Here is a 57,671-nt window from a genome sequence, read left to right as displayed (position 1 = left end):
TACTGAAAGTATTCGGCTAAATGAGCGTTTTGGTGCACAAATCCTCTTAAAAAGAGAAGATCTGCAAACTGTACGATCTTACAAAATACGGGGTGCATACAACATGATTTCTCAGCTTGATAATGATCAAAAGAAAAATGGTGTTGTCTGTGCCAGTGCGGGAAATCATGCTCAGGGAGTAGCAATGTCTTGCGCTCAATTAGGTATTAAAGCAGCGATATTTATGCCTGAACCTACACCCGGACAGAAAGTGAACCAGGTAAAGATGTTTGGCAAGGACAATGTTGAACTGTTTTTAAAAGGTGATACCTTCGACGATGCATATAAGCAGGCAAAGGAATATTGTGAAGAAAATAAAATGGCTTTTATCCCTCCTTTTGACCATAAAGAGATCATCGAAGGGCAAGGAACTATCGGACTGGAGATCTTGCAAGACAGTCCGGGTGAGATAGATTATTTGCTTGTGCCTGTTGGTGGTGGTGGATTAGCAGCAGGCATAACAACAGTTTTCAAAACCCTGTCCCCAGGCACAACTATAATCGGTGTTGAACCCCATGGTGCTCCATCGCTATCTAAATCTTTAGATCAAAATAAAGTTGTTACACTAGACAAAATAGACAAGTTTGTTGATGGAGCAGCCGTGCAACGCATTGGAGATCTTAATTTCGAAATCTTAAAAGACAACATTGACAGGGTTCTAACTGTGCCTGAAGGAAAAATATGCTCAACTATTCTTGGTCTTTATAATGATGATGCAATCATCGTTGAGCCAGCTGGTGCACTAACCGTTGCTGCATTAGATCAAATCAAGGATGAAATTAAAGGTAAAACGGTTGTTTCGGTTATTTCAGGAAGTAATAATGATATAACCAGAACTGAAGAGATAAAGGAACGAGCATTATTATATGAAGGCTTAATGCACTATTTTATCGTCCGGTTCCCACAAAGAGCTGGAGCCCTTAGGGAATTCCTTACTAATGTGTTAGGACCTGGTGATGATATCGTTCATTTTGAATATTCGAAAAAAAATAACCGTGAACAGGGTCCGGCCCTGGTAGGTTTGGAACTCAAAAATTCAGATGATTTCCAGGGATTACTAAACAGGATGGATTCTCACAATATCACTTATGAATACTTAAATGAAAAACAAGACCTGTTTCAATATTTGATATGAGGCATGATTTTAGTAAATTATGATTCTAAAATCATTGATCATGACAGCGCTGACGGATATTGAAATAATGCACAAAGAGCACCAGGTGTGGCTCGGTGATATTGCATTCTGGGAAGAAGAACTCAAATTTTTAACTTCTCTTTGTGAGATGATTTCCGGCACCGGACAAAACGGTGAATTGGAAAAACTTTTAAATGACCTTGCCCACCACAAGCGAATGATCAAGGCACTTAAGGATAAAATTATCTCTCACGAAACCTTTTTTCATCAGATTATTGAAGAAGAATTACCTACTGAAGAAATTGAGCACGAAGAACACCTTAAAATGCGGGTACATGTCAAAAATTTTAAAGACACGTACCGAAAATTGAAAAAGAATATCTTCCTTCAGAAAAAGAATATAGAAAAAATGACTTCTTCAGTATAACGGGTTATTCATTCCAAATTTCCCAGGCTCTTTCAGCTTGCAATACAAGCATCTGATATCCGCTTTTAACACGGGCTCCTTTTTCTTGTCCTGCCTTCATAAATGAAGTAACACTTGGATTATATACCAGGTCAAAGAAAATATGATCGGATGTAATTTGAGAATAATCAAGGTCTGGTTTTGGCTCCACATTTGGTTTCATTCCCAGTGGAGTAGTATTAACGACAAGGTGATTCTCTCTTAAAATCTCTGGCTTTTTTTTCAGCTCTTCATAAGTAATGACTCCCTTTCCGCTTGTACGGCTAACCAACGTCACTTTGCAGTTCATCATCTTAAGAGCTGCTGTAACAGCTTTTGATGATCCTCCTGTCCCTAACACCAGTGCATTTTGAGGAACTTTACCATCTGTAAAATCTTCCAGACTCTCAGTAAAACCATAAAAATCGGAATTATATCCTACCAGTTTCCCTTTTTCCTTTTTGATCACATTAACAGCACCAACCTTTTTTGCACTATCATCCAGAGAATCCAGATATTGAATAACAGATTCCTTATGTGGAATTGTAACATTTAAGCCGATCAAATCCTCATCATTTTCAAAAAGACCCTTCATTTGAGAAGCCTCTTCGATAGGAAAAAGCTCATAGGTTGTATTTTCAATACCCGCCTTAGTGAATTTTTCTGAAAAATATTTTTTTGAAAATGAATGCGATAAAGGAAACCCTATAAGACCGAATTTTCTCATTATTCCTCCTCCTTATTTAAATAAATAGCTAATCTTTCTAAACCCAACACAAAAACAATTGCAATTATCATAAATCCGATGGCATATAGCAAGTGTGGGTCACCTATTTCTTCTGCATAAGTTGCAGGTGAAAGATTACTTTCTTTTAAGACAACTTTTTCGCCCTTTGCATTCATCATAAAATCTTCGACCCTTTTCCATGGCCAGACCTTATTAAGCGATCCAATCATAAATCCGGCCAGCACTCCTACTGTGATATCGTGAAACTTATCAAGGCACCAGCTTACAAGCCTGGAAAAGCTGGTGATACCAACAATACAACCCAGAGCAAAAACTGCAATTATATCAAGCTTTAAAGATTTTACTGATTCCATGATAAAAATATATTTACCAAGTATAAGTAGTATAAAACTGCCCGATATACCCGGAAGGATCATTGCACAAATAGCTATGCATCCGGAAAGAAATACATACCAGTAAGTCTCAGGAGTTGTTGCAGGAGTAAAAGTGGTAATGAGGTAAGCAACTATAATACCTAGTATTAGTGCCACAAACACACCGGAAGTTTTCTTCTTAAGATTTTTCCATACCAGGTAGGCTGATACAATTATCAAACCGAAAAAAAATGACCAGACGGAAATAGGATATTCCTCAAGCCAATGCTCGATAAAATTAGCAAATGTAAAAATTGAAGCTCCAATACCAATAAACAATGGAAGTAAAAAGCTCCCATTTACATATCTCCAGAGGCCAATAAAATTTCCTTTTATCAAAAGCCTTAATGCCTCACCGTCTATAGATTTAATACTATCAAGAAGTTCATCATAGATCCCTGTGATAAAGGCGATGGTACCGCCGGAAACACCCGGCACAACATCAGCACTCCCCATTCCCAGACCTTTAAAAAATAGCATTAATGAATCCTTAAGGCTTCTCATCGATTTTTATTCTTATTGGTTGTAAATCAAAATGCTAAAATAAAAAATCCCGAAGCAATAATTACTACTTCGGGATTCTGAATTATGTTAATAAATATTATTTTCCTATTCTGGTAGCTTCTTCGCCAATGAAATGACCAAAAGTATCCCCTCGGAGACCCAATCTGATAGTTTCCAATGCGATCACTTCATTAGGTGCAATATTACCCAAGTTCACATTTGCTCCAAGGAGTTTGATAAACCAAACCTGCTGAGCTTTTTGAGGTGCTTCCCAGATAATCTTCTCAAAAGGAATCTTTGTAAGAATCTCTTCAACAAGACCGCTTCGAACTTCACCTGAAGCTCTGAAAAGCCCCACATTACCTGCTTCTCTCGCTTCTCCAATTACTTTCCATGATCCGGCATCAAGCTCTGCTTGCATTAAAGCGATCCATTTATATGGAGGTATAATTTTCTGATCATCCTTAGACCCGACTTCTGAAAGTACAGTCACCTGCTCAGACAATTTGCTAATGAAATCACATTTGATGTCGTGATCAAGTTCGATACTACCATCAGAAACTTCGGCATATTCAATACCATATTTGTCGATCGTCTTACGATATTCGTCAAACTGGTTTCTTACAATAAATGCTTCAAAAAGGGTTCCTCCGAAATATACCGGAATATCAGCCTCTTTATATAATTTGATTTTTTCTTTAAGATTTGGAGTAACAAAAGAAGTTGCCCAACCTAACTTAACTATATCTGTATATGGTCCTGATGTTTCAATAAAATCTTCAACTTCTCTCAAACTCAACCCTTTGTCCATCGCCATTGTAAATCCATACTGCCTCGGCTTCTCGGTTCTCTTCGGAAGATTATCTAAATCGTAATTCATTAATTATCGTTATTTCTAAACTGCTCAATAATTTTAAACAATGCCTTCTGAGTCTCTATCTTTGGAAAAAATTCATAAAGCACTGTATGTTTTTCAAAGTCCAAAACTAATGCATTTTCCAGATAATTAAATGCTTCCTGGTATTTACCTTCACAAAATAGGTAAATTGTCATGCGATAATACAATTCTGCCTCCTCTGGAAGCTCATCAATTGCCTCTTCCATTATATTACAGGCTTCAGCAAATTCTTGTAAATCATAGTATATAAAAGACCAGTCAAGCCATATATCTACATTTAAAGGCGAATGATTAGAAGCTTGTTCGAATGCCCTTAAGCTCTCGTTGTAATTACCAGCTTTATATTCGATCTGACCGAGGGCAACATAATAATCGGAATTCATCGGCTCGATCTCGATCGCCTTATTTATGAAATGAAGTGCTTCAAAACTTTTTTCCTGCTTATTAAGGCATAATGCAAGGCTAAATAAAGCTTCGTGATAATATTTATCTTTTTTTACGGCTTTATGATAAAATTTCAAAGCTGATTTATAATCTTCTAACTTCTCAAAGGCATTTCCAAGACTACAAAAAACTTCAGCACTCGGCCCTTCTATATCCAAAGTCTTTTCATAAGCTTCCTTGGCCTTCTCGAATTCCTCGGTTGTCATGAATGAATTCCCAAGGTTATACCATGCTGAAGCAAAATCATCATCGATATAAACCGCATACTGATATGCATCTACCGCTTTTTCGAATTTCTTCAATTTGCTGTAGACAATTCCGAGATTGTACCACGCAATCGATGAGTATGGATCTGCATCGATAAACTTCTGGTAGTAATTAATACTTGACTCAAGTTTACCAGTCATGTCCAGACAATATGCCAGCTCATAAAGAGCATTTTCATGATGCATATTGCTCTCGATGCAGGTTTTATATGCCTCAATTGCACGATCATACCTTCCCATCGCCTGGTAAGTCAGTCCCAGGTTATAGTATAATTCATCTTTCTCCTCGGCTCTTTCTATTGCTTCTTCATAAATTTCGATGGCCCCTTCGTAATCTCCCTGGAGAGAACAAAGGTTACCTCTCAGCATAGCGATCTCAATGTCACCGGGCTGATAATTAGAAGCTGCATCAAGCATATCCAAAGCCTCATCCAGTCTGTCTGTTCTGGAATAAACCTTAGATTTAAGTAGCATGATATCAACAGAAAAAGGATACTGGGCAAGAGCAGCTTCACAAGCTTTCATAGCTTTCCCATACTTTTCCATTTGTATGTATAGCTCTATCACTTCCTCAAACTGCTCAAGCTCTAAAAATAACATCCGGTCGTTGACCAGACTTTCTTCAAACCACTTGAGTAACTCCCTCTCTTCACGGTTCATTCGTGAATATTCTCCCATAGGATATCATTGTTAATGATTTTAAGATAAGAAAAAAGACGTAATTGTAATACGACTTTTCAATTACTTTTGATCATTATTTAAAATCCAATTTAACGTCTCTTGCAATGAACGGAATTCTGTATTTAAGGTTTGCTTTATTTTATCAGAAGAGTATTTGATCTTAGTTCCTGATAGTCTGGCAGTTTCACTTGTTACTTTACGAGAACCACCGGAAACAACAGACTTCAGCAGGTCAAAAACAGATGCAACGCGAAGTGCAGTTTTTCCTACTTTAAATTTAGGCGAACTATTTCCTGACACTAAAGAAGCTTCTTTAAAAAGATCTTTATATGAAATTGCTCCCGCGCTAATGATAAACCTTTCATTATAAATTTTCTCCTCATATAATTTATAGGTAATATTTGCCAGGTCACGAACATCAACCCAATTCATTATACCATCAGGATAAAAAACACTTCCTTTCCTCAACATGTCAACCATCATCATCGAACTGGTAGAGGTCTTTGACACTCCTAATACAGTCGAAGGATTAATTATGCTAACCGAAAGGCCTTCCATTGCTCCCCGCCACACTTCTTTTTCAGCAAGATATTTACTGACAGCATAATTACTGTTAAGGTTTGACTCTTCCCATTTATTTGATTCATCGAGCAATGAAGCATTTTTATTTCGTCCCAGAGCTGCAACTGATGAAATAAATAACAGCGGTTTATTCCCTTCCTTAAGACAAATATTAACGACATTTTCAGTTCCTTTAATATTAACGTCAAACATTTCTTCTTTTTCGGAAGAATCAAAGGAAACTATTGCTACTCCATGAATGACATATTCTGCTTTTTTTATTAATTCAGTTAGCTTTTCATAGTCATTTATGGGACATTTTTCGAAAATGACATTTTCAGGATTAGATAGGAAGTCTCCTTCCGGCTGGTTAGAGTTATACGTTGCAATAACTTTATGTCCTTCAGCTGAAAATTTTTCAGTCAGATATCTACCTATCAATCCGCTACTGCCCAGTATCAATATCATAATGACTGATTCAAATATTTTTTTTCCAATAAATTTCTGAAAGCCTTTTTATTCATAATACTTTCCAGGTACTCAAGGTGCTTTAATTTATGACAATCTGAGCCAACAAAATCGACCGAATCTTCTTTGATTAGTTTTTCTGCTTGCTTTTTAGCTTGTGGAGAATAATATCCCCCTAAACTATTTGCATTGATCTGAAATAGAACTCCCCTGTCTATCATTCTTCCATATAGATTGTTCTCAAACAAGTATGGATATCTTTCGGGGTGAGCCCAAACTGGCCTGAGTCCCTTTGAAAACATAAGAAATATAACCTCTTCTATATTCGCAGGAGGGTTAATATAAGATGTTTCAAAAAGAAGATAATTATCGCCGAATGTTAATAACTGCTCATCGTTTTCAACTTTCTTTGCAAATGAATCATCAAGATAATACTCTGCGGCATAATCAATGGCTATTGGAAGATTCTCTTTCTCCATTGCGTCGATGACCTGATGATAAGCGTTACTAATTGTCACAGGAGTATTTTTGTAAAAATCACTCATGATATGAGGTGTAGCTATAAGCTTCTCATAACCCAAATCGACAAACTTTCTAATTACAATTAAAGACTCCTCGACAGAATTAACACCGTCATCAATCCCGGGTAGTATATGCGAGTGCATATCAACTTTGAAGGGAAGCTTTGTGATCTTTTTTTTTGATCTGAAAAGTGAAAACACTTATTTATCCTTCTTTTTTTAAAAATCGCAATAATTTCCGTGGCTTGATTCCTGATTCTTCATCCTCAGAATAATAACCATAGCCGTAGTTATATCCATAACCTTTATTCATGGAATGCAAACTTAAGTCATTTAGAATTACTGAGATGTTTTTAAACCTGTTAATATGCTTAAGGCGATTTAAAGTTTTAATAAATTTTCTCTTACTGTAATCTGCTCTTACCACATACACAGAAAGATCAGAGAGTTTCATAGCCATTACTCCGTCAGAAACAATACCTACAGGAGGAGTATCCAGAATAACCACATCAAACTCAGCCCTTAATTTTCTTATCACTTCTTTAAAAGAATCACCCATCAATAACTCTGATGGATTTGGAGGTGTAGGTCCTGAAGGGATATAGTATAAATTTTCTTGTTTTGTAGTCCTTATGGTGTGATCCAGATCGTGCTTACCTATAAGTAAGGTACTCATACCTGAGGTCATAAACTCTTCATCAAAAGCGAGATTTACTTTTGGCTTTCTCATGTCAAGATCCAGTACAATTACTTTAAAGCCTGACATGGCAATTATGCCTCCAAGATTTACAGAAACAAAAGTTTTACCTTCACCACTTACCGTAGAAGAAACGGTCACTACCCTGCTGCCAGAGCTCTGATGAAGGAACTCCATATTAGTACGAATAGATCTCAATGACTCACTTACCATTGATTTCGGACTGTCTTTGACTATTAACCTTGTTGTTTCAAGCTTTTCTTTTTTGTAGTTCGGCACAACCCCGAGTACCGGAGTAGAAGTTAACCTTTCCAATTCACTCTGGCTTGAGATCTTGTCATGTAAAAGATATCTGGAGGCTACAAAAACAAGTGATAAAAACAAGCCACTAACAATGGCTATTCCATAAGCCAGCATCGGATTAGGTCTGATGGGGCTACCGGGTAATGTTGCACTTGACAAGATAGTGAATTCAGGAATTGTACCTGCCTGAGCGATCTCAAATTCCATTTTATTTTGAGCTAAAGTCAGGTATATTTCTTCCTGAAGCTCATAAAACCTTCTTGACTTATTATACTCAGTTCCTTTGGAAGGCATTGATTTAAAATCACCTCCAAGCTCTGACTTTTGTTGTGATATTCTACTTAATTCGTCGGAAATATTTTTCTCGAGGTAAGCTAACTGATCATTGAGCTCTTGCTTGTATATCTTTAACTCATTATTCAGTTTTTTAACTGCGTAAGTATTCTCATTATATTTTTCAAGCAGCTGAAGCCTTTCTGTTTCAAGAACATTGATTTCTTTGATCAACTCTGAAATCGAATTCGGGAAATTTTCAAGCGTTAATGACCCAAATTCGAGTTGTTCATCATTCTTAAGTTGAGCTTGTACCTTATCTATTTTAATCTGATAAATCTTCAGTGATCTTTTCTGACTATCAAGTTGATTTAAAAACTGAATAGTCTGCGCCATATCTTTTTGGAGATCTACTGTTTGATTTTCTATTGTAAAAGATTCAAAATAATTCTCGTAGTTTTCTAAGGTTTGAGCAGTGTTGCCCATCTGTTCTTCCAGAAATGCGATTTTTTGCTTATTAGCCTGCATTTTTTGTTCCCTGGAGTATTCAAGGTATAAGGAATCGACTGTATTGACCACATCATAGGCCTTATACTTATCATTATCTGTGAAAGTAATCTTAATAGTATTCGCTGCTAATGACTGAGCCTCTACTTTCAGATTTTGCTGGATGAAGTTTATTTGAGACTCTTTATTATTAATTTTGAAACTATAGTCGTCAAACCCTTCTCCTTTTGAATAATGTTCGGTAAGAAACAAGGTAATAACACCTCCATTAACGACTAGTGGCTTTCCAAATTTCCCCTCAAATCTTTGAGTCACTTCCCCCAGGTCATAAGTAAGAGTATATTTATCAGTAGAGGAAATATGGACATTAAAAAGCCTGTTGTAAAGATCAGTTGATTTCACCTGATATTCCACTCGGAATGGTTTGTTCCTGTACCTTTCTTCATTTTTAAAATTACCAAAGGTTGTTCTTATGGTGACATCAAGATCCAGGCTGTCTACCAATCGCGAAAAAAACACTTTAGAGCGCAATAATTCCATTTCCCCTGAAAGGGCATTCATATTATTTTTCTGCGGATCGACACCAAAAGTCAGAACGGAAGTTTCTTCTTTTACATCAAGCTTAAGTTCCGAAGATGATTCGAACAAAGGAGGAATATACCTCACGTAAAAAATAGCTGCAGAGATAGTCAAAGCAAAGATCAATATTAAAAAGGGAATGGATTTTCTGCTTATAGAAAGTAGCTTTTCCCAATCTACTCCTCTACTATTTCCTTCTTCACTCATCCCTGAAGATCTGACCCCAATATCGTAATTTTTATCTCTCAAAAGTTTGTTGTAAAGATTAATATGATAGTCAATATGCCAGAAACAGTACCAATTATGGGTGCTGCATCTCTAAATGCTTCATTTGTTGGTCTTACCACAGGTTCAATATAAATAATATCTCCTGATTCTACCCGTGTCTGAGCTTCAGTCATTCCTTTTACGGTGGATAAATCTATCAAAAACACTTCCGGGTTATTCAGATCACCTCTTATCAACCGGATATTATTTGCTCTCATATCAGAAGAAATCCCTCCGGAAAGAGCCAAAACTTCTAATAAATTGGTGTTTTCATTTTCAAGTGGTATAACCTGTCCACCCGGTGCTCCCAGCACAATCACTCGTTTGTTTGCATAAGATGAAAGTACGTATGGATCTAAATAATACTCACTATATTCATCAGCCAGCAATTGATTGAGCTCTTCAAGTGTCAATCCAACAGCATATACCCTGCCTATCATCGGTAACCGCACATATCCATCCGATTGAATTATGTATTCGGGATTTGGTTTGGATTGTACTCCCTGTCCCCTAGTTTCGGGTATTAGTTCAAGGTCCGGATCGATTATCCGCTCACCTTCATTTGTATATACATCGACAGTGATCCTGTCAAAAACTTCCAATTTATATTGGCTCAAAGCATTATCAGTCGCTGATGCTAAATAGGGTGACTGTTCACCCTCGCCAATTTCACTGAACATAATATGCGACTTATAGGCACAAGAGCCCAGAGTCATTAAAACGAATAAAAAAGCAATTCTATGCATCGAAAAAATATTAATACGTAAAAATATAAAGTGTTTTCCGTATTGAAAATTTTATTACCACAATTAGGCCAATAGCCTGTCAATAGTTGAAAGATACGTTTTTACAACGAATTCTTCACTATAAAACTGTTCTATGAGCTTTCTCGATTCCTTCCCCATCTCCTTCTGGTCATCATCTGTCTTTTCTAAAAATGATTTTATTGTTTCATATAAACTTTTAGAATCCCCTGCTTTACAAAGCAAACCATTTGTTTCTTGTCTTACCACTTCCCTGCATCCGGGTACATCCGCAGCTATCAATGGCTTTCCCATTGCTGCTCCTTCTAATAATGTTTTGGATGTTCCTTCACGGTAAGATGGTAAAACAATCACATCTGAATTTTCAATTTTCGGCCTCACATCTGATATCGGCTTGATGTAATTCAAGATGCCATTGCTAATCCAGTACTCAAGATCCTCTTTTTTTACTGCACGAGGATGAGACTCATCAAATGAACCAAGAAGCTGAAATTCCACATTTTCAAATTCAGATTTAATTCTTCTCGCTGCATAGGCATATTCATACACTCCCTTTTCAATAATTAGCCTGGCTATCATTAAAAACACTTTTCTATAAGCTGGCCTATCCTGCCCTCGCGACTTGAAATGATTGATATCTACTCCTGAACCGGGTATAACTAAAGAACGATCTCTTGTAGTTAATTTATTAATCAGAAAAAAACGACGGTCGCTTTCATTTTGAAAAAAAACCATCGGAACATCTTTAAATGCTTTTTTATACAACAGAAAAGCCAGTTTTGAAAAGATCTTTTTACCCAAAAACATTGTCCCCAATCCGGAGACATTATTTATCACCGGAATTTTCAACCTGTTAGCTGCTATTGCACCATAAATATTTGGTTTTATGGTGTATTGAAGCAATACATCGGGTTTTACTTCCTTAAACTTTTTATACAAAACCTGCAAATACCGAAAATCGGAAAATGGGTTAGTACCCGTTCCTTTAAGAGGAGTGATAATCACTTCCATACCCAACTTTCTAAGCTCTTCTGCGTAATTATCTTCAGGTACAAATGCAAAAACCTTGTACCCCCGATCAAGCAGGCTAAGGACAATGCCCTTTCTGAAATTGATTATATTCCATGCAGAATTAACTACAATACCTACACGTTTGGATTGGAGATCTGCAGACCCCATATATTATTTCTATTCTCACAGTTCAAAAGTGTAAATATAGAATAATTCTATGGATATTTGCTTAAAATATAAGGAACTCAATATATGAACATGATTTCTACAGCACCGGTAAAGCAAACAGCAGTACTGGTGGCAGTAATAGATAAAAGACAAAATGAGGAACAGGCTTTTGAATACCTGGACGAACTTGAGTTTCTGGCTTCGACATTAAATATAAAAACCAAATATAAATTTTATCAAAAGCTCGAAAAGCCGGATATCAGAACATTTGTTGGGAAAGGTAAACTCGAAGAAATCCAGACAGCGGTAACCGCTGAAGAAATAGATATTGTTATTTTTGATGATGACCTGACTCCTTCTCAGTTAAGAAACCTTGAAAAAGAACTGAAAGTAAAGATCTACGACCGAAGCTTACTCATCCTTGATATATTTTTAAAACGAGCACGTACAGCACAAGCTAAAACCCAGGTTGAACTTGCAAGGAATGAATACCTGTTACCCAGACTAACAAGGATGTGGACTCACCTTGAGCGTCAGCGTGGTGGTACAGGAACCCGTGGTGGTGCCGGTGAGAAAGAGATCGAAACTGACCGTCGTATGATCCGCAACCAGATCAACGTACTGAAGAAAAAGCTTGAAAAAATAGAAAAACAACGCGAAACTCAACGAAAAAGAAGAGAAAACCAGGTACGAGTTGCTCTTGTTGGTTATACAAACGTAGGGAAATCGACGATCATGCGACTTCTTACCAAAGCGGATGTTCTGGCAGAGGATAAGCTCTTTGCAACAGTAGATTCTACTGTAAGAAAGATTGCTATTCATAACATACCATTTCTGCTGTCAGATACTGTTGGTTTCATCAGGAAACTTCCTCACAACCTGATTGAGTCTTTTAAATCAACTCTTGATGAGGTAAGAGAAGCAGATATTTTGATGCATGTCGTTGATGTTAGTCACCCTTCCTTTGAGGAGCACATGAAAGTGGTAGATGAAACCCTTGCTGAACTTGATGCGAAAGATAAACCAACGCTGATTGTTTTTAACAAAATTGACCAGTACAGAGATCATCTTGAGCACTGGGAAGAAGAAGAACATGGCGAAGATGAAACCAGGCCGGTTAGTCTTGAATACCTTAAAAACAGTTACATGAACAAGGAAAACACTTCAGCTGTTTTCATCTCTGCTGTGAACAAGGAGAATATCGAAGAAATGAGAGACAAACTGTTCGAACTGGTAAAAGATCGTTATCTTGAAATATATCCAAACTTCCTTATTCCGGATTACTATTATGGAAAATACGAAGAATAAAAATTCATTAATCTCATAAATACCACGGCCGGTGAGGGAAGTAATATTCTTTCTCCGGCCGTTTTTGTTTTACTATCAATTAAAACCGATTGAACTGATATGGATCTTACCGATAAAAAAATTGTCATAACTGGTGGAAGTGCCGGAATTGGAAAATCATTTTTAAAAGAATTTATCAACCGGGGAGCAAAAAATTTTGCAATAGTCGGGAGAAGTGAAGGACCACTTGAAAAACTTACCAAAGAATTTCCTGAAGTAAACTTTGTCCTGATTCAGGGAGACGTATCTGCGTTAAGGGATATCGAACGCATTGTTCTGATGGTAGAGAATCACCTTGGAGGAGCAGATATATTAATTAACAATGCCGGTGTTGTCAGTGCCGGAGGACTTGAGGACATTTCGGATGAAGATATTATAAACCAGATCAACATTAACCTTACAGGTCTCATCCTGTTAACCAAAAAGATGATGCCTTTGCTTAAAGAAAGTAAGGAAGGAGCCATTATCAATATTTCGAGTGGACTCGGATATATCGCCATGCCATTTTACAGTGTTTACGCTGCTACAAAAGCAGGCGTAAGGCAGTTTTCTGATGCCTTAAGGCGTGAATTTCATATGTATCCGCTACATATAATGACAGTTTACCCGACTGCCACAGACACACCTATGATGAAAAATGCAGAAATGGATAAAGAAATGGATGATCCGGATATGGTTGCCAGAGAATCAATCGATGGATTATTAAATGGAGAACTCAATGTTATTTTTGGCGGTGAGCAGCGAGAAAAAGACATTAAAACCAATTTTGAAGAACCCAGAAAGATCGACGAAAAGGCTAAGGCAGGTTATGACAATCTTAAGCAGCGCACAAAGCACCATCGGGCAATGTAATTGGAATTCTTTTGATAGGTGTTTGCCAAAAACGCTCTGGTTTTATTATTTTGCGTAGCTGAAGATCAATAAAATACTGGCCCCGTAGTTCAATGGATAGAATAGGAGTTTCCTAAACTCTAGATACAGGTTCGATTCCTGTCGGGGCCACTTAAACAGAGTGAGAGCGGAGAACGAAGAGTGGAGATTACTACTATTGTTAATCTGAAAACAGCTGATCTCTATACTCACTCTCAAACTCACACTAAAACAGAGTGAGAGCGGAGAACGAAGAGTGGAGATTACTACTATAGTAAAATTGGAATCAATTGATCTCTATACTCACTCTCAAACTCACACTAAAACAGAGTGAGAGCGGAGAACGGAGAGCGAGATTACAACTATTGTTAAATTGGAAACAGCTGATCTTTACTCTCACACTCTCTATCTAATTTTCAAAGTAAAAAAATAATCACCTTTATTCATTTTCTTTTAATGCCTCAAAAAAATTTTGAGTGCTGAGCTGAGATTAAAACCGCTACGAAAGATTATATATCTGGGTCAAGCTATAGGTTAAGTAAAAGGTTATTGCAATACTCTATTATTCTCAATATTATCACTCTATCAAATCTTTCACACTTTCGCTCTTCAGGATTTGCAATCCTGAAGCCTTATCCATGGATTTGTAATCCATACCCGACTATTCAAAAAAATAATTTGCTTAAAATAGCTTTAAACGTTTAATTGTGAATCTTTTGAATTTATTAACTATAAATAATCAACATGAATATTCACCAAATCAACAACAAACACATTTTATTTGGTAAAATAAAATCACCAGGCGTAGCATACCTGTGCTGGTTCATATTAGGTTGTCATTATGCATATCTAGGTCGATGGGGTGTGCAAATTCTATATTGGTTAACCTTCGGTGGACTGGGTATTTGGGCTATCATTGATATTTTCCTGATCCCCTCAAAAGTAGAAAGACACAATAGAGAAATCTATATGAGAATTGATCAGATCGAAAAGGAGGAGAAATCAATGGAATATGAAAAATATAAGTCGCTGAAAACCAATTAACTTGATCAAGTAAGACTTAATGGGATTGCAATCCGCAATCCCTTTTATATTAAAGTATTTCTAACCATTCTTTCAAAACCTAAGTGTCCAATAAAATCTTCAATAAGCTTTCCCTTATTTTTGCCGCCTCTGCATGTATTTTAACTATAACCCATACTAGTTGAAATATCCCAGCCAAATAGAATAAGGATAAGAATTGCAACAATTCTTCATCAATTGTCCTATAAAAAACTAAAGCGCTTCCTCCAACAATCAGAATTAGAAATGGAATTAATATAAATCTATTTACATAGAAATCTGCTTTAAGTAAAGCATGATCATCCTTTTCCAAAATTTGCCCCATTAACTTTACAAAATATCCCTGAGGTTTTGCCTTACTCCTAACTTCTAAGTTTCGTTTGTAGTTAATCCATAAACCAGAAGTATCTCCTTTTTCAAAAATCTTTTTAACCAACTCCACATTCCCCTGTTTGTAATTCATCACAAAAGAAGCTTTCCTACCTAAAATCAGTTTATCTATTGCTCCCATTCTTAAAATTTAGTCCCTTACTATAAAATGACCTCTGCTTTAGTAAAAATAGAAAATTAACCAAATTAACTCTGATGCCTCTATTTAAAAAAAGTATTATCTTAATACCAGACACTATGTTCATCAAATCTTTATTGAATATATAACTCTAAATAATGCGACAATTACCGCTCTGATAAAACCGAAATAACTATCCTCCATGAAAAGATTAAACTTTTTTGAAGAAACCAGGTATGAAAAGCTTCCTGTTAAAGTATTTCCGGATAAGTTTTCTGCCTCAAAAAGAGTTGCACATCGAATTGCTGACATAATAAACTTTAAAAGTTCCAAAGGTGAAAATGCAGTTTTAGGTCTTGCCACAGGCCAAACTCCTGTCGAGGTATATGCCGAGTTAGTACGCATGCATAGAGAAGAGGGATTGAGTTTTAAAAATGTGATCACCTTTAATCTCGATGAATATTACCCAATGAACCCAACCTCTGCTCAGAGCTATGTAGCATTTATGAAGCATCACCTTTTTGATCATGTGGATATAAGACCTGAAAACATCAATATTCCCGACGGCACACTCAACAAGGATGAAATTCATGATTACTGCCTCAAATATGAAAATAGAATAACTGAAGCGGGGGGAATGGATATTCAGATTTTAGGCATCGGCCGTACAGGTCATATTGGTTTTAATGAACCCGGCTCTGCACCCAACTCGGGCACAAGATTGGTTACTTTGGATGACCTGACAAGGAGTGATGCTTCAAGAGAATTTGGCGGTAAGGAGAATGTACCAACCAAGGCAATAACAATGGGAATTGGAACGATCTTTAAAGCCAGGGAAATCATGTTATTGGCGTGGAATAAAAAGAAGGCTCCAATTATTAAAAGGGCTGTTGAAGAAAAAATGTCAGGAGATGTTCCGGCTACCTACCTTCAAATGTCAGAAAATGTGGAGTTCATTCTCGATGAGGATGCTGCTTCAGAATTAACAAGATTTGACACGCCCTGGCTGGTAAAAGATTGCACCTGGACCCCAGAACTAATCAAAAAGGCAGTTATCTGGCTATCTGAAGAGACAAACAAACCAATACTTAAGCTGACTGAAGACGATTATAATAATAACGGCATGGCTCAGCTGGTTGTCGATAAAGGACCTGCATACGATATCAACATTGACATCTTTAATAAAATCCAACATACAATTACAGGGTGGCCCGGTGGAAAACCCGGTGCGGATGATAGCCAGCGCCCTGAAAGAGCTGAGCCAGCGAAAAAAACTTCTCTGATTTTCTCTCCTCATCCGGATGATGATGTCATTTCAATGGGAGGCACATTTATCCGGTTAGTTGACCAAGGGCATAATGTGCATGTCGCGTATCAGACCTCGGGCAATACAGCTATCTGGGATCATGATGCATTAAGATTTGTAGAATTTGCGATTGACTTCAATAAAAGCATAGGAGATGATACCAGTAAACTGGAATCAGTTTATAAAAAAATGCGGGATTTCCTTGATGAAAAAGAACCAAACCAGCCCGATATCAAGGAAGTACTTGATGTTAAAGGCTTTATTCGAAAGACGGAAGCTTTAGCCGGTGCCCGGTATGCAGGATTGTCTGACGAAAACATTCATTTCATGAACCTTCCTTTCTATGAACGAGGAAAAACTGAGGAAAATCCTGATAAGGAGGATGATATTATTCAAACCATGGAACTCCTTCAAAAGCTTCAGCCTCACCAGGTTTTTGCAGCAGGAGATTTTGCTGACCCGCATGGCACCCATATAAAGTGTTTTAATATTGTTTTGGAAGCCATGAACAGACTACGGAAAACGGAAGACTGGACAAAAGATTGCTGGCTTTGGATGTACAGGGGAGCCTGGCACGAGTTTGAAATGCATGAAATTGAAATGGCTGTGCCCCTTTCACCAAATGAAGTATTAAGGAAACGGTCAGCAATTTTTAAACATCAATCTCAAAAAGACACCCCGGTATTTCCTGGTGACGATGATCGCGAATTCTGGGTAAGAGCAGAGGACAGAAACAGAGAAACAGCTAAATGTTATCATGACTTGGGGTTTGCTGAATATGAAGCGATGGAAGCATTCGTCAGATGGAAATTTGATTGGTGCTTAGATTAATTTCATCTGGATTTTTTAAATTGGGAGGAAAACTCAAAAAACATGACCCTATTACCGATTCTGATTGCCTCTGCCATAATTTTGATAATCGCTTATCGAACATATGGTAATTTTGTAGCCAGAAAGCTCGGAATTGATAATAAAAACAATACCCCGGCGCACACTCATAAAGATGGGATTGATTATGTTCCTGAAAAAGTTCCTGTAGTATTAGGTCATCATTTTGCTTCGATTGCCGGTGCCGGACCAATTGTCGGTCCTATCATTGCTGTAACTTTCGGATGGATTCCGGCGATAATCTGGATTTTGATCGGAGGGATATTTTTTGGTGCTGTCCATGACCTTACCAGTATGATGGCATCGATCAGGCACCAGGGCAAATCGATAGGAGTCATTATTCATCAATATATCGGGACGAACGGCAAGAGACTCTTTCTTATTTTTAGTTTTGCCACTCTCATTCTTGTTATCGCAGTTTTTGTGGACATCATTGCGAAGACCTTTGTCAGTAATCCGAGCGTTGCTACTGCGTCACTAATATTTATTGTTCTTGCTATAATCTTCGGAGTAATTAATAAAAAATTAAAATCGAAAACTCACTTCATAATCTTATCGGCAATTGGAGTGGTTTTAATGTATACTGCTTCGTTTACCAGTGTTCTTATTCCAATAGAGTTAAGTTATACCACCTGGGTGATCATCTTGATGACTTATGCTTTTATTGCTTCTGTCACTCCAGTTTCTTTTCTACTGCAACCACGAGATTATTTAAGTAGTTTCTTGCTATATGGATTAATCCTTTTTGCAGTAATCGGAGTAATGATTAGTAACCCGGAAATCAAGATGGATACATCTATCACACTAAAATCTGAAGCCCTTGGATATATGTTCCCGGTTCTGTTTGTTACCATTGCCTGCGGAGCCATTAGTGGTTTTCATTCGCTTGTTGCATCCGGTACAACTTCTAAGCAGATCGATAAAGAAAAAGATGCTAAAGTTATCGGTTATGGAGGAATGCTTATCGAATCATTTCTGGCAATATTATCAGTTGGGGCAGTGGTTGTCATGTCAAAGGCAGACTATGTAGCTAATTTATCTGAAGCAGGGCCGGTATCGATGTTTGCAGATGGCATGGGGGGCATGATCTCAGCATTGGGAGTTTCTCCCGAGTTTGCGATCACATTTGTTGCACTGACGGTTTCTGCATTTGCCCTTACAACATTAGATACCTGTACCAGGCTGGCCAGGTTCACTTTCCAGGAATTTTTTGAGGATGTGGAACATAAAACTGCTGAAAAGGTAACGCAAAACAGGCACCTGGCAACTTTTATCGTTGTTTTGTTGTCTGTGTTACTTTTATTATCAGGTGAATTTACTACCCTATGGCCAATATTTGGTTCGGCAAATCAATTACTCGCTGCTCTCGCCTTACTTGCTGTATCTGTCTGGCTGATAAAACAAAATGTAAAGCCCGCATTTGTTTTAATTCCAATGTATTTTATGTTTGCAGTCACTCTGACATCCTTGTTGCTTTTTGCAATCTCAAATTATGATAAAGGGGTTTACATATTATCAATAATTGCCGGGTTGTTATTTTTGCTTTCGATTGCTTTGATATACTATGCCAGACGCAGTTTGAAAAAGGAATTACAAGCCACTTAAGACCAGTAAAAAAATAAGTCCTGACTTAAAGCCAGGACTACATATAAACCTCATGCCCCTAAGGTTATACTATTTATTTATGTAACTGAGAACAATCTAAAATGTTTAAACAAATTTCATTTTACTCAACCTATTATAAACTTTAAATATTTTGTCCTCCATTTTATTCATAATAAATATCTATAGGTACGATAAAATGTAATTAACTGGATAACTAAAAAAGGTATATCTTATCTTTAGGATCCTTTATTTTTGAAAAAATTAAATTACGCCAATGAAAGTCGCTCTGGTAGAACTGACCAGTTCTCATACTGAATGCCTGTACAGTCAAATTAAATTTATTAAAGAATCCGGACATTCTGTTTATTTGATTACTATAAAGAAAGCCACGGAACTGGTTAAGGATTTTGATCTTTTAGACAAGGTGATATTTTTTGATATTCCTGAGCAGGGACCAACTAGCCTTGATGGTATTTTTAATTTTGTTCATGCAATTTCTCTAAACAAACTTTTAAAGAAATTTAAATTTGATAAAGTCATCTTTAATACCGCAAGTAATAATTTTATCAGATCTGTTTGCGCACTTGCACCTAAAAGCATTCAATATTTAGGCGTCTTACATAATACTCAAAAATTATTAACTAGCAATTCACAAAAAATAATAAGTAAGAAAGTCAAAAAATATTATGTTTTGAACGACTACCTGACTGAAAATGAGGAGTTAAAAGCATTAAACAACATTTCAGTTCAATCATTTTATCCGATCTTTTTTCCGGATTACAAACCTGTAAACATTAATAAACCAGATAAAGAGATATGGATAACAATTCCTGGATCAATAGAAAATAACAGAAGAGATTATCATTTTCTGATAAATAAACTCAAAAACAACCCTCCAATTAATAATATAAAATTCATACTATTAGGTAATGCTAATTCAAAGGATGGTCAAAAATTATTAAAGGAAATAGAAAGTGCCGGACTTAATAATTACTTCATCACATTCTCCGGTTTTATAGATAACGACACATTCCATTCATACATTAAATTATCGGATTTCATAATCCCTTTAATTCACGACACAATTGATGATTACCCCAAATACCTTAAGTATAAAATTACCGGTTCAATAAACCTTGCATTTGCTTACCGAATTACATTGTTAATGGACAAAAGCTTTGAAGGAATTCCAGATTTTAATGAGACTGCATTATTTTATACAGATCATGACTTTATTGAATTATTAACAAACCTGAAATCCACTGATAAAAGAGTTTATAGATCAAAAAAATGGAATTTTGATTATCAAAAAAGCAATTTCATGAATTTCTTAACGGAATAATAAATATTTCTTTTAACCTCATTATCAATGGAGTGCCCAGGCCCTCTCCAAACTAATTCTGTCCCAATTACCGGTATTAGCAGCTGCTTCGTAGGTAGTTTTAAGGAAACAGAGTAACGTGGAATTTGGATTAGAAGAAGATCTGACAACTTTATAGGGAAGGAAATATTCTCCCATATCTTCACTATAAAAAGCTTGTTCAGGCAAAACTTTCTGTGCTCCAAAATCTTTTGGTGTCGGATAACAATAAGAATAAAAAACTGGTTCGGGAAAATCATCACTACCAGGCCAGAATCCCGCACTGCTCACTTCTTGGCTATATGCTTCTTTCATTACATCGCTTGGTATATTAGGTGCAATACCCGGATGTTCTGGCGCTATCCTACCAGAAAATCTGGTTAGAGCTATATCAAACGCACCCCAAAAAAAATGTATCGGACTGCATTTCCCAATAAATTCACTTCTAAAATAAGAAAATATATTATGTACCTGAACAGCTATCTGCCAGTAATCAGTCATCGCCTTTTTATCATAGGATTTGTTTTCTTCATTCTCATAAAAAGGCGTATTCTCTGGTAACTCATTTGGACGAGGGTATATCGAGATCATAATACCAATCGATTCCAGGCTATCAAATACTGTTTTATAAAAGTCGGCGACCGACCTCGGGTAAAGGTCTATTTCCAATGTCTTCTCAAAAGTGGATGATATATTAAGTTTGTGATTAATAAAATCAAGATCAATCTCAAAAATACCATTACCATAAGGAATACTTCCGGTAGAAAGTCCATGAGTTGTGATATATAAAGAAGTATGCCATGAATGGTTTTGCCAGGGCATGGCAACTAACCTGATTTTTCCTACAATCTGAGTCCACATATGAACAGTCTTGAGAGTATCTTTCCAATCTTCATAAGCCAATTCCGGCCAGGGTCCGGAACATTGGGGGATGTGTGTATTATTCATAATAATCAGGGGTTTACCCTAATTTACTAATTGCCACTGACTATCTCGGATCTCAACACCATTAAATTTAAACGGTAATCTTAGATAGAAACTTTTTCACCGCAGTGAAATAACTGGAAGGGTTCTCTATAAAGGGAAAGTGACCTGAATTTTTAATGATTTTTAGATGGGAATTCTGGAAAGCCTTATCAATAACATGGTGATATTTACTCTTTACAGCAGGTTCGGCATCTCCATAAATTGTTAATACAGGACAATGGATATTATTAACCTTACCCTCCAGATTATAATCCCCCAGGTCATTATTCATTAAATATTCATATAATTCACTCCTTTTCAAGTAATCTTCAGGTATTTGAAGATTCAACTTTTCGATCATATTTTCATCGGAAAAATGCGGCTTAAAAGAAATTTTCATTAATTTTTTTATTGCAAGAGAAGGGTTTTTCCTCATTTGATCAGACTGCAGGACCTTGTTTCTTTTTATCAGGTCAGATTTTAATATTCTCTCGTCAAGCACTCTTTGATCATGATTCCATTGATCTCTTGTTAAAGGCATGGGATTCGATAAAATAAGAGATTTGACTTTTTCAGGGAAATTCAAAGTGTAATTCAACCCCAGAAATCCTCCCCATGAATGCCCTAAAATACTCACATTATTTTCGTCTGCATTTTCCAGAATTGCGTCAATGTCTTTTAGGAGATTATTCATGTCCAGTTGAAAGTGATCTTGAGGAATTGTTGATTTTCCGCAAGCACACTGATCAAAAAATATCAATTTAAACTCTTTCCCAAGTGAGGAAAAAGAGTCGATCATATATGAATGATCAAGAACAGGGCCACCATGAATTATTAACAGTGGGTGTCCCTCTCCAATTATCTTGTAATAAATTTTATAGTCATCTCCAGCCAGATAATTATCGAAAGAAAACTTGACAATTCTACTCTTTTTCATTCAGCTTCTAAACGAATGATACAAAATGAACTTCAATATACACTGATATCAAATAATACCAAATAAAAAAGGCCCGGCAAACACCGGACCTATATACCCTATGATCGATTAAATATTACTCAGCAACAAATTCGAGGTAATAGTCACATGGAGAGGTTTCATCAGAGACAAACAATAGTAACCTGTTACCCCGAATCTCATATCTTAATGATTCACCATTTATCGTTATCGTTCCATTTTCTGCAGTATAATCCATAATATTGCAGTTTCTAGATAAAAAATGACAGAAATTAATTTATTCACAAATAGGGCTAATCTTTCATTATTGAAAAAGTCTGATTTTAATGATGTTCTTAAACTATTTTCGGAAAAGGATATTTTCAAATTCATATCTCCTCATAGAGACAAATCCAAAAAGGATAGATTAGAATTTTTAGAATTAAAATTAAAGGACAACAAATCAGGGAGAGGATATTATTGGATAGCCCGGGATATGAATTCTAATGATTTTATTGGGGCAATTAATCTAACACCTATTCCAGAAAGCAATGATCTGCAAATCGGATGGATGATCGCTGAAGCTTACCGTGGTAAGGGTATGGCTACTGAATTGGCCATGGCAGCAAAAAAATTCTTCCTTGAAAATTTAAATGTTGAACATATTTTTGCTGTTTTTGAAGAAGGCAACATTGCTTCTGAAAAAATCATTAAAAAACTAAATTTTAAACCTTTTAAAACAATCAGGGAGGATGAAAACACTATTGTTCATACCTGGATTTTGAAAAAAAGTGTGTAAATACGTTATAATGTTATCTCTTTAGATTCTGAACATTGTCAATAATTACCTTACTCTTGGTTTAAACGTACTTTATCGCTCTTATACGGATCAGATTCAGATTTTTTATAGATGCCAAAAAAAAGTAGAGTCCAGGATTTACCTGCATCATCGGTTGTTTCCCAGATTTGCTCGACTGTTCCATTCTGAGCTGGCCTCCAGGTGATTCTATCTTGTGTTTTACTCAAAGTATCACTTTTCAGAACCATTTCATCACCAATCAAACCGCCAGTCAATTGTAAAACTCTTCCGGTATTATCAACCCAGGACTGTTGCCACTGATCGATTGTCCTGTTGTAAAAATTCATGCTTGTCCCGGTAAATAAAGTATTACCAGAAAACCAGTTTTCCTTAATTACGCACCCGTTTTGAACAAGATGGACATTGTTATATCCTAAAAATTTACCATCCTTGTTAAAAACACTCCATTTGCCCAACCAAAAATCAAAAGCTCTATGATCTTTAGTACGACAAAGAGGAGAAAGGTATTGTTCAGAAAATTCAGGAGACACTTTCTCTACAGCAATAATTGTTTGCACTGTCTTTCTAAACTCAGCAGGAGACAATTCATTCAATAATTCAGGGCCATTTTGTGTAGAAGACCAGGTTTTAAAAAATTCTTCAATCCTAAAATAACTTAAACTATCAGGGTAAATGGTACGGAGAAGGATTTTTTCTGGATTATCGCTGGTTGTGGAAATACTGAAGTCAGAAACCAGCCCTCGGAATCTCGCTGCTTTCCTTAATTCAGCCCAATTATTGAAATAAAAATAATGAGCTTCAGCAAGGTTATTATTTACTACTTTAACCAACTCTTCAACCACTATTTTATAATTGCTTTCCTTTAGATCAATTCCCAAAATGACTGGTTGTTTTCCATTTGGGTTATTAATTTCACCACCCTGATTTAGTTGCCAGAAACTATTTGCAAGGTAATAAAACTTACCCCGTTCAATGTACCCTAAAGTAGGCTCTCCCATAGCAGGATGAGATTTTTCTAAAAAAACATAATTAATTGCAAACTCTCCGCTATCATCCAGTTCAAGCTCCAACACACGAAAAGGACGAACACCATTCTGAACCCCAATTAATTTGTTGTTATAAGAATAAAGACCATCGATTCCTTTAAGCGTCACTTCCTCTGAAGTCCGGACTTTGATCAATTCCTGTGTTAATGGATTCCATTGAAAAATGCCTTTTAAATAATCTGATAGATAAATCATTCCATTCAATTCTGTGACTCCCTGCAATGAAACAAATCGATCATCTGATAATACCTTAATAAATTTATTCCCTTCAAGCTTTAATAAGGTATTGTTCTTGCTATCAGTAACGTAAATATTTTGGTCTCTTGAAATATAAATATCTCCAGTAAACGATTTACCAGGGATTTCAATCTCATTAGTGACCAAGCCTTTCTCAACATCTATTTTATAAATAATTGAGCTATGTATAAATTCCTTTTTAACTGCTCCTTCGGCAATCCCGACTGAAGCTACCCAGAGAAATCCTTTCTCATCCAGGTCCATGCCCAGGGGAGATAATTTTAGCATTTCTTTGAGCAATGGTTTTGCTATTCCTTTATCATCAATTTCATAAATCATTCTTCGGTTAACACTACTCACTAAAATCTTATTCTTAGAAGAATGGTTTTGAATATCTTCGATATGGAGATTTGGATCCTGAATTACTAACAGGGTATCAGAAGAAATCACTTCAGTCATCATTACATTTTTATAAAACTGTAATTTTTGCAGTTCCCCATTTGATTTTAGAATTTCGAACGCATCATTATCTAAAGAATAATTTTCAGAATCAATTTTCAATACTTCCCTGAGATAAAATGAAGCACTATCCCTTTCACCTGTAAAGGCATATGCCTCTGCCAGAGAAAACATAATTTTCGGATTATTAGCCTGTAGTTGATTAGCTTCTCTCAACAGATTTAAATACTTCTCATAGTCTCCTGATGTCCTGGCTTCATTACCCTGGTGGTATAGTTGTAAAACATTTTGAGCGGAAACTGTAAAGAAAGAATAGATTAAAAGAAAAAGAATGAATTTCATAATTGCTTTATATAATAAATGTCCGATGCCGGTAAATCCCAACTCCGGAACATCGAGATCAAAAAACTTATTTTATAATTAATTACCTGCATATTATTGAACAGGCACTAAAATTACTTCGTCAGTATCTCCCAGGTCATTTAACACTTAAGAGGATAAGCCTTAAGACAATTAGTAATACTCAGATGAGATGATCCTTTCTTGCTTTTGAAATAGCCTCTGATTTTGAATTAACATTTAATTTTACATATATATTCTTAATGTGAGAGCGAGCTGTCTCTTTGGAGATGAATAACTCTTCGGATATTTGTGTATAACTTTTCCCTTCAGCGATAAGTTTTAATACATCTGTTTCCCGGGACGATAATGGGGAGTTTGGATTTATGTGAAAATTCTGAATTACCATTCTTGCGATTTGAGAACTCATTGGAGAACCACCCCGCACTAATTCGTCCAGGGCGCTAATTATCTCAAGATAGTTTGCATTTTTAATAATGTAACCGACCGCGCCAGCTTTTAACCCTTCAAAAACAAGATCAGAATCTTCATAAACTGTAACTATCACACATTCTGTTTTAGGGCTTTTCTCTTTTATATGTTTAATAGCTTCAATCCCATTCATTCCAGGTAATTCTAGATCTACCATTGCAATATCAGGACGCACCTTGCTTATTTCTCGTAGAGCCTTCTCCGCATTCGGATATGTGCTTTGCACGAAAAATTTATCCGACCCATTAATAATTACTTCAAAACTTTCTCTTAAATCTTCCTGGTCTTCAATGATAATTATTTTCTTTTTAAACATTACTTTCTTTATTTATCCTGATATCGATTTTCGTCCCCTGACCTTTCCGACTACTTATATTAAAATTAAAACCTGATCTTGCAGCTCTCTGTTGCATATTTCTTAAGCCATTATGACCATTTAATCCATGATAATTAAATCCTTCGCCATCATCTTGAATGGTTATATCTGCATATTCTCTACCATTGATATATACTTCAAATGATATATTCTCCGCTTCTGCATGCTTGTAGATATTAGTAAGGGCTTCCTTAATTATCAGGCTCAGATCTCGACTCGCTTTTGGATTCAAAAGAATATGACTGGCATCAGTATTTTTGTTTAATCTTACATTAGTGTTAGTACGGTCATAAAGTCTGTCAGAAAAATCTTTAATGTGGAAAAATATTTCTTCCAGATTATTATTGCCCTTTTTTAGTGACCACAACAGATCTTTTGTAGAAACAAAAAGTTCCTGTGCTGATCTTTCAATTTTATTTACTACAGGTATTTGATCAGAAGATAATCCTTTCATTCTAAGTACACCTGAGAAATTAATGATCTTGGCAAGGTGATTTCCCATTTCATCATGAAAATCTATAGCCATATCTTTCCGCAATTCATCTTGAGCCTCCTGCCATATTCTATTTTCTTCTAAAGCCTTATGCATATTTGATTTTGATTTCAACCACATAAAATAAATTATTATAATTACAGGCGCTAAAAGAGCTATTATCCTGAATAAATCAGTCATGTAAAAAGGAGTGGTGATTTTAAAATCTATTTCTGTTGGTATAATCTCTTCATCTGATTGAAGTGGATATCTCCAGACTTTAAAAGTGTACTCTCCTGGAGGCAAATGTTTATAAACCACAGTTCGATAAGAAGTTGGTTCTGTAGGGACTGGATCATATCCATCTAATTGATAGACAAACCTGGTATCTAACTTGTCAAATTCAGCTGTATTATAAATGATTTTAATGCTATTATGATTATAGGGAAATGCCAGATCTTTATTCTTACCAGATAAACCAAAAATTGATTTGTGATATATAGATTCATCAATAGTTAAAGAGGATAAGTATTCGATAACAACCGGATTTGGCTTTGATTGATTTAATTTCATTTTTATATGCTTTGGAACTGAAATTGTTCCCGCTATTGTACTTACCCACACTTCTTCCTCCAATTCAATTATTCCATTGAGAAATGTTTCCGCCCCACCAATTTTTTCCACATCTCTTAACTGAAATACACTATAGGTAGTATCTCTAAAATTGATTATATCAATACCCAGACTACTTCCTACCCATAATTCTTCATCAATCATTTTTAAAAAATAAATGTAGGAGGATGATAAGCCATTTTTATCAGTCAGGTAATTCTCTCTTTCTCTGCTTTTTAAATTATAAATAACTAATCCATATTGAGCAAATCCAATTGCTATATTATCGTCATCAATTTTTTCAATAGAGGTAACAGGCATATCTAAAAACTTCTTGTTAAGCTCGAGTTTAGTAATACCATTCCTAGAATAAACTGCCACTCCTTTTTCGGTCCCTATGACTAATTGATCTTCTAAAGGAAGTAATGACCAAATTCTATTGCTTGGTAATCCATCACTTTCTGTATAATTAAAAACTGAGTCTTCCTCCTTTATAAAAAGTCCATTGCCATTTGAGCCAAAGTAAATTTTGCTTTTATCTTTGGAAAGCGCCATTGAGAGGATTCTTTTTTCATTTAAATATTCTACTGGAATTGATTTTTTTGTCTTCTTATTCACTTTAAGCAATCCTGCCCAAGAGCTTACCAATAGCTCATCACCCATATCGAGAAAACATCGAATTTCGTTATACATGTTTTCATCGAATCTAATAGAGTCCTTAATATACCCCATTTCATCATAGATAATAATTCCAGTACTTACCCCTCCTGCCCAAATCTCATCCTCGTTCCTGGCAAAGGCAAAATAACCAGGTGTTCCAAATGGAGGGTTTGCAATTGGTTGAATTTTAGGAAGACTAATTTCATATAGGCCATTAAAACCACCAATCCAAAGATTTTTATCTGTGACCAGGCTACTCCAGCCAGGAAATGAAAGGTGTTTTTTAATGACTTTAAAATCTGTCTCACCAAGCTTTAATTGGTATAACCCATTTAAAAAACTACACCACCAATACCCTTTAAAATAATTGATACTATAAGCATGGTTCTCAATGGGGAAATTTCTTTCAACAGGAGAAAAAAAATTTTTATCATAAAAAATGACTTTATTTTTAATTTTAACAAGCCATTTTGACTTCTCCCTGTGAACACTATAACAATGTACAGGCCTTTGAATACCAAATTTTTCTGATATCGACATTTCCTCTTTAATGGTCAACCGACCATTGTTATGTTGAATCTGATAATAATAGTAGCCAGCAAAAACATGAAAAGTATTATTGGCCTGAAATACCCTGTAAACCCCATCGAGGCTATCCAGTATAATATTATCATATGGCCTGAGATCAGATTTTATAATGGAGTGAATACTCCCTTTTTTAGAAAAGGTAATGACACTTTTTTCGGTTTCGTATAAATGAACTACAGCATCATCTAATAAATTAACCAGAGAATCCATTTGCTTGTATTCAGATTCTTTAGTCACAAGACTTAAGGAATTTAACGAGGCAACCCACATGCCCTGATCTTTAACAGGCAAAATATCAGATATGAATGTATATTTCAAAGAGTCAGATAAAGGAGTTAGATTCTGGCCATCCCATCTGTAAACTCCTCCTCCATGGGTTCCAATCCAAATAAATCCATGTTGATCTGGTTTTATAGTTGAGATCTGACTATTCGAAAGGCCATATGAATAGTCAATATGGTTGAGTTCAAAATTTTGGGCATTACTATCTACTGTGTTTAAAAAAAATATTAAAAACACATTCAGCAGTCCTGTAAACAAACTACTTAATTGTAATACTCCATTACTTTGAATCTCCATTGTGAGAAGAGGATTCTATTTATATTAGTATCAATTAATGACTAATTATATTTAATTCAATCCCTCAAAAAGGGTGAATTTTAAATACTAATTCTAAAATCGAGGAATAATATACCTTAAAGCATATAATTTATTTATTGATTTTTTTGGTAGTGAAGCTAATACCACTTACTCGTGAGAGAACACCATGCTGAGAGCAGTTTTAAAGCTCTCTGTAATCTGAAGAAAATTCTTACCGTCTACAGCATCCTTGTCGGGAAACACCCCATCAAAAGAGATTTCCCGGAAGTTTTTTAATTCTTCTCTATTTGCAATACCGGCAAGAAATAAAGTTCGGGTATTAATCTCACTAAGTTTTTTTATTTCACCTTCACTTAATGCTTTAATATTAATTATACAGAAATCAGATTCATTTTCATTACTCCAAATCACCTCCTCTTTTGAAGAGCATTCAACACCTAAAATAAAATCACCTGATAATTTTTGTTCAATTTTATTAAAATCCTCAGGAATTCCTGTAAAGTATACTCCATCAAAATGTGCTTCATTTAACATTTCCCAGTGATCAATCACAATAAGGGGAACATCAAACTTACCAGCTTCTCTATTAATCTCATTAATTAATTCGTGTGGAAGACCTTTTATGTATTTTGTATTATATAGGCCAACTACATCGACTCCACCAATGAGTGCTGACTTTATACTTTTCAATAAAAGCTCTTTTTGGGAACTGGCGTCAAACGACAGCATCAATCCACCCGTAATATCAAAATAAGATTCTTTCATAGTTACCTAATATACGTATCTTAAAATTATTTTGTAAACTTTACGCCCACAAACCTTACAACAATCTTCGTGATTTAAAAAGACGGAAAATATGGCAATTGGTTATTTAAAATAAGAATATTTATAAAAATCCTATAAATAATTTAGTAATATTGACTTGAAGAGCTAATTTATGTTTACCTGTTCGGAGGTAAATCGTACATCGCATTTAATCGGTTGAAAAATGAAAATCATCACTCAATTAATATTAATTTTCTTTCCATTATTGATTCATGCACAATATCCTGAATCAGGCATCAAAATCAGAACAATCACAGCAGGCATAAATCTGGAAGATATCAATGATACCGAATCAATTGACAAGGCAGTAGAATTTCTTAACAACGCACGGGAAAAATATACTTTAGCAGGTTATGAGGTTCAAACTATTCGTATAGCTACCCAAAATTTTCATTTATATGCTGAGTCCACAATTACTGCCAATATTATTTTTCTGAAAAAAATTGACGACCTGGCAAAAAAATATAATGTTGAAATTTCGATTGGCCAAATCCTTCCTCCTGACACATACAGCCAGGAAGCTTCTTTACTAGCTATAAAAATTATTAATAATACAGAACGTATTAATTTTAGTATTCCCATTTCATCAAAAGAGTCTGGCGTAATGCCAAAGTCTATTCAAGCGGCTTCCGAAACAATTATGGCAATTGCTCAAAATTCGGAGAGAGGAATTGGAAACTTTAGATTTACTGCCTCTGCAAATGTCCCTCCGGGCACACCTTTTTTCCCGGCAGCTTATCATGAAGGTGAAAATAATTTTAGTATAGGCTTGGAATCTCCAAACGCCCTGAAAAGATCTTTGAGTAAAGGATGGTTTGACGAAAAATCAAAGGAAATATTAAAAAATGATCTCGACAGTCTTTTCAAACCTATTGAAAATATTGCCATTGATATAGATGAAACATTCGATGGCTATAATTACTATGGAATAGATACTTCACCAGCACCAGGGCTTGATGCAAGTATTGGCGAGGCTATTGAAGAATTGAGCGGAGCACCTTTTGGCGAACCCTCTACTTTAAGAGCCTGCTCAATGATTACCGATGTTTTAAAAACTGTGAACGTAAAAAGATGTGGGTACTCAGGCCTCATGCTTCCGGTTTTAGAAGATAAAACATTAGCAAAACGAGCAATGGAGGGCAGATATGATGTGCATGAATTATTATTATATTCTGCTGTTTCAGGTACTGGTTTAGATGTTGTGCCGTTACCCGGAAATATTTCTATGGAACAAATTTCAGGCCTTCTTCATGATATTGCAGCACTTTCATTAAAATACGAAGATAAAGCTCTCTCTGCTCGACTTTTTATTGTTCCAGGTAAAGATAAAGGATACTACTTTTATTCTGACAACCCCTATCTCACAGGGTGTACAATCATGAACCTTGATTAATTTTCAATTTCAACATAGACTTTTCTAAACCCTTCTCTCCCCTTTTTTGTAAGATAAGGCCTGATCATACTGAAAAATAATTGCATATAATATTCAACTTTATCATCCTCTCTACCTGAATAAAATACTTCTGAATCCGCGATCCAGGAGTTACTAACCAGCAGAAGAGAGTGAATAAATAATGCTTTTTGTTTATCATTATGAAAATGGAGCATATAGCCATTGTCTATTAAAAATTCCGATAACCCCTCTAAAATCCTTTTTCTTTCATCATTTTGTTCAATGGCATGATGTTTAATATGATCATAGTGTCTTATCACCTTAGTGATACCTAAATAAATGAATTTGTATTTATAAAGAACTGCAAACAATACTTTAAGTCTGTCCAGGACAAAATCAAAGTTCAACACTTCTTCTTGCATTAACTTAAATTCTGCATCAACCTCCTTTTGCATTCTTAAATACAAGGCTAAAACAATATCGTCCTTTCGCGGGAAATGATAACATAAATTACCATAACTGATCCCAATAGATTCAGCTATCGTTTTACTTGAAACTGCACTAATACCATTCTCATTAAATAGTTTAAGTGCCTTTAATAAAATCTTTTCCTTTGTTTTATTCATGTGAAAAATAAAATTAGGCATTTATACCTAAAAAAATAATTTTTATGCATAGATTTGTTAGGCACTAATGCCTAAATCTACCCTTTTTAGACAAAAAAATTAGTATGGAGACTTCTGAATTAAGCCAGTATACTAAACCATCAAAATACATCGATTCTGACCATCCTGAAGTGGTTAGGTTCATGGAAACGCATACAGCAGGCATTTCCGACACTAAAGAAAAGTTGATTGCTTTATATTATGCCGTCAGAGATGGCTTTAGATATGACCCCTATAGGCTTGACTTTTCTGAAGAAGCTATTAAAGCTAGCCACATAACCTCAAGAAATTATGGTTATTGCATAGAAAAGAGTAATCTTTTCACTGCTGCAGTCCGTGCAATGGATGTACCGGCAAGAATGGGATTTGCTATTGTAACCAACCATATTGGCACCGAAAAACTTGAAAAAATTCTTAAGACCAATAAACTTGTTTTCCATGGATATTCGGAAATCTATTTTAACAATAGATGGATTAAGGTAACCCCGGTATTTAATAAGGAATTATGCCAAAAACTTGATGTAGAACCCCTGGAATTCGATGGTGAACATGATGCAGTTTTTCAGGAGTACAGCAATAAAGGAGGTAGATTTATGGAATACCTTCACGATTATGGAACTTTTCAGGACATACCCTATCAATTAATGATATCAGAACTAGCCAAACATTACCCACACCTGATTGATGAAATAATTAAACATGGAGGAATAGCTATTAATTAGTGTGATTTCTATTTATACTTTTGAAGGCTCAGACAATAATAAACCCTTATAAATTAATGAGTTAAAGAAATAAATGGATTATCTTAATAGGGTATCATCGATCAATACCCATGAAAACCTTAATTATCTTTACATTAATTGGTCTGCTGTTCTCATGCAAAGAATCAGCATCTGATAATACAACCACTTCTGTCGATCAGGAATCCGATAATCTTTCCAGTCAGATTATTAATTCTAAGATTGTAGATCTTACCTATGATTATTCTGAGGAGACGATATTCTGGGTTACCGCCAAGGAGTTCGAATTAGAGGAAGTAGCCTATGGAGAGACTGACAATGGTTTTTTTTATTCAGCCAACAACTTTTGCATGGCTGAGCATGGTGGAACTCATATTGATGCGCCGATACACTTTGCCAAAGGAAAACAAAGTGTAGACGAAATTCCTCTAAAACAAATCATTGGAACCGGTATTAAGATTGATGTATCTAAAAATGCATCCAAAAACACTGATTATCTGGTAACTATAAATGATTTGAAACAATGGGAACAACAGACTGGAAGAATACCAGATAATAGCATTATTCTTTTATATACCGGTCATTCATCAAATTATCCTGACAAAGAGAAATACCTTGGCACATCTGCCAGAGGTACTGAAGCAATCAAAGACCTACACTTCCCTGGTCTTTCTCCGGAAGCCGCCGAATGGTTGACCAAAGAAAGAAAGGTAAAAGCTGTTGGCATTGATACTCCAAGTATTGATTATGGTCAATCATCAGATTTCAAAAGTCATGTAATCCTCCTCACAGAAAACATCCCTGCTTTTGAAAATGTGGCGAACATGAATCAGCTGCCAGATACCGGATTTACTATTATAGCATTGCCAATAAAGATCAAAGGTGGTAGCGGAGGCCCATTGAGAATTATTGCCATTCTTTAATTTATTTCAAAATGAAAACAATTAATTTATTAATAGGCTTGTTGTTAATCTCAGGCTGTAATTACCAAAAAAATAACCAGCCAACAGAATCAGATGTTAAGTATGAAATCACTCAAGTTGAAAAAAGCTTTAATGAAGATCTGCTGGAAAATGGTGTAGCTGAAGCATTTTATAATTACGCAGCTCCAAATGCAGTAATATTACGAGGTGCAAACAATTTAATCAAAGGAAAAGAAGGTATTAAAAAGTACTATTCTTCAGAGAAGTATAATTTGGCAAAGGCTTATTGGAAACCAGAAGTAATTGAAATTTCTAATGATGGGACATTAGCATCGACCTGGGGAAAATATAAATGGATATCTGCGGATAGTGCAGGCAAGGAAGTTGTCTTAGAAGGATATTTTCATACTGTTTGGAAAAAAATGCCTGATGGTCAATGGAAGTACATTTGGGATTAAGAAAGTTAGTTTTAGAATTATAAAAATATCCTTTTTCCGTAATGACAAATCAATAAGCCTCAATGTGATTATTCGCTATCCCTACTCATGAATTCCACATATCCCCCCTAAAAACATGAATTAAACTTTCTGTCAGATACATAAATTTTGTATTTTATATAACAGAAAAATTTAGTCCCCATGAAAACCATCTGCCAAATTATTCTGCCAGTTTTAATCCTTTTCAACTTAACGATATTCGCTCAGAAAAAGGAAAAAACCACTTATTGTAATCCAATCGACATAGATTACTCATACATGTCACACTATCGAGCCAGAACTGATGTATCTTATCGTTCGGGAGCGGATCCTGCAGTTGTAAACTTCAATGGGAAATATTATTTATTTGTAACTCGCTCTCATGGCTATTGGGTCTCAGAGGATATGAGCACCTGGAAATTCATCAAACCAGTGGCCTGGTATTTTAAAGGCTCAAATGCTCCGGCGGCAGCAGTATATAAAGATAAAATAATCGTTTATGGTGATCCATCAGGCCGTGGCCCGGTAATTGAAACTGCTAATCCTGAGATAGGAGACTGGCAAACAAATTATGCCGTTCTTAATCCTCCCGGGGGCATACAAGATCCCTGTCTTTTTGTAGATGATGATGGCAGGGTGTTTTTGTACGAAGAATCCTCTAATAAATGGCCTATCCGTGTAGTCGAACTTGATCCCGATAATTACTTTGTCCCCATGGGTGAAGAAAAAGATTTGTTTAATCTTGAACCAGATAAACATGGCTGGGAAAGATTCGGGCAGGATCATAAATCTGATTTAGATCCATATATCGAAGGCCCCTGGATGGTCAAACACGGCGACACCTATTACCTGGAATATGGAGCGCCGGGAACCCAGTGGAATGTATATGCAGATGGAGTATATACCAGTAAAGATCCTTTAGGGCCTTTTGAATACGCTCCATACAACCCTATTTCTTATAAACCCGGTGGATTTTTAAAAGGCTCAGGACATGGAAGTACGGTCAGGGATAACAATGGTAACTATTGGCATTTTGCTACCATGGCAATATCAGTAAATTATAAATTTGAACGTCGCATCGGCATGTATCCTGCAGGTTTTGAAGATAATGGGAATATGTATGTAAATACAGCCTATGGAGATTACCCTCATTACCTTCCTGATGAAAAAGTCACAGAACATAAGAAAAGATTTACCGGATGGATGCTTTTATCCTACAACAAACCAGTAACGACAAATTCTCCATTAGTGAAAAAAGACATACATGTGGTTGATGAAAGTAGTTCTGGTTATATGCTTGAACAAATAACTGACTTTAGTATTAAAAGAATTAATGATGAGGAAATTCGCTCTTACTGGGTTTCTGAATCTAATAATGATTCTATTTATGTTGATATAGATCTTGAGGAAAATATGAATATTATGGCTGTTCAAATCAATTTTCAGGACTTCAATAGTAAGATTTTTGGTCGGCCCGATACTTTAAAACACCAATTTGTGATTAAAACTTCCCTGGATGGAAAAAACTGGACCACTGTAGCAGATTATTCAGATAACCAAAAAGATATTCCTCACGCATATGTTGAATTTGAAGAACCAGTTGAGGCACGATATATCCGATATGACCACGTCTATTGTACGAATGAATATTTGTCAATTTCAGAGTTAAGAGTCTTTGGGAAAGGAAAAAAGAAAGCTCCGAAAATCCCGAAAAATTTTAATGTGGTAAGGCAGGAGGACAGAAGAAATGCGGATCTGACCTGGGATCCGGTAAAAGGAGCAATGGGATATGTTATTTATTGGGGAATTGAACCTGATAAGCTAAACCTTTCGGCTTTGATGTACGATAAAAATAATTACGAACTAAGAGCTTTAAATACAGATCAGGAATATTACTATCAAGTTGAAGCTTTTAATGAAAATGGTATTTCTGAAAGAAGCGATGTTCAGTCTACCAAATAGTTTAATATTTACTACAATAGAAATTTAGGCTATTTACTTTCTTGGCAATACTGGCTGAACCCATGCAACTTCAAATTCACCAACAAACTGAGCATTTTCTTTTAACTTATCAGATATTATTTTCGCTCTTACAAAGAGGTCTTCTTTTGTCAAAGTATAAGAAGCTGTGGTTCCTTCCACTTCTAATAATAATTCTGTCCCTCCCTCTCCGTTTGACACTTTATTTCCAAAAAACTGTATTTTATAATTGACGTTAGGATCTTTTCTGACGATTACCTGAAGAGTATTATTCTCAAAAATTATATCTTCTAATATTACTCCTGTGGAAGAATAAAAATCACCCTTTTCCAGAGAGTTTATTATTGCACCCGGAGAAAGTGTGTCAGATTTTACCATTACCCATCCTCTGCCCGGATTAATCTTATCAATTGAAAATTTATGATAGTGATGAGCATCATCAACAGATAAACCATAAAGCAATGGTTTTCCTTCTTTTAGATAAGAAGTTTGAACAATATCCCAGATTTCTTCCATCCCAGGCCTTAGTGAATCACCATAATTATTAACTAGTGGATGACCATTATAAATTTCGAAAAAGCGTTCCCCTTTTAACTTTTTAATGTCTTCGGGAGTAACGGCCCACATGAAATTCGGGTGATTTAAATGAATAATCATTGGTATACCGGTCTCATCCCGCTGCTTAATTGCCTGGTCAATATTATTCTGAATCACATTAGAAACAGATTTTCCTCCGGCTGGCATGATTAGGCTCTGAATATTTGTTACATTTAAATGTATAGGCTTATCGTTGTAGCTGTCGCTGATCTCCTCAGATTGAATTATTATAAAATCTTCAGGCACTTCCAGAACAGGCTTTATTTCATCTAGTGTTTTGAGCCTTACAAACTTTTCACCTTTTTCATTCTCCCTTTCTTCTACCCAATTATCTTCATATTTGCTAAGGTATTTCAGGTAGGCAATAGTATTTGTTTTATTGTTTGAAACAATTTTCCACTTTTCTCCCTCCTGGAGAATATTGTGATCAGAAATTACAGCAAAATGATACCCATTATCCTTGTACCAGCCCAGAACCATCTCCGGAAAATCATTTCCATCACTCCAAAATGAATGGGTATGAAGATTACCTTTATACCATTTCGCTTTACTGGTCACTTCCTTTTCCGGCCAGCAAGAAAAAATTAGAAGAATAATTGATAATAAAGTGATTCGCTTTACCATAAATTAATTATCAGATAGGCAATTAAAGATTGCTTATCTTAAATTAATCAAAAATGAAGAAATAAAACATGCTGTTAGGTTAGAGGTATAAATAATAAAACATTTCTATTTTCCCATGTATTATGTATTAGCTTATATATTCCTTATGACTACCACAATTGAAATATTCGATTTCAAAAAAAATTCTGATATCAGTGAATGGAAAATTGTGAATGACGATGTAATGGGTGGAGTTTCGAATAGTCAATTCTATTTAAGTAACTCTGGTCATGGAGTATTCAAGGGCCATGTTTCATTAGAAAATAATGGTGGCTTTTGTTCCGTCAGACATCGGTTTGACATAAATAAGATCAATAACTATTCATCAATAGTAATAAAAGTCAAAGGAGAAGGTAAAAGGTATCAATTACGAATTAAGAAATCTCAAAACGACTCCCATTCTTATATCCATTACTTTGATACAAGCGGAAATTGGGAAATAATTGAAATCCCTTTAAATCAACTAATCCCCTGGTACAGAGGTAATAAATTAAACATTCCTGATTTCCAGGGAAATCAGATTCAGGAAATTGGATTCCTCATTGGAAATAAAAAAGAAGAAGACTTTAAATTATTGATAGATAACATCTATATAAAGTCAGAAAAATAAAAACAGGTATTAGTATATGAACTTGTTGTTTTTTTTAAAAAACACTCTTATTTTTAATCATTCTAAATAACTACTCACCAAACCAAAACAAAAATGAGGACAGTATATTTTTTATGCCTGCTATTTATTTCATTGTCCGTACATGGAAATCATAATATTAATTATTCACAAACAGACACAACAGATTACAAATCATTATCCAAAAAAGAAAAAAGGAAATATCGTATTGATAATTATACAGGAAAAGTATTTTGGAATATCTCAATACCATACATCAACAATTTTTCAGTAAGCTATCCAGATAAAAGAATCAACGATACAGGTTTTATGGGAATCTCTGTTGGTTTTGATTATTATTATAAAGATAATTCCTTTATAAATTTAACAGGAGGAGGTATTGTTAACTACTTTGTACCAGCACCAATACCAGTTTTTGCTCCGGTAAATTACGACCAAATATCCTCGAGTTATTTCTCACTTTCACACAATCATAAAATTAAAAGACATAAGCTGGGATATGGTGTCGTTTATTCTATGGATAATGTAAAACCAGAAGAGGAAGGATATGATGATTATATGCCAAGACTTACAAACAAATCCCTCGGACTGGTAGGTTCCTATTATTACCAGTTGGGAAGAGCTTTTCATTTAGGATTCGTATACAGGCCAACTTTTATTTCCCTAGATCAATTTGAATCTTCTTACCAGCATTCTATTAGTTTAGATATAGCCTGGAAGATAAGGATAATCAAATAACCAAAGGAGGGTGTTAGTAATTTGTGAATAAACAAGATAATTTTTTATCTTGTTTATTCACAAATCCATCACCAATGAAAAGATCAGTTCTACTTGGAATAACCTCATTACTTCTATTTTTGTCATTTAACCTTTTAGCTCAGGATTCTAAAATTCTGAAAGAATTAGAAGGAATAGCCATTATAGATCAGAAAGTTATGATGCCTATGAGAGATGGGGTCAGACTTGCTACTGATATTTACAGGCCAAAAACTGATAAACCAGTACCAATTATATTTTCAAGGACCCCATATAACTTCAACACTTATCGCGATGGCAAATTAAGCACACGAACACTTCAAAGAGCTTATGAAGCAGTCAAACGCGGTTATGCTTATGTTGTTCAGAATGAAAGGGGCCGTTTCTTTTCAGAAGGTGAATGGGATATTCTCGGCACCCCTCTCACCGATGGATACGATGCCTTTTCATGGTTGGCAGATCAGGAATGGAGTAACGGTAAAATCGGGACATTAGGGTGTTCAAGTACTGCTGAATGGCAAATGGCAGTTGCAGCTTTAGATCACCCTTCTCATGCTGCAATGGTTCCGCAAGGCTATGGAGCTGGAGTTGGTCGCGTAGGTGAGTTTTATGAGCAAGGAAATTGGTATCGTGGTGGTGCTGAGCAGATGCTTTTCTTTGCCTGGTTATACCACACTCAACATGATGCAATGGCACCAAAACTACCTGAAAATATAAGTCAGGAAGATCTTCAAAGAATTCAAAGATTCTATGACATGGCTCCTGAATATCCTTCTGTAGACTGGTCAGAAGGCTTAAAACACCTGCCAATTCAGGATATAATAAAAAATGTAAACGGACCCATTGGTGTTTTTGAAGAAATGGTGAGGAGAAAACCCAATGATCCTGAATGGTATAAAGGAGGTTTGTACCATGATGATATGGGTTTTGGAGTTCCCAGTTTTTGGTTTGCCTCCTGGTACGATGTATCGATTAGCCCAAATCTTGCTTTATTTAATCACGTCAGAAACAACATTGAAGATAAGGAAGTCGCAGAAAATCAGTACCTGGTAATCGCTCCAACTTTACATTGTGCTTATAAAAGAGCAACCGAAAATACTGTTGTTGGGGAAAGAAGTGTTGGGGATGCCAGACTTAATTATGACGAACTGGTTTATAGCTGGTTTGATGTGTGGCTTAAAGGAGAATCAAAACAATTTCTTGACACTTTACCGAGGGTGAGGTATTACACAATGGGTGTCAATCAATGGAACACGGCAGAAGAATGGCCTCCAGAACCTGCAAAAATGACAACGCTATTTCTTTCAAGTAATGGTAATGCAAATAGTTTATATGGTGATGGCAGGTTACTGGAGTCAGCACCATCTAAAGACCATCCCGATACTTATACTTACGATCCTATGAATCCTGTGCCCTCATACGGAGGCAATGTATGTTGCACAGGAAATGCTGTTAAAGGCGGTGCTTTTGATCAACAAGTTATGGAAACGAGAAATGACATTCTTGTATATACTACTCCCGCTTTGGAGAAAGGTGTAGAAATCAGTGGTTTTATTGAATCTTCATTGTATTTGTCATCCGATGTTAAAGATACTGACCTTACCATAAAAATCATTGATGTTTATCCTGATGGGACAGCTTATAACCTGGATGAAACAATTCAACGTGTTAGATACAGAGAGGGATATGATAAAGAAGTATTCATGGAAGAAGGAAAAGTATATAAAGTAGACCTAACTCCGATGTCCACCAGCAATTTCTTTAAAAAAGGTCATAAAATAAGAATTGAAGTTTCTAGTAGCAATTTTCCCCGTTTTGCAAGAAACCTAAATACTGGTGGAGATAATTTTAATGAGTCTGAAGGAATTACAGCTGAAAATTCTATTCATCACTCAAAAAAGTATCCTTCTCAGATAAATTTACCGGTCATAGGTGAGTTAAATTTTGAAGAATAAAATCAAAATAGGCCTGGGTGGTGGTTGCCATTGGTGTACTGAAGGTATATTCAGATCCATAAAGGGTATTGATAATGTTCAACAGGGCTGGATCTCCGGAGAACCACCCTACCATGAATTTTCTGAGGGGATTATTTTCGAATTTGATCAAAACATTATTCCTCTCAACACTGTTCTGGAAATTCATCTGCTAACTCATTCCAGTACCTCATCACACACCTTAAGAACAAAATACAGATCCGCTATTTATATTTTCAAGGATAGTCATTATGAACCTGTTGCTGCAGGACTCAGGCAGCTATCAATAAACTTAAATAAAGATTTCATCACGAAAATTATTAAGTTCAAAAAATTCAAACTCAACAAAGAAGAACAGCTTAATTATTTTTTTACGCGTCCTCAGGCTCCTTTCTGTAAAACATACATCATTCCCAAACTCCAAATGCTACTTTCATCCCACAGACATTTCATGGACTCCAAATCTTTAAAAATAATTGAAGATGAAAAATAGAAAAGTATATTTGCTTATCACATAATAATATTTTTAAAAACCTCTGTTTAGAGGCCTATATCATTAATTAAATGAAATACATTCTTTCAACATTATTAGGGCTTTTAATTCTTCTCACTTCGTGTGAAAATGCAGATTCTCAAGTAAAGATTATCGCATCGGGAAGTTTGAAAAATGTGATGAAAAATGGAGACATAACTCCGCATTTGGATAGTGATTCATTAAATATTTCTGATAATTTATATGGATTAGGGCCAGCTGAAAATATGGAGGGTGAAATATTAATAATTGCCGGGGACATTTATAGATCTGTAATAACTAACGATAACCAAATTAGAGTTGAAAAAACCGATCACATAAAAGCCCCTTTTTTTGTTCACGGATTTTTTAAAACTTTTGAGAAAGTCCAAATACCGGATTCTTCCAAATTATCATTACGATCGATTGAATCACATTTGAATGAAGTGGCTAAAAAAAGAAATCTCGAGGCATTCTGTTTTAAAATAAATGCTACTGTTATTTCCTCAAAAATTCACATCTTAAATTTTAAATACAAGGAAGACAAAAAAGTAACAAAAAAATCAATTCATCAATCAAGCAAAAATCTTGAAATCATAAATAATGACATTGAAATCATTGGGTTTTATTCAAGAAAGCACCATGGTATTTTCACGCATCATGACAGCAATATTCATATGCACCTCATAACTAAAGATAAAGCAATGATGGGTCATGTTGATGATATCAGAATTGACCCGACATTTCAAACAGAATTACTAATCTCAACGGAGTAGTATTTTTCAGTTACTTATCTTAAGAATTATGTAAAAGCTAATTATTCGACCAGATCTTGTAGTATAACAAAGCTATTAATGGATTTATTATCCATTCTAATATGGCCACTTAAATAATACTGATCACTTTCTTTAATTATCTCAAAATTCAGGTAACTCAGATCATCAAATAAATTTTCACCAACAGGAAGGTCTACAGAATCTGACCAGGAATCAAAATCGATATTAAGGTCTAAAAATTTATTATTAACTTCGAATTTTTCAACTTGCAATTCAGGCATATTACTTAATAACACGGTATCTGAATAAGGCTTTAGAGGATCTAACCTAAATAAAGGTATAAAATCGTATTTGTCTTCTTCATCTATAAATGTTGTGTCATGTTTATCTGAGGAAATCATTCTAAACTGAATAGCAGGAAGCACACGGTAATCGTTAGATAACGAAGAAAACCCATTTAATTCAGAGAAATTATTTTCAGATTTTTCTGTTAGTAACCTGGTAGTGCCTCCTATATAGATATCCAGATCATGAATATCCTTTTCAAACAATTTATTGAGTGCTACAGCATCATCATTACCGATAACCACCCCGGTTATATGAGTCAATAGTTTTCTAATACTTCCCTGTTTTCTTTGGCCTATATCTTTGATTGCACTAAAGGCTTCAGTAGTTGCTCTGGTCATCATTGTACCTTTCCAGGTTATTTCCCCATTGTTAAAATTAATTTCATGACGTTCTTTTTCACCATAGATTAACAGGTCGGCCCTTGATTTTTTTACAGCTTGGAGCACAGGGTCACTATTTAAGTCTAAATATTCTTCATCAAACATTTCTGCAGCTGAAGGTCCGTGCAATTGATTTTCTACATGATAAGCAATTATAAATCTATTATTTTTAAGGGCTGCCTGTAAGGTACCGTCCTCAGATACTCCGGATAAGATTCCCTCATATGGAATCAGCGTATCTGTTTTAATTAATTTTTTAACGAAAGCTGAAGCCTTATCATGATCTTCATAAGGTAAATTCATATAATAAGAGCCTGGGTATTGCTCCAGTGAAAATATAAATACATTTCCCGGTAATAATATGCCGTGATCGGATAGTTGATCTTGTAAGCTATCCGGATCATCACTACTTAAATAATATCCAGGATGTAAAATCGCATTTACAGTTACTTTGCGGAAAATCTTATCAGTATTCAATCGTATTATAACTCCTGCATCTTTTGCAATGGCTGTTTCAAAAGACTTTATTTTTCGAAAATCGAATAATAGTTTAATGCATAATACCAATACAATTAGTATCAGCACTACCAGAGAAACTAACCTAAGTACGTCACTCTTTGCTTTCACAATTGAAATTTAAAGCTCTGATTAATCATTATATGAATTTTAATTTAACAAATAAGTTCAATAAATTATATATATAATCAAATAATGTAGATAAATGAATATCAAATTAGCCTTCGATATTTATGGCACCATAATTAATACTTCCGGAATTGCTGAAATTCTAAAAACTCATATTGGTCTTAATACTGAAGAATTTATTAAAATATGGAGATCCAAGCAGTTGGAATATTCATTTAGACGAGCCGCAATGGATCTGTATGTCAATTTTGATACAGTAACTGATCAGGCATTAGAATTCACTTGCGATGAATTAGGCATACAATTAAGTAAAGATCAAAGAATACAAATAATCAATTCTTATAGATCTCTTCCGAAATTTGATGATACTGATAAATCTCTTCAAAACTTAAAAAATATTGGGTTTTCCATAAATGCTTTTTCTAATGGGAGTGAAGAAAGCTTAAAAGCATTATTCCAATATAATTCAATCGAAAAAATATTCGAAAAGACAATTAGCCTGGAAAATATACAAGTCTATAAGCCGACCAAATCAGCTTATTTTTATTTATTAAAAGAGTTGAATGCTGAACCTCAGGAAGTTTATCTGATCTCTGGTAATTCTTTTGATATAATTGGAGCTTCAAATTGTGGGATCAAAACCATCTGGTTAAACAGGACGGGGTCTACTTTTGATCCATGGGAATTTAAGCCTGATCATGAGGTTAAATCATTGGAAGAGATTTTTAAAATATTAAAAAAATAGCAATATGACCACCCTTAAAACCCAACCTACCAATCGATCTATTGATGAGTTTATTGAATCCATTGAACACATTAAAAGAAAAGAAGACTGTCAGACTCTTTTAAAAATAATGCAAGAACAAACAGGTGAAAAACCAAGGATATGGGGAGAGAATATTATCGGATTTGGCCAATACCACTATAAATATAATAGTGGCAGAGAAGGAGACTGGTTTATAACAGGTTTTTCTCCCAGAAAGCAAAATTTAAGTATTTATATAATGACTGGCTTTAAAGGTTATACAACTCTCCTTGAAAAGCTAGGTAAACATCGAACAGGTTCATCATGTCTTTACGTGAACAAACTTGATGACATCGACCTGAACATACTCAAAACCCTCATTTCCGACTCATATCTTTTAATGAAAAAGAAATATATTAAATAGATTAAAATATCTATTTTCTTAATACAAAATTCCTCAAAATAAGAATTACACAAAACTTTATAAGCATCTTGACATTAATAACATTAATTTTAAACTGTTTTATTACATCTTCCTGTTTAAGCAATCATTTTTCAACAAATTAAGAATGTGTTTAAACTTTTTAATCTATGGAAATACAGGAAATTAAAGCAACCGATCTCATTAATGAAGAAAACGTACTTTTTGAAGAGCCTTATGTAACTGCCTATTATTCAAAAGACCTGAAAATAGCAGGGGTAATATGGGATGGATTTATTAAAACTGAAAACTATACCAATACTTTTGACCGGTTAATCAAATTAGCAGAGGACAGAAAAGTAATTGGTTTTTATTCTGACATCCGAAAACAAGGAGTAATTTCGATAGAAGCCCGAAAATACTTCGAATCAACAATTTCTCCTAAAGCAAAGGAATTAGGAGTTGACAAAACAGGTATAGTTTCCGATAGTTCACCATTCAAAAAATATTATATTAACACAATTATTAAAATGACAGGACGGCCAGCAAAAATATTTTCTGACCCTGATAAAGCAATAAATTTTATTTTAGAATAGCGGTTTAATGAAAAAAGGCCACTTTATTAAAAAAAGTGGCCTTTCTTATACTATTATTGACAGCATTAAACTGTTTCTTTCATTACTAGTACAATCTTATTAAAATCAGCTGCTGCATTGATTACTTTTCTATAATCTTCAAACTTATCAGCAGGGTAATATATTTGATCATATAGTTCATCAATACTAATAATCAATTTATTATCCTTAATTGTATATTCTGATTTGAAGAGATAAATCTCTTCTCCAGCCTCATTTTTAGTTACTTCTTCTATATTTAAGTCCTCAAGGTTTTCAATTTTATATCCCTCCGGAATAGTTATCTCTATTGTCCTTTTATACCCTCTATTATAAGCATTTACCACTTCCATTTTACGTTCTGACTCCTGGTATAATTCTGATTGTTGACCAATCAATTCTCCAGCTTTAAATAAAATAGTGTTACCCGCAACTTCAATAAAATGAGAAGAGGTGATATCTCCTTTTATCACCATCGGTTCATGCCATTGAGACCATTCCAAATCTAGCTGAGCAAATTCTTTGGAGTTAAATTCAGCATCAGGTGATATGAATTTAATAAGGTCTTCTAATATTTCATCTTTCTGCTTTTCCTCAATAAATGGAATAACCGACTTAATCATGCTCGGCGTGTATCCTTTAAATGAGCGAGTAACTGAGATTGCATTTTTTTCAACATTTTCATCAAAAGACACTTTGATCTCAAGATTGTCAAAATTTTTGGTGTAATCATGAGCTGGTATCTCTCTGACTTCAACAATTGGAATAATCATATCTCTCACAATCTTTCTCCTTATAAACAGTCCTTTATTTGCAGATAACTCAGAAGGAATAAGCCCAATGCGATATTCTGGTTTATCAGGAGCAATAAAATCTCCCGACTCAGGAAAGTAAATTAAATAATCATCTAAATAAAGATATGATTCAAAGTCTCCATCAAATTTGACATCGTTTCTATTATTTGTAAAAACAATTTCATGATCAACACCTAACAATTCAGCCGCATTTATTAAAAAGCGGAATATTCCAAAATCCGTTGTAACCTTATTATCAATAATTGAACTGATATTCGAAGATGCACCACTATTATTTTCTACAAAAAATTCTTTCTTAGCAGCATCTTCAATTTTTGCAATCTTTTCATAGGAAGCAAGATCCTCAACATCAAGCTTTTTTATCCATTTTTCGAGATCTTTAAGCTCTCTTTTTTCAATCGAATATGTTTGTTTGGATATTTTATTACTTATTTCTTCCCATGAAAAAATTTTAGAACGACCAGCGTATAGATTATAGGTAAGCTTAAAATCAACCCTTGGTCTGTATTCATTAATAATAGCAAAACTCTCTTTTTCAAGCTGAGGCACATTATGAATCTCACCTTTTAATATGGTGAATTCAGGTTCTTCTTCCTCACTTTCTACTTCTTCAAGCTCCGGAAATCCTCCATAAGATTTAAATTCAAAGACCAGGTTTGCGGGGGTAGCAAAAGCATAACTAGCATGCTTTACTTTAGCCAGGCCTTGTAAATAATCGCGACTAAAAAATTTAGGCTCCCTTTTAATAGTATAGAAATATTCAATTTCGCTCCCTACCCCAGCACCTTCAATAGCAAATATTCTAAAACCTCGACCAGCCTCTTCATCTTTTACTTCCTTGATGTTATTTTTATCGAGTTCGATGATTTCCCCATCTTCCTGAATGGCACGTGCATGAATTTCAACAAGATCAACAGCTCCATCCATGGATATATATATTCTGTTATTTTCATTTAGCGCTTCATCATTGTTAACTCTTATGATTTTATGGAGTGTCTTATAAAGAAACAATTCATCTCCTTCATACACATACTCAAATTGAATATGATTTTTCAGAAGATATACTCCTTCCTCTTCCTCCACTTTAGAAAGTTTATAAGGCTCTCTATTCTCTTGCCAGTCATATCCAATTGGCCGCTGTGCCATTACAGATAATACTGTCAAAAATAATATTCCAAAAGTCGAAAAAATTCTCATCTTATTATTTTTTACTTAAAACTATTGCTTCGCGGTAAGCTTTATTTAATTCCTTAACTGCCTTATTGTGCTCATCAAATTCATCTGGTTGAAGAGTCAGATATTTTACTTTCAAGGTCTTGTCCATTATAATTTCTCCATCCATTTCATTATATGAGATCGTAAAAGCCAGTAAATCATTTTCAAAAGTTATATTCTCTGGTAAATATGAAAGCTCATATCCTTCCGGTTTTTCTAATATTGTAACTATCTTATTCGTATACCTAAACCTGTTTTCATATGGTAATTTTCGGTCTTTTTCAAAAATAAAATTGTCCATTGCCCGGTCCAGGTTCAAATTGATATAAATATCATCATTTATATTACGGTAGTAATCCGAAAGATTAAAAGAATAATCCACCTCTATAGGTAAGTCGCGATTATACAAGTTAGCTATATCGTAATCATCGATCAGAAACTTATTATTACCCTTTGCTAATAAATAATTAAGATAGTCACTTACACTTTTTTCATCAGATTGAATGAGATTAAAAGCATTGAATAGTTTGGCATATCCTGATAAACTCACATTGCCTTTACCAAAAATAGTTGATTCATCAAGTTTTATTCTGATGGTATCATTCATAACATTTTCTTCGTAGCCAATTTCCGGAACTTCAACTATTTCAAATCCATCGTCAGTTTTGATTAACGTTTCTTTTCCCTGTATCATGGATGAAGGTAAAGGAAATGGCAAATACTGAGCTGTAGCATCAAGAAAATAATAATCTTCTCCACTCTTATAAGTAGCTATCATATGATTGTCTACCATGGTAGTCGGCAGCTCAGTATACTTGTATGGTATAGACCGGGTTCCTACCCAGGTAAAATGGGCTTTAATACCAGCGTGATGCAACATGTTAACTATGATACTCGCCATATCTTTACAGTCTCCATACCGCTTCTCACAAACATAAGCTCCGGAATGCGGTATAAAGCCTCTCATACCATCTTCAAAAGCTATATATTTTATATTATCCTGGACCCAGTAATAAATTTTTCGGACTTTGTCGATTTCAGTATCATCTTCTGAAATCAGCTCATCAACTACCTCCTGGATTTTTAAATCTTTTTTCGTCGCCAGATCACCAACAAAATCACTATACCATGCAAACAAATCATTCAGGTCATCAAGTACTCTATGTGTTACTCCTTGGCTGTCAACAAATGATTTTATTCTGAAAACAACATGTGGGGCATAAAACGATATCCCTTGTGAATTTGATTCGGTTTCCCATTTTTGAATCTCCTTCGATTCGAAAGTATATCGTATTCGATCTCCCTTTAGCTTTTCTTCAGTAACCTTAATATCATAACCCTCAAAATTAAATTTTGATATCTCTATATCTATTTTTTCATCAACTGTAACTGAAAATCTGGCGTAATCTAAAGGCATGCCACTTTGGAAGAAAAATTTATCTCCGAATCTTGGTTCCTCGTAAATCTCAGTATAAGATAAAACAGACTGGGCATTTTGTTCTATACCGGGAAAAACAAAATTGATCGTTTTAAAATCGTCGTAAAAGAAGTCTGAGTTTTTATTAAATGACTCTTTAAAGCTTGAAACATTAGCTTTTTTATATCTTCTTCCTGAGGGAACCAAAGAATAGGCTTCAATATCCTTTAGCTCATAGAAAGAACTACTATATATTCTATCCTTCGCAAATTGAGACACTTGACTCCCTAAATAAAAAGTGTTCTCAAAATTTTTCTTCTCAACATATAATGAATCTCCTTTTACTGAAACATCTATATCAGCAATGTATTTTAAAAAGATAACCTGAGATTCAGGATATACCTCTCTCAATCTTGAGATCTCATCTTCATCAATCTTTTGAGCAGTTATTCTATTTGCAAAAAAAATTAGTATCGATATCGCCAGATATACATTAAAAAATCTCATCTATAAAACGTTTTTATTGAACTAATTTACCCTGTGGAGTGTAGTATACCGGATCTTCGATTAAACTACCGTAATGGTACTTATAAACTGCTTTTACCTGACCATTATTATAGTAATATGTCTCTTCGCCGTGTTTGTAACCATCCTTATAGGTAACTGAATACTTAAGAGAGCCATCAGTATAATATTCTTTATCCTCACCTGTCTGAACACCTTTATCAAATTCTCTTTTGATTTCAATTTGTCCATTTGAATAATAGTATTCCAGGTTGCCATCGAGTTCGCCATTTACAAATTTCTGCTTACAAGATAATTTCCCATTGGCAAAATAAGCTTCTACCTGACCATTACCGTTATTCAAAGAAATCCAATCAGTATATTCACCATTTTCATTGAGATAACGATAGCTTACAGGAATATCATCTTTAAACATTTTCTCCATTTGAAGCTCTCCATCAACCGCAAAATATTTCACAACTCCTTGCGTAAGATTATTCTCATAAGGATAGATTCGATCTATTTTCCCATTTGTATGATAATACGTTACAGTTCCATTAATATCCCCCCTCTGGAATTCTCTTTCAGCATATAAATTTCCATCGATGTCAAAAAATTGCCATTTACCCTGAAATTTACCATTCACATATTTCCCTGATTCTCTCTTTTCACCGTTGGCATGATATTCTTTATAGTCGCCCCATATCTCTCCATACTTAACTGGAAAATGTCTTTTTACCTTACCGTTTTTATGATATAGTATGACATCTTCAACATATTTCCCGCCTCTAAGGGTCGTTTTCCTTGATAAAGTACCATCAGGGTAAGTTGAGTTGACTTTCCCACTACCCAGATCAAATAATTGTTTCTGATAAAGGTTTCCTTCTTCATCATACCTTTCTATCGCTGTTAGCAAACCTTCTGAATACCATTCTACCGACCTTAGCTGACCTTTATAATCAAATTCCTTAGACTCACCATTAAGGTCACCATTAAGGTAATATTTCTCAGATTCAATAGTTCCGTCAGGATAATAGTCCCTCCAGGTTTGTTGCTGAACATCATCTATAAACCATCCCTCTAATTTAAGATTGCCATTTTCATAGTATTCACGATATAGACCATTGGTTACACCATCAGAATAAATCACTTCAACTTTAACATTACCATTAGGGTGGTAGTCATAGGCAGGCCCTTCTTTTTTACCCTTTTTATAATTCGTTAAACTTGACAGGTATCCAGCTTTATTATAGGTTTTAAATTCACCTGTTTTAAAACCATTTTTAACCCTGCCTTCCTCAAATTTTGAACCATTAGGATAAAAAGATTTGTACTCATAAGTTAATTTCCCTTCAGGACTTGCTGATAAAACATCTCCTTCCTTATTATAATAAACATAGGATGTCAGTTTTCCCCCATCGAGAGTGTATTCGAGATATTTATTACCTTTTTTATCGTAGCTTATTATTTTAGTTAATTCCCCTTCTTCATTATAAAACTCCTCTTCCTCTTGGGTTCCGTCACTGTAATATTCATTCCAGACACCTGTTCTTTTATCTTCTTTGAATTCTCCTTCATAAGATAGTTGGCCATTAAAATGCTTCCATTCCCAATGCCCCTCTGCCTTTCCATTAACATATTGGCCTTTTTCGTATACTTCTCCGTTAATAAATATATCTTCATAGAGACCATCACGCTTTCCATCTGAAAAATTGATCTTTTGATATATTGAACCATCATTAAAATAGTAAGTGAATTCGCCTTCTAGCTCATCAGCTTTGTTTGTGTATTCATAATACTTTTCACCTGTAACATAAAATCCTGTACCAGGCCCCTCTTCTTTCCCCTCTACATATGTGATCTCTTCTTTTAAATGACCTGATGGATAAAAAATCTTCAACTTTCCATCTAGCTCACCATTTTTGAAATCCACTTCATTTTTAATTTTACCATTTTTATAATAAAATTCTGCCGGTCCGTGAAGCTGGCCTTCTTCATTAAAATTTTCCACTTTCATTAATCGGCCATCTGGGTAATAATAAGTCCATTTTCCGATCTTTTCTCCTTCCTTATTAAAGGTGCCTATAGCATTAAGCTGTTGATTAGAATAATAATACTCCCATGGACCGATTGGATCCTCATTTTCATTTTCGTTTCCAATTGCATTTAGATAATTGTTATCAAAGAACCAGGTTGCATATACATCCTTTTTCCCATTAACAATCGCCTCTCTATAAACTCTGAGTTTAGAAAATTCATCATATGCGAAGCCATAAAATTCCTTTGTTAAATCTTTATTCTTTTTAAAGTATTTTTTTACATCCTTAATATCCGTAGAAGCTAAGAGGGTATAAATAAATGGCTCAGTAAATTCACCTTTTTGGATTGAGGTGTAAAACGGCACATAAAAATCCATCCAGAAATCATCAGTTCCCTTTTTGTACTCGAGCATCTCAAGAATCAATTCAGATTGCTGTACTACCGGGGCTTCAACTTTTAAATTTGATTTAAAATCATCTTTCAAAGCTGCTTTTGAATTAATTATTAGATCTAACTCCTTAAAAGTTGAATTATCTAAGTTATAATCTATTTCACCATACTCATCAGCATTTCCTAATAAAACATTGTTTAAGATTACCAGGATTTGATTATTACCTGGATTTATAGCGAGATAAGTACCAAATGATAAGAATGCCTTAGTGGGCATTTGATTTTTAACTGCAATTTCTCCTAAAAAAAGGTGAGAGTTTGAATGAAAAGGATTTATATAAAGAGCGGTTTGAAAACTTTTAATCGCCTCTTCATAATTTTCCTGATGATATAAAGTCACACCTAAATTATAATGTAAACTTGTATGATAAGGAAACTCTTTCAGGCCTTTTTTATAGTAAAAAATGGCAGAATCTGCATCTTCCTTTTCATCAAAAGCTGTTCCTATGAGATTATAGGCCATTGCTTTATGTTCTGTATTTAATTCCAAAAGCGATTTGATCAGAGTAATACTTTCATCATATTTCTCTAAGGCAACAAGAGAATTTGCTTTTTCGATTAATGCAGTGTGATAAGTTGTATCTCCGGGATTAACCTGGTCAAAAAGGCGAATAGCCTCTTCATATTTCTCTTCGTCATGCAGTTGAATGCCTGCATCGATCAAACTATCTCCATTGATTAATTTGACCTGGGCATAAGTAAACACATTAACAAAGATAAATGCTGATATAATAAAAAATCGAAACATAGTTAATAATGGTTTTTCGAAAAAAATGACTCTAAAATAATACAATTTTGATATCGATATGAAAAAATGTAAGAATACAATAAAGAATTATTAATAATTTGGTCGAAGGAAAGTGAAGTTTAACCTTTAAAGGGCTATATGGTGATTTTAAGGTTATCTTTGATTGTAAGTTTTTGTCAGATTATAAACAAGCAATAAAAAAATATTATGGGAGACAATGAAAGTCAAGATCTTAACGTCGGTAAAGCCAGAAAAAATCTACATATTGGTCAGACAGTTCTGGTTGTACAAAAACATCATCAAAAATCAGGTGAATTAACTGAAGGGATAATCAAAAAATTTCTCACAAAGTCTGATAGCCATCCCTGGGGAATTAAAGTTATGCTGGAAGATGGCACTGTGGGCAGGGTAAAAAAAATAGTTAAATAATATTCTTATTTATTTTCATCATGTAGAAATTATTCTACAAATAATCCTACTTTTAATCCACAAATTAATATCGCTATTATTTAAAAATTGCGACTACATATTGGTAGTGGCCATGGCATGATTTTTTCATTTAAAATTTAACAGTAATTACCCAACGAAATTTTTAATTAGCCATGGAAATATTCAAAACAAAAGACTTTGAAAGACTATCAGATGTACATAAACCATTTTGCGTCAGCATATACATTCCTACCCATAGGATAAGTACTCCGGGTCAGGAAATGGATGAAGATAGAATAGAACTAAAAAATCAATTACAAGAAGCCAGAGATCAACTGACCATTCATGGTATGAAAGAAAGTGAAGCTGAACCATATCTTGAGCCGATTGCTAAATTATTAGATGATAATGATTTTTGGAATTACCAATCTGACGGTTTGGCAATTTTTTACAACGGCAAAGAAGTGGAAACTTTTCATATTCCAATTGAATTTAAAAGTTATGCATACGTAAGCGAAAGGTATTATCTATTGCCTCTAGCAGGAATGTTACATGACTCTTCTACTCATTTTATACTTGAGCTTTCATTAGACCATGTAAAACTTTACGAAGCAACCCGATATACTATAGCAGAAGTAGGCATTAGTCATTTAGTTCCAACTCAACTAGAAGATGCAGTTGGATATGATTATGAACAAAAACAACTTGGAAGAAGGTCGAATCAGGGAGAGACAGGTGATGCTGAAGGTCTTTATCACGGACACGGCTCTGGAAATGAAACTGAGAAAAAAGAAGAAGCATTTGAATATTTCAGACAAATCAATGACGGTCTTATGAAATTATTAAATGATGAGGATAAACCTATGATAGTTGCTTGCGTAGATTATTTATTCCCTATATACAGGGATGCCAACGAATATCAATATTTAATGAATGAGCACATTGAAGGAAATTTTTGTGATGAAGATTTACTGACCTTAAAAGAAAAAGCCTGGAACATAATGAAACCACAGGTTGAATCAACCCGTGCCAGTGCCAAAGAAAAATATAAGGCTCAATTAAACCAGGGAAAATCAGCACCATCACCTGAAACTGTAATTCCTGCTTCGATGGCTGGCAGAACCGAAACTTTATTTGTCAAAAAAGATTCCCATTTATGGGGTAAGTATAGATTAAAAGATCATTCTATAGAAATCAACCAAGTTAGAAAAGTAGGCGATGCTGACCTACTGAATCTGGCTGCAATTGAAACAATTAAACATAACGGTAAAGTATATGTTTCAGATGAAAACGAAATGCCTGACAACACGAGTGTGGTTAATGGTGTTTTCAGATATGCCAGATAAAAAATAAAGATGATTTTAATTAAAAGCTGACGTAAAAGTCAGCTTTTTTATTTCAATAATTTCTATAAATAAATAGACTTAAAATTGATTGAAATTATCAATTTTAACGACGAGCATTTATTGAATTATTTTGCTATTGGATTGAATATTTCGTATTTTATATAAAAGATTCTACTTAAAAATATGAAATAACCAGCCATGATACGTTATATAGTCCTCTTGCTAATAATTGCCTCAGTCAGTGTTTCGGGTCAAATTCAAAAGCTTAATCTGGCTTCAGATGTGTACCCTCCTTTCACAAATACTTCTAATAAAACTTCGGTGGCATTAGACCTTGTTTCAACTGCTTTAAAAAGAGCAGATATTGAATCATATTCTAGCATTTTACCTTTTGGAAGGGTCATGACCGGAATTGAAGCAAATGTCTTTGACGGAAGTGCAGCACTTTGGAAAACAAAAGAAAGAGAAGAATACTTAATTTATTCAGAACCCTATCTGGAAAATCAATTAATCCTGGTGGGATTATCAGGTACTGACGTAGATAAAGGGTCTATCGATGAGCTTGAGGGAATGACAGTTGGAATAGTAAGAAATTACGGTTATGGGAATGACCTTTTTAATAGGGATAATATTCACCTGGTTTACGGAACTGATGATCAGGAAAATTTAAATAAATTGATTGCTGGAGAGATAGATGTTATGCTGGTAGATAAACTGCTCATAGAATACATGTTGCAAATCCATCTTAATGAAGTAAAAGAAAAACTGGCAATTTCTTCCACTCCAATAATTGTTAAACCACTATATCTTGCTTTACAAAAAGATCTTCCTTATGCTGATGAAATAATTGAATCATTTAATAGAGAAATCAAAAACATGATTTCTGATGGCACCTACAACAGGATACTAAACCTTAATTGGATCAGTGCTGATATTGACGGAGATGGAGCTGCTGAATTGGTTTTAAATGGAGACAAGGCAGGTATTTCGGAACCATTAAGTGCCTATAGCGTATTTTCCTCAACTAATATTAAAAACCGAAACTATGTTATAGATAATAAAGAATATGAAAATTGGAATAGTATTCCTCAGAAGTACAAACAAAAATCAAAGCTTCAGAGTTCGACAGATCCTGAAAATCCCGGCTTAATAATCAAATTACAATAATATAGTTTACTGATTATAAACATCACGAAATGACACCCTTAAATTAAAATGATTTGAGGGTGTCTGCTTTTACCTTGTTATATATTGGAAATTCAATATGAATTTCAGTACCAATGTTGAAATTGCTTCTTAATTCTATTTCACCGTTCATAGCTTCAACCTGAACCTTGGTCATATAAAGACCAATTCCCTTTCCTTCATGAACATCATTAAACCTTTGAAATAGCCTGAATAACTTATCTTTAGCATATTTCATATCTATTCCGATACCATTATCCTCAAATTTCAATTTCACTTTATCTTTACCTGCTGAAATATCAATTTTTATGTAGTTATCATGCCTGTCGGATTTTCTATATTTAATGCTATTGTAAATTATATTATAGAAAATACTATGTAAATAAGCTCTTACTCCTGCTATTTTATAGTCTTGTTCTATATTTAATTCTACCCTTATATTATTTTCCTCTATACTACCTTTTAAATCTTTTAAAACATTTGTAAGGATTGCCTGAACATTTAAAACGTCAAATTGCTGCTTATCTTCCTTAAGATCAATAATCTTAGTCAAATCGGTAACGATGGAATTCAGCTTATCTATACTTTGCCTGATACGGTTAACTATTTCTTGTTGACTATTAGATTGTTGTTCATTATCAAGCAATGCTAATAATCCCTGTATGCTTGCAATTGGCCCCTTAAGATTATGACTTGAAATATAGCTGAATTGTTCCATTTGAATATTTTGCTTTTGCAAAGCCACATTCTTTAAATTCAAATCTTCTGTCCTATCTCTTACTCTCTCTTCCAGGGTACGCTTTAATTCTAGTAACTCTTTTCTTTGCTCATTTAATTCTTTGTTCTGCACTGACAATAGCTCACTTTGGGCTTTCATTTCTTCATTTTTTAAAAGGATCGCTGCATTTTGCTCATTTATTTTTTTAGTCCTTTTCTTAATTGCCTCCTCGAGAACATTTGCCTTTTCTTTAAGTCTTACATTTCTATATTTGCCGTAGAGAATCCCAAACAAAATCAATAAAGCCAGTAATAATAATTGAAACCATAATTTCTGAATTAATGGTGTTTCAATCTTAAAAGAAAGTGAAGCCTTCTCTTCTTGCCAGACACCGTTAGGTCCTGTGCTATTTATTATCAGGGAATATTCGCCACCTTCCAGATTTGACAATACTAGCTCATTGTTATTTCCTAAATATATATATGGATCATCTTCATGTAACTTATACCTATACTGTACTCCAGATGGGGAATTAAAAGAAATAGCATTAAATTGAATTTTTATATTTCTTTGATCGGGTTCTAAATTAAACTCTCCTTTATTCCAGATAGAATCAGCCAGAATTTTTTGATTGACAATTACTTTATGTATAAAAAGTCTAGATTCTGTTGATCCATTAATCAGGTCTTTAGGATTGAAATAGCTAACACCATTCACTCCACCAAAAACCATTCTTCCGTCAGGTAATTTTAAAAATGAGCCAGTATTAAATTCGTTGCTCTGTATGCCGTAGTCTATTGAAAAATGTAATATCTGCTCTTCCGATCTCAAGTAAGCAATAATACCTTTATTTGAAGAAAACCATAAATTATTTTCTTCATCTTCTAAAATCCCATAAATGGTCTGATTAGGTAGACTTTGATTTAATTTAAAAGGTGAAAAAATATCTTCATCATCATTGCATACATATAATCCCTGGCTCCAGGTTCCCAGCCACAACTTCCCTTTGGAATCCCTGAAAATATCTTTTACCTGAAAGGTTAATTCATTATTAATTTCTGAATAATGTTTAAATGAATCTATGCGTTGATTATATTTTATAACTCCATGATCTCCTCCAAGCCAAACAACATCTTCTTCTATCAACCCCGATAAAATCGTCTCATTTATTGAGGGGGTTTTCCAATCAGTAATTTTCAGAGTACTCAAATCAAGTACCTTTAACCGGGTATTAATGTCTCCGGTAAACAACAACAATTTGTTATTATCAAACTTTTTAAAATTGATTACATAAAAATCTTCTAATATTATTTTATCGACCTCTTCATTTTCATCAAATAATAATAACCCACGATCAGTACCGGCAATTAATCTTCCATTTATGGATTCAATTTTATATGCCCTGCCAACCTGCTCTTCTTGTAAATCAATTACTTTCAGCTTTTTAGCGGGATAATCTGAAATATCAAATACATCAATTTTATTTCTCAGTCCAACATATAAACT

49 protein-coding genes and 1 tRNA gene (2 of these 50 cut by a window edge) are annotated in these 57,671 nt (G+C 34.6%); 26 read left to right on the top strand and 24 right to left on the bottom strand.

All coding sequences use genetic code 11. The features are described from left to right. Positions 1 to 1,174: the 3' portion of a threonine ammonia-lyase gene (gene ilvA, locus OO013_RS04590; protein WP_266055499.1), read on the top strand. Its footprint begins 92 nt before the window's first position; the window shows 1,174 of its 1,266 coding nt (coding positions 93-1,266); its start codon lies beyond the left edge, outside the window; its stop codon occupies positions 1,172 to 1,174. A gap of 40 nt (positions 1,175 to 1,214) precedes the next feature. After that, positions 1,215 to 1,601: a hypothetical protein gene (locus OO013_RS04585; RefSeq protein WP_266055498.1), complete on the top strand. Its 387-nt coding sequence runs from the start codon at positions 1,215 to 1,217 to the stop codon at positions 1,599 to 1,601. A 4-nt stretch (positions 1,602 to 1,605) separates the two neighbouring features. Here OO013_RS04585 and OO013_RS04580 read toward each other — a convergent pair whose 3' ends face one another. The 9 genes from OO013_RS04580 to OO013_RS04540 form a co-directional block, all read right to left on the bottom strand. Beyond that, on the bottom strand, positions 1,606 to 2,346 hold the full coding sequence (locus tag OO013_RS04580) for a shikimate dehydrogenase family protein (protein ID WP_266055497.1): 741 nt from the start codon (positions 2,344 to 2,346) through the stop codon (positions 1,606 to 1,608). Beyond that, positions 2,346 to 3,284 carry a DUF368 domain-containing protein gene (locus tag OO013_RS04575; protein WP_266055496.1) on the bottom strand — a complete coding sequence of 313 codons (939 nt, stop codon included), beginning with the start codon at positions 3,282 to 3,284 and terminating at the stop codon, positions 2,346 to 2,348. Before OO013_RS04575 ends, OO013_RS04580 begins: the two co-directional genes overlap by 1 nt. A gap of 97 nt (positions 3,285 to 3,381) precedes the next feature. Next, positions 3,382 to 4,164, bottom strand: a complete 783-nt coding sequence (locus OO013_RS04570) for a phosphosulfolactate synthase (protein ID WP_266055495.1) — start codon at positions 4,162 to 4,164, stop codon at positions 3,382 to 3,384. Next, positions 4,164 to 5,570 carry a tetratricopeptide repeat protein gene (locus OO013_RS04565; RefSeq protein ID WP_266055494.1) on the bottom strand — a complete coding sequence of 469 codons (1,407 nt, stop codon included), beginning with the start codon at positions 5,568 to 5,570 and terminating at the stop codon, positions 4,164 to 4,166. Before OO013_RS04565 ends, OO013_RS04570 begins: the two co-directional genes overlap by 1 nt. 63 nt (positions 5,571 to 5,633) lie before the next feature. After that, on the bottom strand, positions 5,634 to 6,602 hold the full coding sequence (locus OO013_RS04560; protein ID WP_266055493.1) for an NAD-dependent epimerase/dehydratase family protein: 969 nt from the start codon (positions 6,600 to 6,602) through the stop codon (positions 5,634 to 5,636). Beyond that, the gene (locus OO013_RS04555) at positions 6,599 to 7,267 is read right to left on the bottom strand and encodes a tyrosine-protein phosphatase (RefSeq protein WP_266055492.1); all 669 of its coding nucleotides are present in this window, start codon (positions 7,265 to 7,267) and stop codon (positions 6,599 to 6,601) included. Before OO013_RS04555 ends, OO013_RS04560 begins: the two co-directional genes overlap by 4 nt. 61 nt (positions 7,268 to 7,328) lie before the next feature. Then, a complete protein-coding gene (locus OO013_RS04550; protein ID WP_266055491.1) occupies positions 7,329 to 9,731 on the bottom strand; it encodes a GumC family protein in 2,403 nt (800 codons plus the stop codon). Beyond that, on the bottom strand, positions 9,728 to 10,495 hold the full coding sequence (locus OO013_RS04545) for a polysaccharide biosynthesis/export family protein (RefSeq protein ID WP_266055490.1): 768 nt from the start codon (positions 10,493 to 10,495) through the stop codon (positions 9,728 to 9,730). The genes OO013_RS04550 and OO013_RS04545 overlap by 4 nt, the downstream gene beginning before the upstream one ends. A 63-nt stretch (positions 10,496 to 10,558) precedes the next feature. Next, positions 10,559 to 11,692, bottom strand: coding sequence for a glycosyltransferase family 4 protein (locus OO013_RS04540; protein ID WP_266055489.1), 1,134 nt, complete (start codon positions 11,690 to 11,692; stop codon positions 10,559 to 10,561). A 90-nt stretch (positions 11,693 to 11,782) separates the two neighbouring features. Here OO013_RS04540 and hflX point away from each other — a divergent pair, with 90 nt between their 5' ends. From hflX to OO013_RS04520, 4 genes are all read left to right on the top strand, one after another. Beyond that, positions 11,783 to 13,000 carry a GTPase HflX gene (gene hflX / locus OO013_RS04535; RefSeq protein WP_266055488.1) on the top strand — a complete coding sequence of 406 codons (1,218 nt, stop codon included), beginning with the start codon at positions 11,783 to 11,785 and terminating at the stop codon, positions 12,998 to 13,000. Positions 13,001 to 13,099: 99 nt separating this feature from the next. After that, positions 13,100 to 13,891 (top strand): SDR family NAD(P)-dependent oxidoreductase, encoded by a 792-nt coding sequence (locus OO013_RS04530; RefSeq protein ID WP_266055487.1) that lies wholly within the window; start codon positions 13,100 to 13,102, stop codon positions 13,889 to 13,891. Between the two features lie 78 nt (positions 13,892 to 13,969). Continuing rightward, positions 13,970 to 14,041, top strand: a tRNA-Arg gene (locus OO013_RS04525). A gap of 612 nt (positions 14,042 to 14,653) precedes the next feature. Then, positions 14,654 to 14,953, top strand: coding sequence for a TM2 domain-containing protein (locus tag OO013_RS04520; protein ID WP_266055486.1), 300 nt, complete (start codon positions 14,654 to 14,656; stop codon positions 14,951 to 14,953). Between the two features lie 79 nt (positions 14,954 to 15,032). Here OO013_RS04520 and OO013_RS04515 read toward each other — a convergent pair whose 3' ends face one another. Next, positions 15,033 to 15,482, bottom strand: a complete 450-nt coding sequence (locus tag OO013_RS04515) for a hypothetical protein (RefSeq protein WP_266055485.1) — start codon at positions 15,480 to 15,482, stop codon at positions 15,033 to 15,035. A 199-nt stretch (positions 15,483 to 15,681) separates the two neighbouring features. Between OO013_RS04515 and nagB the strand changes: the two genes are divergently transcribed. From nagB to OO013_RS04500, 3 genes are all read left to right on the top strand, one after another. Further along, on the top strand, positions 15,682 to 17,616 hold the full coding sequence (gene nagB / locus OO013_RS04510) for a glucosamine-6-phosphate deaminase (protein ID WP_266055484.1): 1,935 nt from the start codon (positions 15,682 to 15,684) through the stop codon (positions 17,614 to 17,616). A gap of 42 nt (positions 17,617 to 17,658) precedes the next feature. Continuing rightward, entirely contained in the window at positions 17,659 to 19,278 is a 1,620-nt protein-coding gene (locus OO013_RS04505; protein ID WP_266055483.1) for a carbon starvation CstA family protein, read from the top strand. A 274-nt stretch (positions 19,279 to 19,552) separates the two neighbouring features. Beyond that, a complete protein-coding gene (locus tag OO013_RS04500; protein WP_266055482.1) occupies positions 19,553 to 20,620 on the top strand; it encodes a hypothetical protein in 1,068 nt (355 codons plus the stop codon). A gap of 24 nt (positions 20,621 to 20,644) precedes the next feature. Here the strand turns inward: OO013_RS04500 and OO013_RS04495 are convergent, their stop codons facing one another. From OO013_RS04495 to OO013_RS04485, 3 genes are all read right to left on the bottom strand, one after another. Beyond that, positions 20,645 to 21,586 carry a DUF5996 family protein gene (locus OO013_RS04495; RefSeq protein ID WP_266055481.1) on the bottom strand — a complete coding sequence of 314 codons (942 nt, stop codon included), beginning with the start codon at positions 21,584 to 21,586 and terminating at the stop codon, positions 20,645 to 20,647. A gap of 67 nt (positions 21,587 to 21,653) precedes the next feature. Next, the gene (locus OO013_RS04490; protein ID WP_266055480.1) at positions 21,654 to 22,541 is read right to left on the bottom strand and encodes an alpha/beta fold hydrolase; all 888 of its coding nucleotides are present in this window, start codon (positions 22,539 to 22,541) and stop codon (positions 21,654 to 21,656) included. Positions 22,542 to 22,656: 115 nt separating this feature from the next. After that, on the bottom strand, positions 22,657 to 22,797 hold the full coding sequence (locus OO013_RS04485; RefSeq protein WP_266055479.1) for a hypothetical protein: 141 nt from the start codon (positions 22,795 to 22,797) through the stop codon (positions 22,657 to 22,659). Positions 22,798 to 22,821: 24 nt separating this feature from the next. Here OO013_RS04485 and OO013_RS04480 point away from each other — a divergent pair, with 24 nt between their 5' ends. Then, on the top strand, positions 22,822 to 23,337 hold the full coding sequence (locus OO013_RS04480; RefSeq protein ID WP_266055478.1) for a GNAT family N-acetyltransferase: 516 nt from the start codon (positions 22,822 to 22,824) through the stop codon (positions 23,335 to 23,337). 50 nt (positions 23,338 to 23,387) lie between these two features. Here OO013_RS04480 and OO013_RS04475 read toward each other — a convergent pair whose 3' ends face one another. From OO013_RS04475 to OO013_RS04460, 4 genes are all read right to left on the bottom strand, one after another. Then, positions 23,388 to 25,442 (bottom strand): tetratricopeptide repeat protein, encoded by a 2,055-nt coding sequence (locus OO013_RS04475; RefSeq protein WP_266055477.1) that lies wholly within the window; start codon positions 25,440 to 25,442, stop codon positions 23,388 to 23,390. Between the two features lie 181 nt (positions 25,443 to 25,623). Next, on the bottom strand, positions 25,624 to 26,247 hold the full coding sequence (locus OO013_RS04470) for a response regulator transcription factor (RefSeq protein ID WP_266055476.1): 624 nt from the start codon (positions 26,245 to 26,247) through the stop codon (positions 25,624 to 25,626). Continuing rightward, positions 26,240 to 29,218, bottom strand: a complete 2,979-nt coding sequence (locus OO013_RS04465; RefSeq protein WP_266055475.1) for a sensor histidine kinase — start codon at positions 29,216 to 29,218, stop codon at positions 26,240 to 26,242. The genes OO013_RS04470 and OO013_RS04465 overlap by 8 nt, the downstream gene beginning before the upstream one ends. A gap of 168 nt (positions 29,219 to 29,386) precedes the next feature. After that, positions 29,387 to 30,004 carry a thiamine phosphate synthase gene (locus OO013_RS04460; protein WP_266055474.1) on the bottom strand — a complete coding sequence of 206 codons (618 nt, stop codon included), beginning with the start codon at positions 30,002 to 30,004 and terminating at the stop codon, positions 29,387 to 29,389. A gap of 223 nt (positions 30,005 to 30,227) precedes the next feature. Here OO013_RS04460 and OO013_RS04455 point away from each other — a divergent pair, with 223 nt between their 5' ends. Next, positions 30,228 to 31,457 carry a DUF711 family protein gene (locus tag OO013_RS04455; RefSeq protein WP_266055473.1) on the top strand — a complete coding sequence of 410 codons (1,230 nt, stop codon included), beginning with the start codon at positions 30,228 to 30,230 and terminating at the stop codon, positions 31,455 to 31,457. On the opposite strand, the gene OO013_RS04450 is transcribed toward OO013_RS04455, so the two are convergent. Beyond that, the gene (locus tag OO013_RS04450) at positions 31,454 to 32,083 is read right to left on the bottom strand and encodes a TetR/AcrR family transcriptional regulator (protein WP_266055472.1); all 630 of its coding nucleotides are present in this window, start codon (positions 32,081 to 32,083) and stop codon (positions 31,454 to 31,456) included. The genes OO013_RS04455 and OO013_RS04450 overlap by 4 nt on opposite strands. Positions 32,084 to 32,187: 104 nt before the next feature. Between OO013_RS04450 and OO013_RS04445 the strand changes: the two genes are divergently transcribed. From OO013_RS04445 to OO013_RS04430, 4 genes are all read left to right on the top strand, one after another. Next, positions 32,188 to 32,844, top strand: a complete 657-nt coding sequence (locus OO013_RS04445; protein WP_266055471.1) for a transglutaminase-like domain-containing protein — start codon at positions 32,188 to 32,190, stop codon at positions 32,842 to 32,844. A 110-nt stretch (positions 32,845 to 32,954) separates the two neighbouring features. After that, the gene (locus OO013_RS04440) at positions 32,955 to 33,785 is read left to right on the top strand and encodes a cyclase family protein (RefSeq protein ID WP_266055470.1); all 831 of its coding nucleotides are present in this window, start codon (positions 32,955 to 32,957) and stop codon (positions 33,783 to 33,785) included. An 11-nt stretch (positions 33,786 to 33,796) separates the two neighbouring features. Continuing rightward, the gene (locus OO013_RS04435) at positions 33,797 to 34,243 is read left to right on the top strand and encodes a YybH family protein (protein WP_266055469.1); all 447 of its coding nucleotides are present in this window, start codon (positions 33,797 to 33,799) and stop codon (positions 34,241 to 34,243) included. Positions 34,244 to 34,423: 180 nt separating this feature from the next. Next, the gene (locus OO013_RS04430; RefSeq protein WP_266055468.1) at positions 34,424 to 36,223 is read left to right on the top strand and encodes a family 43 glycosylhydrolase; all 1,800 of its coding nucleotides are present in this window, start codon (positions 34,424 to 34,426) and stop codon (positions 36,221 to 36,223) included. A 33-nt stretch (positions 36,224 to 36,256) separates the two neighbouring features. Here the strand turns inward: OO013_RS04430 and OO013_RS04425 are convergent, their stop codons facing one another. Next, positions 36,257 to 37,462 (bottom strand): PHP domain-containing protein, encoded by a 1,206-nt coding sequence (locus OO013_RS04425; RefSeq protein WP_266055467.1) that lies wholly within the window; start codon positions 37,460 to 37,462, stop codon positions 36,257 to 36,259. Between the two features lie 145 nt (positions 37,463 to 37,607). On the opposite strand from OO013_RS04425, the gene OO013_RS04420 reads away from it, so the two are divergent. The 5 genes from OO013_RS04420 (at position 37,608) to OO013_RS04400 (ending at position 42,145) form a co-directional block, all read left to right on the top strand. Then, a complete protein-coding gene (locus OO013_RS04420) occupies positions 37,608 to 38,111 on the top strand; it encodes a CIA30 family protein (RefSeq protein WP_266055466.1) in 504 nt (167 codons plus the stop codon). Between the two features lie 93 nt (positions 38,112 to 38,204). Beyond that, positions 38,205 to 38,867 (top strand): hypothetical protein, encoded by a 663-nt coding sequence (locus OO013_RS04415; RefSeq protein WP_266055465.1) that lies wholly within the window; start codon positions 38,205 to 38,207, stop codon positions 38,865 to 38,867. 74 nt (positions 38,868 to 38,941) lie between these two features. Then, complete coding sequence (locus OO013_RS04410; RefSeq protein ID WP_266055464.1) at positions 38,942 to 40,840, top strand: CocE/NonD family hydrolase; 1,899 nt, start codon at positions 38,942 to 38,944, stop codon at positions 40,838 to 40,840. Continuing rightward, positions 40,830 to 41,351, top strand: a complete 522-nt coding sequence (locus tag OO013_RS04405; RefSeq protein ID WP_266055463.1) for a peptide-methionine (S)-S-oxide reductase — start codon at positions 40,830 to 40,832, stop codon at positions 41,349 to 41,351. The genes OO013_RS04410 and OO013_RS04405 overlap by 11 nt, the downstream gene beginning before the upstream one ends. 71 nt (positions 41,352 to 41,422) lie before the next feature. Beyond that, positions 41,423 to 42,145 carry an acetolactate decarboxylase gene (locus OO013_RS04400; protein WP_266055462.1) on the top strand — a complete coding sequence of 241 codons (723 nt, stop codon included), beginning with the start codon at positions 41,423 to 41,425 and terminating at the stop codon, positions 42,143 to 42,145. A gap of 41 nt (positions 42,146 to 42,186) precedes the next feature. Here the strand turns inward: OO013_RS04400 and OO013_RS04395 are convergent, their stop codons facing one another. Next, entirely contained in the window at positions 42,187 to 43,500 is a 1,314-nt protein-coding gene (locus OO013_RS04395) for a hypothetical protein (RefSeq protein ID WP_266055461.1), read from the bottom strand. Between the two features lie 94 nt (positions 43,501 to 43,594). On the opposite strand from OO013_RS04395, the gene OO013_RS04390 reads away from it, so the two are divergent. The 3 genes from OO013_RS04390 to OO013_RS04380 all read left to right on the top strand — a co-directional run bounded on the left by OO013_RS04390 (position 43,595) and on the right by OO013_RS04380 (position 45,280). Further along, complete coding sequence (locus OO013_RS04390) at positions 43,595 to 44,263, top strand: haloacid dehalogenase type II (RefSeq protein ID WP_266055460.1); 669 nt, start codon at positions 43,595 to 43,597, stop codon at positions 44,261 to 44,263. Positions 44,264 to 44,267: 4 nt separating this feature from the next. Further along, positions 44,268 to 44,687, top strand: a complete 420-nt coding sequence (locus OO013_RS04385; protein WP_266055459.1) for a DUF1801 domain-containing protein — start codon at positions 44,268 to 44,270, stop codon at positions 44,685 to 44,687. Positions 44,688 to 44,854: 167 nt separating this feature from the next. Beyond that, positions 44,855 to 45,280 (top strand): hypothetical protein, encoded by a 426-nt coding sequence (locus OO013_RS04380; RefSeq protein WP_266055458.1) that lies wholly within the window; start codon positions 44,855 to 44,857, stop codon positions 45,278 to 45,280. A gap of 65 nt (positions 45,281 to 45,345) precedes the next feature. Here the strand turns inward: OO013_RS04380 and OO013_RS04375 are convergent, their stop codons facing one another. The 3 genes from OO013_RS04375 to OO013_RS04365 are packed head-to-tail and all read right to left on the bottom strand — an operon-like array spanning position 45,346 to position 52,487. Continuing rightward, a complete protein-coding gene (locus tag OO013_RS04375) occupies positions 45,346 to 47,310 on the bottom strand; it encodes a DUF3857 domain-containing protein (protein ID WP_266055457.1) in 1,965 nt (654 codons plus the stop codon). 4 nt (positions 47,311 to 47,314) lie between these two features. Next, a complete protein-coding gene (locus tag OO013_RS04370) occupies positions 47,315 to 49,252 on the bottom strand; it encodes a DUF3858 domain-containing protein (protein ID WP_266055456.1) in 1,938 nt (645 codons plus the stop codon). A gap of 13 nt (positions 49,253 to 49,265) precedes the next feature. Next, positions 49,266 to 52,487 (bottom strand): tetratricopeptide repeat protein, encoded by a 3,222-nt coding sequence (locus OO013_RS04365; protein WP_266055455.1) that lies wholly within the window; start codon positions 52,485 to 52,487, stop codon positions 49,266 to 49,268. A gap of 207 nt (positions 52,488 to 52,694) precedes the next feature. On the opposite strand from OO013_RS04365, the gene OO013_RS04360 reads away from it, so the two are divergent. The 3 genes from OO013_RS04360 to OO013_RS04350 all read left to right on the top strand — a co-directional run bounded on the left by OO013_RS04360 (position 52,695) and on the right by OO013_RS04350 (position 55,429). Beyond that, positions 52,695 to 52,916, top strand: coding sequence for a YwbE family protein (locus OO013_RS04360; RefSeq protein ID WP_266055454.1), 222 nt, complete (start codon positions 52,695 to 52,697; stop codon positions 52,914 to 52,916). Between the two features lie 173 nt (positions 52,917 to 53,089). Then, entirely contained in the window at positions 53,090 to 54,262 is a 1,173-nt protein-coding gene (locus OO013_RS04355; protein ID WP_266055453.1) for a baeRF7 domain-containing protein, read from the top strand. A 198-nt stretch (positions 54,263 to 54,460) separates the two neighbouring features. Continuing rightward, positions 54,461 to 55,429, top strand: coding sequence for a substrate-binding periplasmic protein (locus OO013_RS04350; RefSeq protein WP_266055452.1), 969 nt, complete (start codon positions 54,461 to 54,463; stop codon positions 55,427 to 55,429). A gap of 43 nt (positions 55,430 to 55,472) precedes the next feature. On the opposite strand, the gene OO013_RS04345 is transcribed toward OO013_RS04350, so the two are convergent. Continuing rightward, positions 55,473 to 57,671: the 3' portion of a sensor histidine kinase gene (locus tag OO013_RS04345; protein ID WP_266055451.1), read on the bottom strand. 1,038 nt of this gene lie beyond the right edge of the window; the window shows 2,199 of its 3,237 coding nt (coding positions 1,039-3,237); the start codon falls outside the window, past its right edge — the gene reads right to left on this strand; it ends in the stop codon at positions 55,473 to 55,475.

This window comes from Mangrovivirga halotolerans, from assembly GCF_026241165.1.
In the GTDB taxonomy this organism is placed as follows: Bacteria; Bacteroidota; Bacteroidia; order Cytophagales; family Cyclobacteriaceae; genus Mangrovivirga; species Mangrovivirga halotolerans.
Note: the sequence above shows the minus strand (reverse complement) of the source record. Positions and strands in the feature narration are given on the sequence as shown.

Excerpts from the sequence above, each read along its gene's own strand:
- OO013_RS04585 (WP_266055498.1), top strand. The coding sequence starts at position 1,215 with ATGACAGCGCTGACGGATATTGAAATAATGCACAAAGAGCACCAGGTG.
- OO013_RS04580 (WP_266055497.1), bottom strand. The coding sequence starts at position 2,346 with ATGAGAAAATTCGGTCTTATAGGGTTTCCTTTATCGCATTCATTTTCA.
- OO013_RS04575 (WP_266055496.1), bottom strand. The coding sequence starts at position 3,284 with ATGAGAAGCCTTAAGGATTCATTAATGCTATTTTTTAAAGGTCTGGGA.
- OO013_RS04570 (WP_266055495.1), bottom strand. The coding sequence starts at position 4,164 with ATGAATTACGATTTAGATAATCTTCCGAAGAGAACCGAGAAGCCGAGG.
- OO013_RS04565 (WP_266055494.1), bottom strand. The coding sequence starts at position 5,570 with ATGGGAGAATATTCACGAATGAACCGTGAAGAGAGGGAGTTACTCAAG.
- OO013_RS04560 (WP_266055493.1), bottom strand. The coding sequence starts at position 6,602 with ATGATATTGATACTGGGCAGTAGCGGATTGATAGGTAGATATCTGACT.
- OO013_RS04555 (WP_266055492.1), bottom strand. The coding sequence starts at position 7,267 with ATGCACTCGCATATACTACCCGGGATTGATGACGGTGTTAATTCTGTC.
- OO013_RS04545 (WP_266055490.1), bottom strand. The coding sequence starts at position 10,495 with ATGCATAGAATTGCTTTTTTATTCGTTTTAATGACTCTGGGCTCTTGT.
- OO013_RS04540 (WP_266055489.1), bottom strand. The coding sequence starts at position 11,692 with ATGGGGTCTGCAGATCTCCAATCCAAACGTGTAGGTATTGTAGTTAAT.
- hflX (WP_266055488.1), top strand. The coding sequence starts at position 11,783 with ATGATTTCTACAGCACCGGTAAAGCAAACAGCAGTACTGGTGGCAGTA.
- OO013_RS04530 (WP_266055487.1), top strand. The coding sequence starts at position 13,100 with ATGGATCTTACCGATAAAAAAATTGTCATAACTGGTGGAAGTGCCGGA.
- OO013_RS04520 (WP_266055486.1), top strand. The coding sequence starts at position 14,654 with ATGAATATTCACCAAATCAACAACAAACACATTTTATTTGGTAAAATA.
- OO013_RS04515 (WP_266055485.1), bottom strand. The coding sequence starts at position 15,482 with ATGGGAGCAATAGATAAACTGATTTTAGGTAGGAAAGCTTCTTTTGTG.
- nagB (WP_266055484.1), top strand. The coding sequence starts at position 15,682 with ATGAAAAGATTAAACTTTTTTGAAGAAACCAGGTATGAAAAGCTTCCT.
- OO013_RS04505 (WP_266055483.1), top strand. The coding sequence starts at position 17,659 with ATGACCCTATTACCGATTCTGATTGCCTCTGCCATAATTTTGATAATC.
- OO013_RS04500 (WP_266055482.1), top strand. The coding sequence starts at position 19,553 with ATGAAAGTCGCTCTGGTAGAACTGACCAGTTCTCATACTGAATGCCTG.
- OO013_RS04495 (WP_266055481.1), bottom strand. The coding sequence starts at position 21,586 with ATGAATAATACACACATCCCCCAATGTTCCGGACCCTGGCCGGAATTG.
- OO013_RS04490 (WP_266055480.1), bottom strand. The coding sequence starts at position 22,541 with ATGAAAAAGAGTAGAATTGTCAAGTTTTCTTTCGATAATTATCTGGCT.
- OO013_RS04485 (WP_266055479.1), bottom strand. The coding sequence starts at position 22,797 with ATGGATTATACTGCAGAAAATGGAACGATAACGATAAATGGTGAATCA.
- OO013_RS04480 (WP_266055478.1), top strand. The coding sequence starts at position 22,822 with ATGACAGAAATTAATTTATTCACAAATAGGGCTAATCTTTCATTATTG.
- OO013_RS04475 (WP_266055477.1), bottom strand. The coding sequence starts at position 25,442 with ATGAAATTCATTCTTTTTCTTTTAATCTATTCTTTCTTTACAGTTTCC.
- OO013_RS04470 (WP_266055476.1), bottom strand. The coding sequence starts at position 26,247 with ATGTTTAAAAAGAAAATAATTATCATTGAAGACCAGGAAGATTTAAGA.
- OO013_RS04465 (WP_266055475.1), bottom strand. The coding sequence starts at position 29,218 with ATGGAGATTCAAAGTAATGGAGTATTACAATTAAGTAGTTTGTTTACA.
- OO013_RS04460 (WP_266055474.1), bottom strand. The coding sequence starts at position 30,004 with ATGAAAGAATCTTATTTTGATATTACGGGTGGATTGATGCTGTCGTTT.
- OO013_RS04455 (WP_266055473.1), top strand. The coding sequence starts at position 30,228 with ATGAAAATCATCACTCAATTAATATTAATTTTCTTTCCATTATTGATT.
- OO013_RS04450 (WP_266055472.1), bottom strand. The coding sequence starts at position 32,083 with ATGAATAAAACAAAGGAAAAGATTTTATTAAAGGCACTTAAACTATTT.
- OO013_RS04445 (WP_266055471.1), top strand. The coding sequence starts at position 32,188 with ATGGAGACTTCTGAATTAAGCCAGTATACTAAACCATCAAAATACATC.
- OO013_RS04440 (WP_266055470.1), top strand. The coding sequence starts at position 32,955 with ATGAAAACCTTAATTATCTTTACATTAATTGGTCTGCTGTTCTCATGC.
- OO013_RS04435 (WP_266055469.1), top strand. The coding sequence starts at position 33,797 with ATGAAAACAATTAATTTATTAATAGGCTTGTTGTTAATCTCAGGCTGT.
- OO013_RS04430 (WP_266055468.1), top strand. The coding sequence starts at position 34,424 with ATGAAAACCATCTGCCAAATTATTCTGCCAGTTTTAATCCTTTTCAAC.
- OO013_RS04425 (WP_266055467.1), bottom strand. The coding sequence starts at position 37,462 with ATGGTAAAGCGAATCACTTTATTATCAATTATTCTTCTAATTTTTTCT.
- OO013_RS04420 (WP_266055466.1), top strand. The coding sequence starts at position 37,608 with ATGACTACCACAATTGAAATATTCGATTTCAAAAAAAATTCTGATATC.
- OO013_RS04415 (WP_266055465.1), top strand. The coding sequence starts at position 38,205 with ATGAGGACAGTATATTTTTTATGCCTGCTATTTATTTCATTGTCCGTA.
- OO013_RS04410 (WP_266055464.1), top strand. The coding sequence starts at position 38,942 with ATGAAAAGATCAGTTCTACTTGGAATAACCTCATTACTTCTATTTTTG.
- OO013_RS04400 (WP_266055462.1), top strand. The coding sequence starts at position 41,423 with ATGAAATACATTCTTTCAACATTATTAGGGCTTTTAATTCTTCTCACT.
- OO013_RS04390 (WP_266055460.1), top strand. The coding sequence starts at position 43,595 with ATGAATATCAAATTAGCCTTCGATATTTATGGCACCATAATTAATACT.
- OO013_RS04385 (WP_266055459.1), top strand. The coding sequence starts at position 44,268 with ATGACCACCCTTAAAACCCAACCTACCAATCGATCTATTGATGAGTTT.
- OO013_RS04380 (WP_266055458.1), top strand. The coding sequence starts at position 44,855 with ATGGAAATACAGGAAATTAAAGCAACCGATCTCATTAATGAAGAAAAC.
- OO013_RS04375 (WP_266055457.1), bottom strand. The coding sequence starts at position 47,310 with ATGAGAATTTTTTCGACTTTTGGAATATTATTTTTGACAGTATTATCT.
- OO013_RS04370 (WP_266055456.1), bottom strand. The coding sequence starts at position 49,252 with ATGAGATTTTTTAATGTATATCTGGCGATATCGATACTAATTTTTTTT.
- OO013_RS04365 (WP_266055455.1), bottom strand. The coding sequence starts at position 52,487 with ATGTTTCGATTTTTTATTATATCAGCATTTATCTTTGTTAATGTGTTT.
- OO013_RS04360 (WP_266055454.1), top strand. The coding sequence starts at position 52,695 with ATGGGAGACAATGAAAGTCAAGATCTTAACGTCGGTAAAGCCAGAAAA.
- OO013_RS04355 (WP_266055453.1), top strand. The coding sequence starts at position 53,090 with ATGGAAATATTCAAAACAAAAGACTTTGAAAGACTATCAGATGTACAT.
- OO013_RS04350 (WP_266055452.1), top strand. The coding sequence starts at position 54,461 with ATGATACGTTATATAGTCCTCTTGCTAATAATTGCCTCAGTCAGTGTT.